This is a genomic window from Alloyangia mangrovi (assembly GCF_002300555.2).
In the GTDB taxonomy this organism is placed as follows: domain Bacteria; phylum Pseudomonadota; class Alphaproteobacteria; order Rhodobacterales; family Rhodobacteraceae; genus Salipiger; species Salipiger mangrovi.
This window is the reverse complement of the sequence record NZ_NTHN02000019.1, coordinates 1-53,927: the sequence shown is the minus strand read 5'-3', so window position 1 is coordinate 53,927 and position 53,927 is coordinate 1. Positions and strand designations below refer to the sequence as shown.

The following is a 53,927-nucleotide window of genomic DNA, read 5'->3' as shown; positions in this document are numbered from 1 at the left end:
AGCGAGAAGGTGCGGGTGATCTGCTCGACGAGGTTGAGCGGGATCATCACCCAAGAGGGCTCGGCGAAAGTGGCGAGATAGCCCTTCAGCCCCTGCGCGGCGATGCCGTACCAGATGGTCGCGGCGAAGACGATCAGCGCCAGCGCGGCGTCGGTTTCGAGCCGGGCGGTGGGCGGCTCGATGCCGGGTACCAGCGAGGACCAGTTGGCCACCAAAACAAACAGGAAGATCGTGCCGATCAGCGCCCGGAAGCGCGCCGGGTCGCGCTGCATGGTGTCGCGCACCTGCGCGTCGATGGTGGTGACGAAGAGCTCGAGCACGGTCTGCAGCTTGCTTGGGCACAGCGACAGGCGGCGGGTGGCGAGCCATGTGCCGAGCGCCAGCAATGCGAGGATCGCCCAAGTGACCAGCACCGGCTCGGTGATCGGCACCGGCCCGAGGTGGAAGAGCGGCTCGAGGGTGAGCGGGTTCTCCATCACGGTGCCCTTCTGGCGCGCCGCAGCACCACCTGCCGCGCCAGAAGGAGCCCCAGCGTGCTCGCCAGCAGCGGCAGCGCCCCGAGCAGCGCCAGCCCCAGCAGCCCCGCCGCGAGCAGCGCGAGGCGGCCGAGCTGCAGCGCAAGCGCGCGCCACGGCGGGCCGCCATCGAGATAGAGGCCGGTGACCCGCCGCAGGCTGGCGAAATGCGCCCACCCCAGCGCGAAGCCGAGGCAGAGCGCGAGGGCGGCGAGGGCATAGGGCGTGACGGCAGGGCTCATTGCTTGTGCATCCATTTCCAAGCGGCGTGAAAGCCGATGGCGGCGCCGATCATGATCGCCGGGGCGGTGAAGAAGACCCCGGTGCCGAAGGCGCGATCGGCCATGCGCCCCAGCACCACTCCCAGCAGCGTCGGCACCACCACGGCCCAGCCGAGGATTCCGATCTGCCCGAGCCGGGCGCCGAGCGAGGGTTCGGGCGTCTCCTGCCCGAGCATTTCCCGCTGCGACGAGCGGCGGGCGCCTCGGCGACGTGGTTGCGCTCCTTCTCGGTCATGGTGCCTCCCCGCCCGGCGGGCGCTGCGCGAAGGGGGAGGTGGATGGCCCGGCGGGGCGTCCGGGCCGCAGGTACTGCATCAACTGGCGCACGGCACTGGCGTGCAGGCGCATCTGTTCCACCCGCTCGCGCCGGTCGGCATCGGCCTCGGCGGCGCGCAGGGTCTCGACCTCACCCTCCAGCGCGTGCAGATCGTCGCCCAGCACGCCCTCGCGGCAGGCGACGGAGACGGATGTCCCGTTCTTCACGGTGAGCAGCCCGCTGCGCAGGGCGCAGAAGCGCAGCGCGCCCTCGGCGGTGCGCCAGCGCAGCACCGAGGCGGGGAGGACGGTCATGAACTCCGTGTGCCCCGGCAGGATGCCGAAACCGCCGCTGCGGTCCTCGGCGCGCACCGAGGCGACGCCGGTCTCGTCGACCAGCACGCTCATCGGCGTGGTGATGGTGAGATGCAGCCCGCTCATGCCGCGTCCTTCCCGGCCTGCTTCTCGCGCGCCTCGTCCAATGTGCCGACCATGTAGAGCGCGCCCTCGTCCCAATCGTCGCACTCCCCGGCGAGGATCGCCTTGCAGCCCCTGATGGTCTCCTCGACGGGTACCGAGCGGCCGGGGATGCCGGTGAAGGCCTCGGTCACGGTGAACGGCTGGGTGAGGAAACGCTGCAGCCGCCGGGCGCGCTCGACGATCTGCCGGTCCTCGCGGCCAAGCTCCTCCATGCCGAGCAGCGAGATCACGTCCTGCAGGCCGCGGTAGTGCTCGATCGCGCGGCGCACCTCGTTGGCGACGCGCACGTGCTCCTCGCCCAGCACCAGCGGGTCGAGCAGGATCGAGGAGGAGGCGACGGGGTCGATTGCCGGGTACATGCCGTCGGCGGCCATGGCGCGCGAGAGCACCACCATGCTGTCGACATGCGCCGCGATGGTGGTCACCGCCGGATCGGTGAAATCGTCGGCGGGCACGTAGACCGCCTCGACCGCGGTGACCGAGGCGGCGCCGGTGGAGGCGATGCGCTCCTGCAGCTCGGCGACCTCGGTGCCCAGCGTCGGCTGGTAGCCGACCCGCGAGGGCAGGCGGCCCAGCAGCCCAGAGACTTCGGCCCCGGCCTGCACGAAGCGGAAGACGTTGTCCATCAGCAGCAGCACGTTGCGCTGTGCCTCGTCGCGGAAGTGCTCGGCGATGGTCAGCGCGGTCAGCGGCACCCGCCAGCGCGCGCCGGGCGGCTCGTTCATCTGACCGTAGACCAGCACGGTGCGCTCCAGAACCCCGGCATTGGTCATCTCCATCAGCAGCTCATGGCCCTCGCGCGAGCGCTCGCCGACGCCCGAGAAGACCGAGATCCCCTCGTAGCTGGCGACCATGGCGTGGATCAGCTCCATCACCAGCACGGTCTTGCCGACCCCGGCACCGCCGAACATCGCCGCCTTGCTGCCCTGCGCAAGCGGGGTCAGCAGGTCGAAGACCTTGATGCCGGTGTGGAACATCTGCGCCGCACCGGCGCGGGCGCGGAAGGGCGGCGGCGGGCGGTGGATCGGGCGGCGCGGCACGTCCGGCGGCAGCGCGCCCTTGGTGTCGCCGATGCCGCCGGTGACATCGAGCAGGCGTCCCAGCACCGCCTCGCCCACCGGCACCTCGACCGGCCCGCCGACCGGCTCCGCCCGGGCGCCGCGGCGCAGACCGGCGGTGTCCTGCAGGGCGATGCCGCGCAGGGTGCAGGCGTCGAGATGGGCCTGCACCTCGATCATCACGTCGGTGCCGCCGGGGCGGCGCACCCGCACCGCCTCGTCGATCTTCGGCAGGGCACGCCCGGCGAAACGCACGTCCACCACCGCGCCGCGGATCGCAACGACCTCTCCGGCCGGCTCGAGGGTCTCGGGATTCATGGGCAGTCCTCGCCATGACACTCGGCCCCAAGGTAAGGGATTCGCGGCGCGCCACCTTGCGCCGTGTCAAATCCCCCGCGCTGTCAGCGCGTTGCCGCCGCGAATTTGATCACCTTGCCTTGAGCGTCGCGACAGGACCCGGCGGCCGGTAAGATCACTCCGCGCCGCGCGGCTTCAGGAAACCGTGTGCGGGACTCGCCGGGCTTTCCCGCGGCCCCCCCCGGTGGCGCATAGTTCTCGCAGGAGGACCCGACCATGATAGACGTGAAAGATATCGGCGAGCACGGCATCCTCGAGCTGACGATGACTCCGCCGGTCACCGATTCCGACTACCGCGACACGCTGATGCCCGCGCTCGATGCGGCGCTGACCAAGGGCGACCGGCTGCGGCTGCTGGCCATCGTCGAGGCGCGCCCCTCGGAGTTCACCCTTGGCGCGATGCTGCAGGACGCGCGGACCGGGCTCAAGCACTGGCGCGGCTTCGACCGCATCGCGCTGGTGAGCGACGACAAGGTTGTCCGGACGGCGGTCGGGGGGGATGTCGGTCTTCATGCCGTGCCCGGTCTCCACCTTCCCGATGAAGGAGGTCGACGCGGCGCGGCGCTGGCTGCGCGAGAGCCTCGGCACCATCCAGCAGGAGGACCTCGGCGACGGCATGCTCGAAGTGCGGCTGCGCGGCAAGGTGGACGGCGCGGCCTATGACGACGCCATCGGCGATCTCGACAGTTTCTTCGCGGCGCATGAGACGGTGCGGCTGCTCATCGACCTGCGGGATTTCGACGGCTGGCAAGGGCTCGACGCGCTGCGCGACCACTTCTACCTCGTGCGCGGCCATGCCAAGCGGGTGAAGCGCGCGGCCATCGTCGGCGATGCCGGCTGGCAGGAGATGGCGGTGCAGGTCGGCAAGCGCGCCTTCGGGCTCGAGGCGAAGTATTTCGCCGCCGCCGACATGGCCAAGGCGAAGGACTGGCTGGCAGGCTGAGCGGGCCGGAGGCTAACGCCCGAGCCGGCCCTGCACGCGGTTCCTGACCTCATCGGGCTCTTCGCCGAGCGCGCGCAGGAGCGCGGCGAGATCGCCGCGGGTGCCATGCAACTGGTCGATGAGCTGCATGACCATGCCGAGCGCGTCGTCGTTCAGCTCGAAGTCGTCGCAGAGATCGCAGAGCAGCTCCATCCGGGCGATGTCGACCTGCCGGTAGACCGCCCGGCCGCTCGCCTCGGCGGGAGCGATCACCTCGGCGCGCAGGAAGCGGGTGAGGCGCGCGTGGTCGAGCCGCCCGACGGCGGCGATGGCTTGTTCCTCGGAGTAGAAGATGCGGGTCATGCTCAAGCCCTCCAGCCCTTGCGCGGATCATACGGGTGGGCCTTGGCCCAGTCCTCCATGAAGTCGGCGAGCCCGTCGTCGACCGTCTTGGGCATGACGATCTGCAGCTCGATGCGCTGGTCGCCAGCGGGGCGGCCCGCGGCGGCGACGCCACGGCCCCGCAGGCGCAGGGTCTGGCCGCTGCTGGCACCTTTGGGGATGGTGACCTTGACCGGCCCGGCGATCGTGGGCGCCTCGACCTTGGCCCCGAGGGTCGCCTCGTAAGGGTGATCGGCAGCGAGATGACGATGTCGTCGCCCTCGCGGCGGAAGAGCGGATGCGGCTGGATCGAGAGGGTCACATAGGCGTCGCCCGGCGCGCCGCCGCCGATGCCCGGCCCGCCCTTGCCGCGCAGCCGCAGGGTTGTGCCGTCGGCAACGCCCTTGGGGATCTTCACCTCGAGATTGCCGCCACCGGGCAGGGTGATCCGCATGGAGCCGCCGTTCGCCGCGTCGAGGAAGGGCACCTCGAGCGCATATTGCGCATCGGCGCCGCGGGCTCGGAAGCTGTAGCCGCCCTGGCCCTGTGCCTGTCCGGAGCCGCGGCCGCCGGCCTGGCGGCGCAGGAACTCGGCGAAGATGTCCTCTGCACCACCGAAGTCCTCGTAGCGCGGGTCCTGACGATAGGGGTTGTCGGCCTGTTCGGCGAAATCGCGGTAGAAGCGGCGCTCCTGCGGGCGTTCCTGCCCGCTCGCGTCGATCTCGCCGCGGTCGAAGCGGGCGCGCTTCTCGGGGTCCTTCAGCAGCTCGAAGGCGGCGCCCGCCGCTTTGAACCGCGCTTCTGAGGTCGAATCGCCGGGGTGCAGATCGGGATGGCTCTCCTTGGCGATCCTTCGGTAGGCCTTCTTGATTTCGTCGGCGCTGGCGGTCTTCTTCACGCCGAGCACGTCATAGGGATTGTCGCTCATCGCCGCTCCATCGGTGAGTCCGCTCGTGACGAGTAGAGCCGGTTCAGGCGCGTCCCGCAACTGCGCGCCGCCCTCGCGGAGACGGAGGCCGGCAGCCCGGGGGCTGCCGGCGTGGCGTTGGGAGTGGGCTCAGTAGACGGTGACGTCGAAGCCGAACCATTTCTCCGAAAGCGCCTTGGTGGTGCCATCGGCCTTCACCGAATCCAGCGCCTTGTCGAACATCTCGCGCAGCTCGGTGTCTTCCTTGCGCAGGCCGACCGAGGAGCCGCGGCCGAGGATGCCGCCCTGGAAGCGCGGGCCTGCCATGGTCATCTCGGCGTTGGCCGGTTCCTTGATCGTGGTCATCAGGTAGGCGGGCGAGGCGATCACGGCGTCGATGCGCCCGGCCAGCAGGTCGAGGTCATGCTGCTCGGTCGCCTTGTACTCGCGGATGGTCAGCTCGTCGCCGAAGGTCTCCTGCATGAAACGGGCCGAGATCGCCGAGCTCTGCACGCCGATGGTCTTGCCCTTCAGCATCGGGCGGATCGCCTCGATCGCCTCGGCCGCCCCATCGGGGTTGTTGGCGAGGTTGAACACCTCGCCCTTCAGCGGCAGTTCCTCGAGATCGCTGCCCTTGAGCACCCCGAAGGTCTGGCCGGTGGAGCCGTAGGGCTGCGAGAAGGAGATCACCTCTTCGCGCTTCGCAGTGGCCGACATGCCGGCCATGATCGCGTCGTACTTGCCGGCGAGCAGGCCGGGGATGATGCCATCCCAGTTCTGCGCGACGAGGGTGCATTCAACCTCCATCCGCTCGCAGAGCACCTTGTAGAGATCGACCTCGTAGCCGGTCAGCGTGCCGTCGGCCTCGGTGAAGTTCCACGGCGCAAAGGCGCCCTCGGTGGCGATGGTGACGTGGGTCCAGTCCTTGGCCTCGGCGGTTGCGGCCAGGGCGGTCAGGCCGAGCGTCGCGGCGATGAGGGTCTTTTTCATGGTGTATTCCCTTGTTGGTCTTTGGTTGGTCTGTTCGGTGAGGAGCGCCGGTCAGGTCGTGGCGAAGCGCTGGAAACGGTCGGAGCCGCCGCCGCCGAAAAGCTCGGCCGGGCTGCCCTCGCAGTCGATCTGCCCCTCGTGGAGGAAGACGACGCGGTTCGAGACGTCGCGGGCAAAGCCCATTTCGTGGGTGACGACGAGCATGGTGCGGCCTTCTTCCGCGAGGCCACGCATCACCCGCAGCACCTCGCCCACCAGCTCGGGATCGAGCGCCGAGGTCGGCTCGTCGAAGAGCATCACGTCGGGGTGCATGGCGAGCGCGCGGGCGATGGCGGCGCGCTGCTGCTGGCCGCCCGAGAGCTGCGCGGGATAGGCGTCGCGCTTGGCGGCGATGCCGACCTTGTCGAGGAAGGAGAGCGCCTCGTCCTTTGCCTCGGCCTTCGAGCGGCCGAGCACGTGGATCGGCGCTTCCATGACGTTCTCGAGCACGGTCTTGTGGGACCAGAGGTTGAAGGACTGGAACACCATGCCGACCCTGGCGCGCAGCTTCTGCACCTTCACCGGGTCGACGGGCTTTGCCCGTCCGGCGCGGTCAGTGACCAGCTCGATGCGCTCGTCGCCGATCCAGACCTCGCCGCCCGAGGGCGTCTCCAGAAGGTTGATGCAGCGCAGCATGGTGGATTTTCCCGAGCCCGAGGAGCCGAGGATCGAGACCACCTCGCCCTGGCGCGCCTCGAGGTCGACGCCGCGCAGCACCTCGTTCGCGCCGAAGGATTTGCGCAGGCCGCGCAGGCGGATGGCGGGAGAGGTCATGGCTTGGCTCCTGTCAGGCGGGTGTCGGGGGCGGGTTTGCCCGTGGCGACCGGGCGCAGGTGCGCGGTCAGCCGGTGGTCGGCGAAGGCCACGAGCCGGGTCAGCACGAAATTGATCGCGAGGTAGATCGCCCCGGCGGCGGCGAAGACCTCGATCACCCGGTAGGTGTCCGAGATCAGCTTGGCGGCAAGGCCGGTGATCTCCATCAGGGTGATCATCGAGGCGAGCGAGGTGGCCTTGCAGAGCAGGATCAGCTCGTTGCCATAGGCGGGCAGGGCCTGGCGCACCGCCTGCGGCAGAACGATGCGGCGGAAGGCCAGCCATGGCGACATGCCGCAGGCCATGGCCGCCTCGCGCTGGCCGTGGCCGACCGATTGCAGCCCGCCGCGCACGATCTCCGAGCCATAGGCGCCGGTGTTGAGCGACAGCGCGAGGATGGCGCACCAGAAGGGCTCGCGCAGCACCGGCCAGAGGAAGCTGCTGCGCACCGCCTCGAACTGGCCGAGCCCGTAGTAGATGAGGAACATCTGCACGAGGAGCGGCGTGCCGCGGAAGACGAAAACGTAGAATTTCGCCGCCTGCTGCAGGGCGCGCGGCCCCCAGAGCCGGGTGGCGGCGATGGTGATGGCGATCACCACGCCGATCGAGACCGAGAGCGTGGCCAGCAGCAGCGTCAGCGGGATGCCGGCGGAAAGCGTCTGGACGGTCTGCCAGAGGAAGGGAAAGTCCATCGTGTTACCTCTGCAGGCCGCGGTTGAAGTGCCGCTCGGCGCGGCCGAGGATCAGCCCCGAGCCCCAGGTCACGACGAGGAAGAGCACCGCCGCGGCGAAGAAGAAGTAGAAGGGCTGGCGGGTCGACCCGGCGCCGATCTGCGCCTGTCGCAGCAGCTCGACGACCCCGGTGACCGAGACCAGCGCGCTTTCCTTGAGGGTGATCTGCCAGACGTTGCCCATGCCGGGCAGCGCGTGGCGCGCGGTCAGCGGCAGCACGATGCGGCGGAACAATGTGCTGCGCGACATGCCGATGGCGCTGGCGGCCTCGATCTCGCCGGGATTCACCGCCCGGTAGGCGCCGCGGAAAACCTCGGCATGTTGCGCCGCCGACACCACGCCGATCGCCATGGCGCCCGCCGCGAAGCCGGGAAGGTCGACGAAGCCCTCGTAGCCGAAGCCGCGCATCAGCTTGGTCAGCATCATCGAGCCGCCGAAGTAGAAGAGGTAGATCACCAGCAGGTCGGGGATGCCGCGCAGCACGGTGGTGTAGGTCCCGGCGATGCCGCGCAGCACCGGGCCGCCGCGCAGCTTGGCCCAGGCCAGCAGCGCGCCGAGCGTGCCGCCGATCAGGTAGCCGGTGCCGGCGACTGCAAGGGTCATCAGCGTGGCCTGCAGCAGGGCGGGGGCCCAGCCGTCGGGGCCGAAGCTCATCAGGTCGAAGAATCCGGGGCGGTCCATGGTCTGCTTTCGCTTGGGGGTCAGGCCGGAACCGGCAGGTCCGGGGCGACGTCATCGGGCAGCGGGTTGACGAAGGGTCGCCCGTCGCGGCGGCGCTCGAAATCCGCCTTGGCGGCGGCCAGTTGCGCCGGGTCCTCGAAGACCGCCTTGGCGGTGGCGGCCATCACCTTGGCGGCATGGACCATGCCCTTGTGCGCGATGCCGGATTGACCTTGCGCCACCAGCTGCCACGAATGGCCCGGTGTCCCGATGGCATAGGTCGCGCCGCGCACCTGGACGGTGGGCACGACCCAGCTCACGGTGCCGACATCGGTGGAGCCGACGCCGCCGCCCTGTCCCTGGGTGAGTGGCGCGATGAAATCGCAGAGCGGCAGGTCCATCCGCGGCGCCACGCCGAAGCGCTTGAAGGCGGCGCGGATTTCCTCGGCGGTGAGGGTCTTGCGGATTTCCTCGGCGAAGCGGTGGTCCTCGGCGTCGAAGGCAGGCGGGCCGAGCCGTTCGAGCTGGGCGTGCATGAGTTCTTCGAGGGGCGTGTTGCCGATCAGGTTGGCATCGCCCGAGAGCACCCGGTCGCGCACCGTGGTGCCGGTCATCAGCGCCGCGCCCTCGGCGACCTTGCGCACCCGTTCGACCAGCGGCAGCAGCTCGTCGAGCTCGCGCGCGCGGATCAGGTAGCGCACTGCCGCATAGGGCTGCACGACGTTGGGTGCGTGGCCGCCGGCATCGGTGATCGCGTAGTGGATGCGGGCCGAGTCGACCATGTGCTCGCGCAGGAAGTTCACGCCGACGTTCATCAGCTCGACCGCGTCGAGCGCCGAGCGTCCGAGCTCCGGCGCGGCGGCGGCATGCGAGGAGCGGCCCTCGAACTCGAAGAGGATCTCGTTGCAGGCCAGCGAAATCGGCGTGTTGACCGCGGCGAGCGGCGCGGGGTGCCAGCAGATGGCGACGTCGACGTCGTCGAAGAGACCGTCGCGCACCATGAAGCCCTTGCCCGAGCCGCCCTCCTCGGCGGGGCAGCCGTAGTAGCGCACTCGGCCGGGGCGGCCGGTCTCCTCGAGCCAGCCCTTCAGCGCCGCGGCCGCCAGCATCGAGCCCGCGCCCAGCACGTTGTGTCCGCAGCCATGGCCCGGCGCGCCGGTCTGAAGCGGGGTCTTCTCGGCGACGCCCGCCTGCTGGCTGAGCCCGGGCAGCGCGTCGTATTCACCAAGGATCGCGATCACCGGCCCACCGTCTCCGGCCTCTCCCATGACCGCGGTCGGCAGCCCGGCGACGCCGCGGGTGACACGGAAGCCCTCGGCCTCGAGCATCTCGGCGTGTTCCGCGCAGGAGCGGTGTTCGGCGAAATTGGTCTCGGGCATCTCCCACACCCGGTCGGACAGGGCGCAGAAGGCCTCCTCCCGTGCGTCCACGTGGGGCCAGATGCTGTCGGTGTTGCTGACGGTCATTGTGATTGCCTTCGTGGTCCTGCCTGATATTGGCTGCATTATTGGTGCCAATTTTGGTAACATTGCAAGATCGAAGTTTGGGCAGTTTGAAAACTGCCACTGCCCGGAGGCCATGGGGCGGGCGACGAAGCGATTCCTTTGCCGCAGGGCATGGTCTAGAACCGGGAGAGGGGACAGGGACAAGAGATGTCAGAAGACGCCGAGAAAATCATCGAACGGCTGGCGCAGGATCTGCGCGCAGGGCAGTTCACGCCGGGTTCGTGGCTCAAGCAGGTGGACCTGCAGAAGCGCTACGGCGTCGGCCGCGCGCCGGTGCGCAAGGCGCTCGAGGCGCTCGCCGGGCGCCGCCTGATCCGGCACGAGAAGAACCGGGGCTATTCGGTTCACCCGGCCGACACCGAAGAGGCCGATCAGGTTCTCGACATCCGCGTCGCCATCGAGACCGGTTTTGCCGAGGCGATCTGCCGCAACGCCGTCGAGGCCGATATCGTCGAGCTTGGGGGACTGGCGGCGGAGTTCGAGAAGATCGCGATCAACGGCCCGTTCCACCTGCTTTACGATGCCAATCTCGCATTCCACGGCGCCCTGCTGGGCTGCGCGCGCAACCCGGCAATGGTGGCGCTGGTCGCGGATCTGCGGATGCGCACCTCGCCGGCCCCGGCTTCGCAATGGCTGGACCGCTCGCGAATCGAGCGTTCGGCGCAGGAGCACTACGACATGGTCGAGGCGGTCAGAACGAGCGATGCCGCCGGGCTGGCGCGGTTGATCCGCGATCACATCCTGCAGCGCGCCGATTGAGGGGCGGGAACGACAGAGCCCGGAGAGGCGGTGACCTGTCCGGGCTCTGCGGCAATTTCAGGTTGGAGCGGTGAGACCCTGCTCCGGTCGGGCTGTCCTGCGCGCGCCGCTCAGGCCGCCCGCGACTCCGACTGCTCGCGCGGCGCGATCGACGAGACCATGACGCTGAGCCGCATGACCTCGTAGAAATCCCGATCCCCGAGAATTTCGCGAGGCGAGCGGTTTTCCAGCTCGCGCTGAGGCGCATTCAAAAAGGCCTTTTCGAGGTCGGTCGCCCCGAGCTTGAGGCGTACCAATTTCCGCAACGAACGTACCGTATCAAAACTGACAGTCATGAAATCACCTCCCTTGCACAGGCACCTCCACCGTACCCGCGCTCCACAACTTTAATATGACTGTCGTGCCTGTCACGCTGCGGCGCGGCGACGCAGTGGCCCGGTGAGCGAAGCTCTGCCGGGGGGGTGGGAAGGCTCGTAATTATTTCGTTACGTCAGATGCTTGACTGTTAGCGCTCTCGGCGCCGACTTGCCGAGTTGGTCGGTGCGGAGGCAACTTCAGGTTACAATTCCGGCAGCCTTCAGGTTGTTTATCTCCGTCGCGACCGCTGCGGCGAATGCCAGGCCGACCGAGCCCAACGGGCGGTCGTGCGGCACGAACTGGGCGATGTCCCAGGTGATTGCCGGAATCAGCCGATGCGAGGAGACCCTCTCGAGGTCGATGAGCTGATTGGCCACCGGGTCGACGATCGCCACCCCGACACCGCGTTCGACCAGCCGGACCACCCCATGCAGGGTGCGCAGTTCGGCGGCTATGGTGCGATGCACGTTGATCGTCTCCATCATGTGGTCGACGCGCTGGCGCAGAGGGCTGCCCTGGGCGAGGTCGATGAACCATTCCTTGCGCAGCCGGGGCAGGGGGATCTCGGCAAGATCGCCGAGCGGGTGCCCCTTCGGCAGGAGGCAATGCGCCTCGCAATGCGCGAGCGGGCGGGACTCGGCGCCGAAGGCCTCAGCGTTCAGCGTGATCCCGAAAGCCAGGTCGCAGCGCTGTTCGCTGATCATCCGCAGCATCTCGGCCATGCCGACGTCGACGATCTGCACCGTGGCCTGTGGGTGGGTGTCGCGGAAGGCGCGCAGCGCGTCGAGCAGGAAGGTGTCGCAGAAAATCGGCTGGGCCGCGATCACCAGGTGGCCGACCTCGCCGTTGGCGATGGCGACCGCCTCCTGTTCGAGCCCGCGCAGCCCGGCGAGGTGGCGGACCACGGTCTGGTGAAAGCGAAAGGCTTCGGGCGTCGGCGCAAGACGGTTGCGCTTGCGCCGGAAGAGGGCGAATCCGACTTTCTCCTCGAGGGATGCCAGCAGTCTGCTCACCAAGGGCTGGCTTGCCTCGAGATCTTCCGCAGCCATCTTGACGCCGCCAAGGCGCATGTAGGCGTCAAATGCCTCTAATTCCCGTGTCTTGAACATAAACCGCTCCCTCAGTATGCAGAATATGCAATTACTGGTGTGGTATTGTCAATTTCCGCATACTGTGAATGGTGCACCCCATCCAACAGTCCGGCCCTGCCGGAACAGATGTGAGGTAATCATGAAGAAACTTCTCGGAACGATCGCCCTGGCGGTGATCGCCGCAACCGGCCCCGCGGCCGCACAGGACTATCCCGATCAGGCGGTGACGCTGGTTGTGCCCTACGGCCCGGGTGGCGCCTCGGACCTTGCCGGCCGTGCGCTGGCGGAAACCGCGCAGCCGTTCCTCGGCCAGCCGGTGACGGTGATGAACAAGCCCGGTGCCGGCGGCATGAACGGTGCACGCTCGGTCTCCGAAGGCGAGGCGGACGGCTACACGCTGCTGCTGGCCCGCGTCGGCATGGCGCTCTCGCCGGCGGTGACCCCGGGCAATGCCGTGGAGTGGGACGCCTACACCTTCCTCGGCGCGCTGGAAGCCACGCCGATGATCCTCGCCGTGCGCGGTGACGCGCCCTACAATTCGGTCGAAGAGCTGGTGGCAGCGATCAAGGACAGCAACGGCGCGATGACCTACGCCGCCTCGGGCGCAACCGCGATCGACGGCTTCACCACGCAGGCGCTGCTGGCCGACAACGATCTCGACCCGCTGACCGCGGCGACCCTGGTGCCTTACAAAGGGGGCGGCGAGCTCGCCACCGCGCTGCTCGGCGGCCACGTCGATTTCGTCGCCATGGCAGCCGCCTCGCTGATGCCGCACATCCAGAGCGGCGACATGAAGGCGCTGATGGTGTTTGCGCCCAAGCGCATGGACGATCTGCCCGAGGTCGCAACCGCGGCCGAGCTCGGCTACGAGAAGGCCGGCCAGATCGCCGGTTGGAGCGCGCTCTACGGCCCCAAGAACCTGCCCGAGGACGTGGTTGCCAAGTGGCACGAAGTGCTGGGCAAGGTCGCAACGGATGAGAAGTGGCTCGACCTGGCGGCGCGCCGTGGCTCGATCTCGACCATCGGCGACGTCGACATGACCGACTACGCCAAGAGCCAATACGAGCTGTTCCACGGTCTCGCGCAGGACTTCGGCTACCTGTCGAACTGAGCGCCAAGCGCTCCGGGCGGTGCCGAGGCACCGCCTGCCTGACGGCCTGACACTTGGCGCGGCCCCGATCACGCGGGCCGCACCTCTCCGCGCCCCAGCCCAGACCGGGGCCCCCTCATTTTCCTGGAGCGTCGCCATGCCCAAGCCCGTCCTGCGGGGGCTGATCATTGTCGCCTTCTTCGCGCTGTCCGCCTTCGTTCTCGTTCCCGTCTACGTGCCGCGCCCGGCCTTCATCCCGGGGTTCGCCCCGCCGCCGGACATGTGGCCACGCACTGTCTCGCTGGCCGGCATCCTGCTTGGCGCGCTGGTGCTGATCTTCGCTTTCACACGCGAACAACCTGCCGAGGAGCCGGTCGAGACCGACGGCAGTTCCCCGGCCCGAATGAGCGCGCGGTTCGCCGGGCTGATGCTCGCCTTCGTGCTCTTCCTCGTGGCCATTCCGTTGCTCGGATTCCTGGTTTCGTCGGTGCTGCTCACGCTCTGCATCGTGCTGATGACCGGCGAGCGCGGCCATCATATCTGGGTCGCGCTGCTCGCCTTCGGCGGGCCGATCCTGCTGCAGATGTTCTTCCATTCCGCGCTCGGCACGCAGTTCCCCAAGGGCGTGCTGACGAAGCCCTTCGGCTTCTGATCGGAGATACCTATGCTCAATGAAATCCTCTCCGCGCTGGTCGCCGTGGCGACGCTGCAGAACCTGCTGATCATGATCGCGGGCATCTGGGGCGGCGTCATCGTCGGCGCGATCCCCGGCATGACCGGGACCATGGCCGTCACGCTTGCGCTGCCGTTCACCTTCTACATGGAGCCGGTGCCCTCAATCCTGCTGCTCGTCGCGCTTTACAAGGGCTCGACCTACGGCGGCTCGGTCTCGGCGATCCTGATCAAGACCCCGGGCACCGCCTCGGCGGCCTGCACCGCGCTCGACGGCTACCCGCTGGCGCAGCAGGGCAAGGCAGGCAAGGCGCTGAACATGGCGCTCTATTCCTCGGTGATCGGCGATTTCATCTCGAACCTGTCGCTGATCTTCTTCGCCGCGCCGCTTGCCGTGCTGGCCCTGCGCATCGGCCCGCCCGAGTTCTTCATGCTGATGCTCTTCGCGCTGACCACCGTCGCCGGCGTCTCGGGCAGTTCGCTGCTGCTCGGTCTCGTCTCGGCGGCGCTGGGTCTGCTGCTGGCGACCGTGGGCGAGGACATGTACGGCTCGTTCCGCTTTGCCTTCACCCCCGACATGCAGGCCGGCCTGTCGATCGCGCCGGTTCTGATCGGTCTCTTCGCACTGCCCGAGCTGATCAAGCTGGTGGTGATGCGCGTCGCCAAGAAGGAAGAGGCGGCGACGCTCGGCGCGCAGCAGGTGACCCGCGAGGAGTTCATGGGCTCGCTCAAGGCAATCCTAAAGGGCTCGGTGATCGGCTCGGTGCTGGGTGCGATCCCGGGCATCGGCCCGTCCTCGGCGGCCTTCTTCTCCTATGGCGAGGCGCAGCGCAGCTCGAAGCGCGGCGCGAACTTCGGCAAGGGCGAGCTCGAGGGCATCGCGGCCTCGGAATCGGCCAACAACGGTGCATGCGGCGCGACGATGATCCCGCTGCTGGCGCTCGGCGTGCCCGGTGACGTGATCACCGGCGTCATGCTGGGGGCGTTCATGATCCAGGGTCTCACCCCCGGTCCGTTGCTGTTCCAGACCAACATTCACGAGGTCTACATGCTGCTGATCGGCATGCTGGTGTCGTCGGTGCTGCTGTTCTTCGCGGGCAAGGTGACCATGCGCATGTTCTCCAAGGTCTCGCACATCCCGCAGACCCTGCTGACGCCGCTGGTGCTGCTGCTGTGCATCTTCGGCATCTACTCGATCGCCTCGAGCACCTTCGACGTGGCCGTGCTGCTGATCATGGGCGTGGTCGGCTTCGGGATGTTCCTGCTGAACATTCCGGCGGCCCCCTTCCTCATCGCCTTTATCCTCGGGCCGATGCTGGAGGAAAACCTGCGCCGGGCGCTGGCGATCTCGCGCGGGGACATTTCGGTGCTACTCTCCTCGCCGATCACCTGGATCTTCGCGGTCCTCATCCTGTTCGTGCTGACCCTCACGGTGCGGCGGGAAATCCAGAAGACAAAGACAGAAAGACGACTTGCGCAATGAGCCTGAACAGCGAGAGCCTGACGGATGCCGATGAGCGCATCACGCGTGCCGCGGCGCACCTGGCCGACCTGATCGCCTTCGATACGGTGTCCCGCAACGGCAACCGGCCGCTCATCGACCACATGGCGGCCTATCTCGAGGGTCTCGGCGGGCGGATCACCATCCTGCCCGACGAGACCGGCGAAAAGGCCAACCTCGTGGCCGCCTTCGGTCCCGAAGATGTCGCGGGGATGGTCTGGTCGGGGCATACCGACGTGGTTCCGGCGGACGAGCCCGAGTGGCAGAGCGACCCGTTCAAGGCCGAGATCCGGGACGGCCGGCTCTACGGGCGCGGTGCCTGCGACATGAAGGGTTTTGCCGCCTGTGCCATGGCGGTGGCTCCGGCGCTGGCGCGGGCCGCGCTCGCCCGGCCGGTCTACATGTGCTTCTCCTACGACGAGGAGGTCGGCTGCCTCGGCGCCCCGGCGATCGCGCGGCATCTCGCGGCGCTGCCGGTGCCGCCCGAGTTCGCGATCATCGGCGAGCCGTCGATGATGGAGCTGGTCACCGGCCAGAAGGGCAAGATCGCCATGCGCGCGCATGTCACCGGCACCTCGGGGCATTCCTCCTTCGTGCCCGAGCATGTCAACGCCATCGAATATGCCGCCCGGGCGATCGCGCTGATCTCGGCGCGGGGTAAGCGCTACGAGACCGAAGGGCCGTTCGATCCCGACTTCACCGTGCCGCATGCGACCATGCTGGCAACGATGATCGACGGTGGCGTCGCCACCAACGTGACGCCCGACAGTTGCAGCTTCACCTTCGAGCTGCGCTCGATCGCCGACATGGATCCCGAGGCCGACATGGCCGAGCTGCTGGCGCAGATCGAGGCCGAGGTGAGCGCCGAGATGGCCGCGAAGACCGCCGGCACCGGGATCAGCTTCGAGCGGATCTTCTCCTATCCGCCGATGGGCGAGGCGCGCAACACGGCGGGCTATGCCCGCTACGCGCGGCTCATGCCCGAAACCTGGGCGGGCAAGGTGTCCTATGGATCCGAGGGTGGCATCTTCGAGCAGATCGGCGGCATCCCTTCTGTGATCGTCGGACCGGGCTCCATCGAACAGGCGCACAAGCCCAACGAGTTCGTCGACCTCGAGCAGCTCGCGACCTGCGTGACGTTCCTCGAGGGCATCATCGCCGAGCTTTCCGCCGCGTCCGGCACCTCGGCCTGAGCCCGGCGCGGACCAGGCTCTTGTCCGGCCCGCGGACCAGGCGGCAGAGGGTCTCCCGCCTGGTCAATGCTGCGGGGTGTCGCCGCCCGTACGCAGTGGCGCGAGCGCCTGGTTCTCGACCCGGATCCGCCAGCTCAGCATGGCGGCGTTGAGCAGGGTGAACAGCACCGCGACCCAGGTCAGCCCGAGCACCATGGGTGCCGTGATGATCTCTGCCACGACGAGCGTATAATTGGGATGGGCGAGGTACCTGAACGGTCCCCGCGTCACGAGGGGACCGTCGATGACGATGATGCGCGTCGTCCAGCGCGGCCCGAGGCTGGCAATGATCCACACGCGCATCACCTGCAGCAGCACGAAGACGCAGAGCCAGCCGTAGGCGATGTGCCGGTCATGGCCGAAGACCAGAAGGCAGATCACCCAGGCGGCATGCATGAGCACCATGACCGGGTAGTGACCGCCGCCGACCTCGACGCCGCCACGTGCCAAGAGCCGGGCCGTGTTCCTTTTGGCAAGCACGAGCTCACCGAGCCGTTGCAGGACGATGAAACCGAGGAAGAGCGCCGTGCCGGGGGCCATCACGCCGCCTTTGCGCCGACGCTGAGCGGAAGGAAGGAGGCGGTGAATCCCGGACCCAGGGCGCAGGCCATCATCTGCCCCGTGCGGCCCGCGTCCAGCACCGCCTTCAGCACGAAGAGCACAGTCGGGGCGGACATGTTCCCAGCACGGCGCAAGATCTCGCGCTCGGCGTCGAGCGAACCCTGTTCGATGTGCAGCGCGCCTTCGAGCGCCTCGACCACCTTCGCGCCGCCGGGGTGGCAGACGTAGCGCGCGATCGGCGTATCCCCGAGGCGGGTCGCCCGCACGGCCTCTTGCGCCGCGGCGCCGAATTCCTGGGCGATGAACTCCGGAATCGAGCGGTCGAAGATCACCCCGAACCCGATCTCGTCCACGTCCCACCCCATTATCCCGAGCGTCTCGGGCCATGTCTTCTGATGGGCGGCGCCGAGCAGGATGCTTGGCCCGTCCAATGGCATGTCGTCCGAGAGGCAGGCCGCCGCGGCGCCGTCGCCGAAGAGCACCGCCGCGATGATGTCGGCCTTTTGCAGGCGATCCGCGCGGAAGGCGAGCGAGCAGGTCTCGACCACGACCAGCAGCACCTTCGCTCCGGGCCGGCCGGCTGCCAAAAGCCCCGCGGTCGCCAGCCCGGATACGCCGCCCGCGCAGCCGAGCCCGAAGATCGGCACACGCAGCACGCTATCGCGAAAGCCCATCTCGGTGAGAGCCTGCGCCTCCAGCGATGGCGTCGCGATGCCGGTGGAACAGACGGTGACGACGATATCGACCTCTGCGCTCTGCCATCCGGCCTCGCGGAGCGCCGCCCGCGCGGCGTCCACGAAAAGCGCCTTTGCCCCCGAGGCGAAGGCCTCGGCGCGATCTGACCATCCATGCGGTTCCGAGAACCACTCGAGCGGGACGACCGAGTGGCGGGTGTCGATCCCGGCGGTGTCGAAGCTTTTGGACAGGCGGTCGAAATCCGGGTACTTGCGTTCGAAGATCTCGGCCGCGCGGGCCCTGACCTCGGATTGATGCAGACAATGTGCGGGAAGGGCTGTCGAAAGTCCGTGCAGGTAGACGCTCATTCGGCTTCTTTCGCTGAGGGCCGCCTGCGAGGTGTGGGCATGTCGCCAGTCCTCCGCGCAGCCGTTCGAGCACAACGCGCAATTCGGCGCTCCGTTCCGTGCGATACGGCAAGGTGCCCCGTATGCCCGAGTCAGTGCTGACACCTGGATCAATCCGATAGCCGATCCGCGAAATGCCCGGGCCACCGGAACTCCGCGCGCGCTTCCGAGTTCGCCTTAACGGACGATGGTTCCCCCCTCCAGCAAGCAAAGATTGCACATGGCTTTCGAGACCCCCCTCCGTCCCACGGCCCGCGGCAACAGGCCTGTATGCAAGTCGACCCGGAGCGAAGGGGATCGCCCCGCCGCGATGCACCGGGTTGCGATCATCGGCGCGGGTCCGACCGGCGTGTATACGCTCGCCGCGCTCCTGAAAGAGACCCCGTCGCGCCTGCATCTCGACATTTTCGAGAAGGGCCCCGCCGCGGGCCCCGGCATGCCCTACAGCGCCGAGATGAACACGCCGTCCATGCTCTCCAATATCGCGAGCCGGGAACTGCCGCCGGTGGTCGTGTCGCTCAACGACTGGCTGCTCGGTCTCGATCGCTCCGATCTCGCGCGGCTCGGCCTTCGCGACGCGGAGATCGGCGAGGACGCCTTCTATCCGCGCCTCGCGCTCGGGGCCTATTTCACGGCGCAGATGGCCGAGCTGATCGCCCGCGGCCGTCGTGCAGGGCACCGGATCGAGCTGCACCTGCGCCACACGGTCGAAGACATTCGCCCGCGCCTGCAGGGGATCGAGGTCATCTGGCGCAGTCCCGCCGGCACGTCGAAGGCGGACTATGCGGACGTGGTGCTCGCCACCGGCCATCGTTGGCCCGACTCGGTCTCCGAGGGCGGGGCCCGGCTTCAGTCGGCATGGCCGGCAGAGAAGCTGGCGCGGCTGCCGCAGCGCAGGATCGGCGTGCTGGGCAGCTCGCTGTCGGCAATTGACGTCGCAGTGACCGTCGCGTCCGCGCGCGGGCGCTTTCTCGAAGTCGGCGGAGATCTGGTCTACCAGCCGGATGAGGGGCAGGATGATTTCCTGATTAGCCTGATGTCCCGCAAGGGCCTGCTTCCGGAGGCGGACTACTGGTACCAGCTGCCCTTGCCGGAGCTGCCCCGGCTGGCCGCCTGCGCGGCAGGGGAAGGACCGCTGCTCGACCGGGCCTACCGGGCATTCCTCGCCGATCTCGAAGAGGCGGACGGAGACTGGCTGACCCGCCTCGGGGGCAGCGTCATAGGGCGGGACGTGTTCAGGACCGCCTATTTCGCGGAACGTCTTGCGGCCGACCCATTCGACTGGGCGCGCGAAAATCTCGCGCTGGCCGAGGAAACCTTGGCGGAGCAGCGCCCGACCCCCTGGCGCAGTGCGCTGCTCAGGGCGCACGAGCTTTTCGAGGAGCTTATTCCGCAGCTCTCCGAATCCGAGGTCGAGGCGTTTCATGCCACCCTGAAGCCGGTCTTCACCGATTGCTATGCCTGCGTTCCGCATTTCTCGGTCAGGCGCCTGCTGGCACTGCGCGAGGCGGGGGTGCTCGAGGTGCTTCGCCTCGGCGAGGACAGCCGGATGTCCGAGCGGCGGACCGGGTACCGCGTGACCGGCGATGACGTCGAGACCGAGGTCGAGATCATCATCGACGCGCGCGGCCAGCCCGCGATGAAGTTCTCGGACCTCGGGTTCCCGTCGCTCGCGCGCGACGACATTCTTGCCCGTCCGCTGCGCTTCGAGGATTTTGTCCTGCCGCTTGGCGCAGCGACCTCGGGCCGTATTCACTGTCTCGCGCTGCCGGTTCTGCTGCGGCGGCACCCTTTTGTGCAGGGCTTGGTGAACGCATGGGAGATGGGTTGCACGACGGCGAAAGTGATCGCCGAAGCGATGGACGGCTGCGCGGCGGCCTAAGCGACAGCGGCCTTGATTTTAGGGTCGAGAAGAGAGCGTCTTGGGATGCGCTCGTACATCATATCAATGTTAATTCAATGACTTGATTTCATGCGCGGTGCGCTCCGTTTACGCAGTGCGCCGAGCCTTTCTTGCTCAAAATATGCATGGTTGACATATCAACTCGATGGCGTCACCCTGCCTTGTAGTTGATGAATCAACTCTCGCGCTGAGGAGAGCGCCGCGCCGGGAGGCCAATCTTGATGCAGGACGAATGACGCAGGCGCGCGTGGGCCTGCGATCGATCCTCTGCTGCGTCCGGCGCAGCGTCGTCGACCACTGACCTCGCGCGCCATCGCGTTCGGCGGCGGGTGTCGCCGCCGGGCAAGGAAACCCGCCTCTGGAGGAGAGGCGACAGAGGCGGCCCGCATCGGGTCGCTCCAACGGGAGGAAACCATGACAGAACGCAAGATCCTGACTGCCGTCGCGGCGGTCTGCGCCCTCGGTGCGGCCAGCGCCTCGGCGGATGAGATCAAGGTGGGCGTTATCGCGCCCTTCTCCGGTCCCTTCGCCCAGTATGGCATCCAGTACCAGCAGGCGGTCGAGGCCTACCAGTCGCAGCACGGTACGGCCGCTGGCGAGCACGAGATCAGCTTCATCTACAAGGACGTGGGCGGGGTGAACCCGGACCAGTCGCGCGCGCTGGCGCAGGAGCTGCTGATCCGCGACCGGGTCGACTATCTCGCGGGCTTCACCTTCACCCCGAACGCGCTGGCGGTGGGCCCGGTGATCACCCAGTCGGAGACGCCGACGGTGATCTTCAACGCCGCGACCTCGGCCATCAACAAGGAAAGCCCATTCTACCTGCGCACCAGCTACACGCTGCCGCAGGTCTCGGTTCCTGCGGCGGAATGGGCCTATGAGCAGGGCATTCGCACCGTGGTCACCACGGTCAGCGACTACGGCCCCGGCATCGACGCCGAGACCTCGTTCAAGCGGGCCTTCGAGGCCAAGGGCGGCACCGTGACGGACAGCATCCGCATGCCGCTCTCGACCACCGATTTCACCCCGATCCTGCAGCGCGTGAAGGACGAGGCGCCGGATGCGGTCTTCACCTTCCTGCCGGGCGGTCCGCCCACCTTCTCCTATACCAAGACCTACAACGAGAACGGGCTGCGGGAGGCGGGGATCACCTTCCTCGGCACCGCGGAGACCGAGGAGACCAACCTGCAGGGGCTCGGCGACATGGCGGTGGGTCTGCAGACCGCCTACCACTACTCGCCCGCGCATGACAGCGACGAGAACCGCGCCTTCCTCGCCGCCCTGACCGAGCTGCATCCCGATGCGGTGGCCAACTGGGCGTCGGTCGGGGCCTATGACGGCGTGCACCTGATCTACGAGATGGTGGCGGCGGCGGGCTCGGACGGCCCGGCGGCGGTCGAGGCGGCGCTCGGCCTCAAGTGGGAAAGCCCGCGCGGCCCGCTCGTGATGGACCCGGAGACCCGCACGGTCATCCAGAACGTCTACATCCGCGAGGTGGCGCGCAACGCCGAGAGCGGCTTGCTGGAGAACGTCGAGACCGGCGTGATCGCCACCGTCGGCGACCTCGGCTGGACCGAGTGACGGACCAGTGACTGGCAGGAGGGGCCGGCCTGCGCTGGCCCCTCCCACCGAACCACGGGACACACCATGAACCTACTTCTCAATATCGCGGTCGACGGCATTGCCTACGGCATGATCCTCTTCATGATCGCCGTCGGCCTGTCGGTCACCATGGGGCTGATGCGGGTGGTGAACCTCGCGCATGGCGGTTTCGCCCTGATCGGCGGCGCGCTGGCGCATTGGCTGGGCGCCGGGCTGGGCCTGCCCTTCGGCCTTGCGCTCCTGCTCGCGGTCGCCGGGACCATTCTCATTGCCATGCCGCTCGAGCGCCTGGTCTACCGGCGCATCTACGGCTTCGGCGAGCTGCAGCAGGTGCTGGCCACCATCGGCCTCACCTTCCTGATGATCGCCACGGTGAACCTGCTGCTCGGCTCGTCGCTGCTCTCAATCCCGCTCCCCGAGCCGCTGAGCCGCTCGGTCGATCTCGGCTTCCGCCAGCTGACCGCGCACCGCGCGGCGGTGATCGCGGTGGGGGCGCTGGTGATCCTCGGCCTCTGGGCGCTGCTCGACCGTACCCGCTTCGGAATCCGCCTGCGCGCTGCGGTGGACAACCGCGACACCGCATCGGCGCTCGGCATCGATACCGGGCGCATCTACATGCTGACCTTCGCGCTCGGCGCGGGACTGGCGGCGCTTGGCGGCATCCTCGGGGCGGAACTGCTGCCCATCGATGCCTATTACCCGCTGCGCTACATGGTGCTCTTCCTGATCGTCGTGGCCATCGGCGGGCTCGGCTCGATCCTCGGCTCCTTCGTTGCGGCGCTGGCCATCGGCCTGATCGAGACCGCCAGCCGCTACCTCGTGCCCGACATGGCGACGATCACCTTCTTCGGTATCGTCATCCTGTTTCTGGCGCTGCGCCGCGCGGCTGATGGGGAGGGCCTGAGCATGGCGGTACGTTTCCTTCCGCCGCTGCTGATGCTGCTCGCAGCCGTCGCGGCCTATGTCCTGTTTCCCTACAACCTCGCCTTCCTGACCCGCATCGTCATCATGGTCGTGCTGGTGCTGTCACTCGATCTCGTGCTGGGCTTTGCCGGCATTGCCACCCTGGGGCAGGCCGCCATGTACGGCGCGGGGGCCTATGCGGCGGGGCTCTTCGCGATCCACGTCTGGGCCGATCCGGTGGCAGGGCTGCTGGCAGGCGCGCTGGCCGGGGCCGCGCTGGCGGCGCTCTCGGGTGCGGTGCTGATGCGCACGCAGGGACTCACGCTGATCATGCTGACCATCGCGGTCGCGCAGATCTGCGCCGAGATCGCCAACCGTGCCCGCGAGGTGACCGGCGGCGCCGACGGTCTCCGGGGCATCCGGCCCGGCAAGGTGCTGGGGCTCTGGGAGTTCGATTTCATCGGCATCACCGGCTACTGGTATGCGCTGGCGGTCATGCTGCTGGTCTTTGTCGCGCTCGCGATCATTGGGCGCTCGCCTTTCGGGCTGTCGCTGCGCGGCATCCACGAAAGCCCCGAGCGCATGGTCGCCATCGGCGTGGCGGTCTACCGCCGCAGGCTCGCGGCCTACACGCTGGGCGGCGGCATTGCCGGGATCGCCGGGGCGCTCACCGCACAGATCACCCAGCTCGTCAGCCTCGAGACCTTCTCCTTCTCGCTCTCGGCCGAGGCGCTGATCATGCTGATCCTCGGTGGTACGGGGCGGCTCTACGGCGCGGTGCTGGGCACGGTGATCTTCATGGCTGTGCATCACCTCGCCGCCGCGAACGATCCGTTCAACTGGCTTTTCGTCATCAGTGCGCTGGTGCTGGCAGTGGTCTTCTTCCTGCCCGCCGGGATCGCGCATGTGCCGACCGCCCTGAAACGCCTGAACAGGAGAGAGCGCCATGCAAAGTCCTGAAACGTCGGGTCTCGAAGTCCGGGGTCTCTCCAAGCGCTTCGGCGGGCTGGTGGTGTCCGAGAACATCGACTTCGACCTGCCGCCCGGCGCGCGCAAGGCCCTCATCGGCCCCAACGGCGCGGGCAAGAGCACCTTCGCCAATCTCGTCACCGGCATCCTCGCCCCGACAAGCGGCACCATCCGTTTCGACGGGCAGGACATCGCGGCGCTGGACGAGGCGCAGCGGGTCAGGCGCGGCATCGCCAAGACCTTCCAGATCACCACGCTCTTCCCGCGCCTCACGGTGCGCGAGAACCTGCGCCTGCCGGTGCTGGAACGCGAGGGGCTGGGAGCGCGCATGCTCCGCCGCGCCAGCGGCAGCACGGCGATCGAGGCCGAGGTGGCGGCGCTGATCGACCAGTTCGACCTCGGCCCGCTCGCCGACCGGCCGGTGCTCGATCTGGCCTACGGCCAGCAGCGGCTGGTCGAGATGACGCTCAGCCTCGCACTGAAGCCGCGGCTGCTGATCCTCGACGAGCCCGCAGCCGGCGTGCCGTCGAGCGAGACGCATCTGATCATCGAGGCGATCGAACGGCTGCCCGAGGATCTCGCCGTGCTGGTGATCGAGCATGACATGGATCTCGTGTTCCGCGTCGCCCGCTCGATCGTGGTGCTGGTGCAGGGGCGCATCCTCACCGAAGGCACGCCGCAGGAGATCGCCACCAACGCGCAGGTGCGCGAGCTTTACCTCGGAGGGGCGCATGTCTGACAAGGTTCTGGAGCTGAAGAACGTCACCGCCGGGTACGGCCCCACTCATGTGCTGCGCGGCATCACGCTGTCCATCGTGCCGGGCGAGCGGCTGGCGGTGATCGGGCGCAACGGCGCGGGCAAGACCACGCTGCTGAGCACGATCATGGGTCTGACCCGGATGCACGGCGGCAGCCTGCATTACGGGGGGGCGGGAGATTGACCGGCTGGCCCCCTACCGGCGCAGCGCGCTCGGGCTCGGGCTGGTGCCGCAGACGCGCGACATCTTTCCCTCGCTCACCGTCGAGGAGAACCTGATGTCGTGCCTGCGCGGCGATGCCTCGCTCGAAGAGGCCTACGCGCTCTTCCCGCGCCTCAAGGAGCGGCGCAGAAACGGCGGCACGCAGCTTTCGGGGGGCGAGCAGCAGATGCTCTCGATCGCCCGCACGCTAATGACCCGCCCCGATGTGCTGCTGCTCGACGAGCCGCTCGAGGGGCTCGCCCCGGTGATCTGCGAGCAGCTCATGGCGGTCTTCGAGGAGCTGGCCAAGGACGGCAGCCGCGCCGTGGTGCTGGTCGAGCAGCATGCCGAGGCCGCGCTCGCCTTCGCCACCCGGGCCGTGCTGATGGCCAACGGCACAATCGTTCACGAAGGGCCCGCAGCGGCGTTGCGACGGGATGCGGAGCTGCTGCACCGCCACGTCGGCGTCGCGATGAGCGCCTGATCCGAGGAGATCCCCATGACGCTTTCCACCATGACCCTGATCGAAGGGCACAAGCCCATCACCCCCGCCGCCGGTATCCCGGTCTGGGACATCGATCCTTATGATGCGGAGCTGTTGCGCAACCCGTCGGCCTACTACACCCGGCTGCGCGAGCTGGGCGAGGTGGTCTACATTCCGCGCTACAGCGTGCTCGCCGTGGGGCGCTACGAGACCACCCGTCAGGTGTTCAGTGACCACGAGAATTTCCTCTCGTCGCACGGCGTCGGCCTGAACGATTTCAAGCTCGAGGATCCGTGGCGGCCACCGTCGATCATCCTCGAGGTCGACCAACCCGACCACACCCGCACCCGCAAGGTCATGTCCCGCGCGCTCTCGCCCAAGGTGGTGAAGGGCTTTGCCGATCTTTTCCGCGATACCGCCGAGCAACTGGTCGACCAGCTCCTCGCGAAGGGCACCATCGAGGCGGTCACCGATCTGGCCGAGGCCTTCCCCACCACCGTCTTTCCGAAAGCGGTCGGCATGAAGGACGTCAATCCGCGCCACCTCGTCGACTACGGCGCCATGGTGTTCAACGCCGTCGGCCCCGACAACGCCCTGCGCCGCGAGGCGATGAGCCACGCCGGAGAGATCGTGCCCTGGATCAACGCCGCCTGCACCCGCGACCGGCTGACCGGCGACGGGCTCGGCGCGATGGTCTACGCCTCGGCGGATGACGGCACGCTGACCGAGGCCGAGGCGGGGATGCTGGTGCGCTCCTTCCTGTCGGCGGGGGTCGACACCACGGTGACCGGCATCGGCAACGCGCTCTGGTGCCTGTCACAGAACCCGGAACAGTGGCAGGCGCTGAAGCGCGACCCCTCGCTGATCCGCCCGGCCTTCGAGGAGGTGCTGCGCTACACCTCGCCGGTGCACACCTTCGGCCGCACCGCAGGCCGCGCGACCGAGATCGCGGGCTTCTCTGTCGAGGAGGGCACCAAGGTGATCTGCGTGCTCGCCGCCGCCAATATGGACCCCGCCAAATGGGGCGATCCCGAGGTGTTCCGCATCGACCGCAAGCCCATCGGCCATGTCGCCTTCGGCGCGGGGATCCACGGCTGCGTCGGTCAGAACATCGCGCGCGGCGAGCTCGAGGCGGTGCTTGGCGCGCTGATCGAGAGGGTCGACCGCATCGAGCCGGCGGGCGATCCGGTCTGGCGCCCAGGCAATGCCATCCGGGCACTCGACCGCCTGCCCATCACGCTCATTCCGAACTGAGGAGACCCTTCCATGGTCAAGGTAACCTACGTCGCCCATGACGGCACACGCACCGAACTTCACGGCGATCCGGGCGACAGCGTCATGAGCCTCGCCATCGCACAGGGGATCGACGGCATCGTCGGGGAATGCGGCGGCTCGATGATGTGCGCGACCTGCCACTGCTACGTGGAGGAGGACTGGGCCGAGGCCACCGGCCCGCGCATGGACGGCGAGGAGGACATGCTCGAAAGCGCCGCCTGCGAAGTCACCGAGCGCTCGCGCCTGTCGTGCCAGATCAAGCTGACCGAGGCGCACGACGGGCTGGTGGTGCACCTGCCGGAGGAGCAGGTATGAGCGGCGGCCATGTCGTCATCGTCGGAGCGGGGCAGGGCGGCCTGCAGGCCGCCATGTCGCTCCGGCAGGAGGGGCACGAGGGGCAGATCACCCTCATCGGCGGCGAGCCGGGGCTGCCCTACCAGCGCCCGCCGCTGTCGAAGGCCTACCTCAAGACCGGCGAGGCCGACAAGCTGGCGCTGCGCCCGGCAAGCTTCTTCGAGAGCAAGGCAATCACGCTGCGCCCGGGCATCTGGGTGGATGCCATCGACCGCGCGGCTCAGCAGGTCCGCATCGGCTCCGAGACGCTGGATTATGACGCGCTGATCCTCGCCACCGGCACGCGCAACCTGCGACCGCCGATCCCCGGCCTCGAACGCGCCCTCGACCTGCGCACGCTGGAGGATGCCCGCACGCTGCGCGCCGCGCTCGACCAGCCGCGCCGCATCGCGGTGATCGGCGGCGGCTTCATCGGGCTTGAGTTCGCCGCCGTCGCGGCAGGGCTCGGCCACAATGTCAGCGTTGCCGAGGTCGCGCCCCGGCTCATGGCCCGCGCTGTCTCGCCGGAGATGTCCGAGCGGTTCCGCTCCCTGCATGAGGGACTCGGCACCGAGCTGCATCTCGGCAATGGCGTCAGCGAGGTCACCGAGAGCGGCCTTCTCCTCGCCGACGGCACGGAAGTGACTGCCGATCTCGTCCTGCTCGCCGCCGGGGTGCGCCCCAATGTCGAGTTGGCGCAGGAAGCCGGGCTCGAGGTGGACAATGGCATCGTCGTGGGTACCACGCTGCGCACTGCTGATCCGCAGATCTTTGCGCTCGGCGATTGCGCGGCCTTCCCCGAGGCGACCAGCGGCCGTAGGGTGCGACTGGAATCGGTACAGGCGGCCACGGACCACGCCCGATGCATCGCGAAGGCCATCGTGAAGGGAGAGACCACGCCCTATGCCGCCGTGCCCTGGTTCTGGTCCGACCAGCACGAGCTCAAGCTGCAGATCGCCGGGCTGGCGGATCCGTCCGACGAGAGCGTGGGGCTCGAGGGTGGCGCGGTCCTGCGGTTCCGCGGCGGCTGCCTCACCGCGGTAGAGACAATCAACGACGCCAGGACCCACATGCAGGCGCGGCGCCTGCTGGGCGGAGGTGCGGTGCCCACCCGTGACAGCCTGCTGGAAAAGAATTATGACCTGACAGCCGCATAACAACAACGTCTAGGGGCCACCGCACCGTGACCGATCAGCCGATGGACCGCATCTCGAGCCCGACCCGGACACGCGCCGGGATCCGCATCCTCGACATCGACCATTACGCGCCCTTCCTGCTCAACGCGGTGAGCAGCGCCTGGCAGCGGCAGACCTCGGCCATCTACCGGCGCGACTTCGACCTCGGGATCGTTGACTGGCGGGTGATCGCGATGCTCAACATCGAGCCCGAGATCACGGCCAACCGCATCTGCGAGGTGATCCGCGTCGACAAGGCGGCGGCCAGCCGGTCGCTCAAGCTGCTGGAAGCGCGGGGGCTTGCGACCTACGAGGCCCCGGACAGCGATCCGCGCCGGCGCAGCTGGTGGCTGACCGAGGCGGGGCAGAAGGTGCATGCGGAGATCCTAGCCATCGCGCTGGATTGCGAGGCACGGATGCTTGCCGACGTCCCGGCGGAGGACCTCGAGACCTACCTGCGCGTCATGCGGCTGATGTTGAGGAACCTCGACAAGTGAGAGGCCTGGCGCGGCGTTCCCCGAGGTACGGGGTGTGCCATGGCCACGCGCCCCTCAGCCCAGAAGATCCCGCAGCCCCGCGTACATCAGGCGCAGCGCCAGCAGGATCAGGATGGTGTCGAGCGCCAGCCGGAAACGGCGGTCGTCGATCCGGTTGAGCACCCGCTTTCCGGCCACCGTGCCGAGCAGGCCGGCGGCGATCATCGCCAGCACGAAGGCTCCCCAGTGCGAAAAGGCGAAGCCGAGCAGGCCGAAGGTCAGCGTCTTGACCGCGTGCTGCACCGTCATCAGCGTTGCATGGGTCGCGACATAAGAGTGACGCGGCAGGTCCTGCGACTTGGTGAAGGTGGCCACGAAAAGCCCCGTCGCGCCGAAGAACATGGTGAGGAAGCTCGACACCGCACCGACGACGGCGGGCCAGTCGCGCAGCCCCTTGGGCGGCTTGGCAAAGACCGAGTAGATCACGAAGCCGCCGATACCGATCTGCATGATGGGCGGCGGCAGGGTCACCGCGATGACGCCGCCCGCCGCCGCGCCGATCAGCGAGCCGAGCGCAAAGGCCGGGATCACCGACCAGTGGATGTGGCGGAAGGTCAGCGCCGCGCGCCCGAAGTTCGAACCGAGCTGGATGACGCCATGGGTGGGGATCAGCGCCGCCGGGGGCACCAGGCTCGCCATGACCGCCAGGAGGACACCGCCGCCGCCGATGCCGAAGGCGACGGTGATGAAGGAGGCGGCGAAGCTCGTCCCGATGAGCAGGGCGAAGACCGCGTCGGCCATGCCGTCGGGCAGCAGCAGGGATGGGATCATGGGAGGCTTGCTCACGAAGTAAGGTGCGGCAGGATCTCACCTATTGGGCGGGAGAACAAGGGAGGCGAGACGCTCGAGGCGGACTTGCTCGGCATGCTCCCTGCCCGCCTCGCGCTCAGCCTCGAGCGGGCGACCAGACCTCGGGATTGATCATCTCGACCGGCGCGCCCTGCGCATAGGCGTTCACCAGCGCGTAGATCTCGCCGAATTGCTTGTCGAGCTCCTCGGCGGTGACAAAGCCCACATGCGGCGTCGGGATCACCCGGGGGTGAGAGAGCAGCGGATCCGCCGGATCGGTGACCGGCTCGCCGGGGAAGACATCAAGCGCGGCCTGGCCGATGCGGCCGGCTTCCAGCGCGCCCAGCAGGGCGCCCGGCGCAATGAGCCCGGCGCGCGACGTGTTTACCAGCACCGAGGCCGGCTGCATCGCCATGAGGTCGGCCTCGGTGATCTCGCCTCGGGTCTCCGGCAGAAAGCGCTTGTGGATCGAGACCACGTCCGAGCTGGCGAAGAACTCGGTTCGGCTGTCCGGGACGGTCACCCCGTCGGCGGCGGCGCGGGCGCGGCTCGCCTCCGAGGCCCAGACCTGCACCCCCATGCCGAAGGCGCGCGCATAGCCCGCGACCACCTTGGCGATGCCACCGTAGCCGTAGAGCCCCAGCGTCTTGCCCGCGACGTTGCGCCCCAGCGGCGCGTGGCGCTGCCAGGCCCCGGCGCGGGCCGAGGCGATCTGCTCGGGCAAGTGGCGCAGCGCCGCGATGATCAGCCCGAAGGCCAGCTCGGCGGTCGAGGTGGACGGGCCGTCCTTGCTCATCTTCGCGCAGAAGAGCACCCCGGCGCGGCTCAGCGCCCCGGCATCGACATGGCTGTGCTGGCCGCGCATGGCGATCAGCTTCACCCCGTCCAGCGCCTCGGCCAGCTCGGGGGTGATCGCGGTGCGGTCGCGGAACAGCACCACCGCCTCGGCGCCCTTCAGCCGCGCGGCCTGCGTGGCGGCATCGGGCGCGCGGTCGGTCCAGACGGTGACCTCGTGGTCCTTGAGCACGGAAAAGGACGGCAGGCTGCGCAGGCAGTCGTACCAGTCGTCGAGAATGTGAACCTTCACAGCAGGCCCTCCTGGGAAACCGGGTGCTCGGTGCCGACATGCCCCTTGGGAGGGGCGCGGCGGATCACCGGCGAAACGGCCCGGTCCGAGACCGGGACGTCCCACATTGCCGCACCGCCGTCCCGGACGAAAGCCTCGAGCGGCGCCGGCGGGTCCTGCGGGTCCCGAAGCCGCGCCGGTGAAAGACTTGAACCGCCCCGCATTTTCGATACCGTCACAGTCACCTCTGGAGGAGGAGACGGGATGCCGGACAGGGTTTCCGCGACGGACGCACGGGCGCGGCCGAGGGCACGCCACATGGCGCCGGGAGCGCAGGCTGGCCGTGCGAGACCGCATCGGGAGAGAGAACACGCATGATCGATCTTTACACGTGGTCGACGCCGAACGGGCGCAAGGTCTCGATCCTGCTCGAGGAGCTTGGTCTCGAATATCGGGTCCATCCGGTCGACCTGAAGACAGGGTTGCAGAAATCCCCGGAGTTCCTGCGCATCAATCCCAATGGCCGGATCCCCGCGATCGTCGAGGAGGACACCGGCTTCGCGCTCATGGAATCCGGCGCGATCCTCTGGTACCTGGCCGAGAAGCACGGCGCCTTCCTGCCCGACACGGAGGAGGCGCGCATGCAGGTCATGGGCTGGCTGATGTGGCAGATGGGCGGGTTTGGACCGATGCTCGGGCAGGCGCATCACTTCCTCCACTTCAACCCCGGCACGTCGGCCTATGCCGAGGAGCGCTTCGGCGCCGAGGTGCAGCGGCTCTACGCGGTCCTCGACGCGCAGCTCGCGGGGCAGGCGCATATCGTCGGGGAGTATACGATCGCCGACATGGCCTGCTGGCCCTGGGTCGCGCGTTACGCATGGCACGGGGTCGACCTGAAGGAGTTCCCGAACGTGCGCGACTGGTATCGCCGGTTGCGCACCCGCCCTGGCGTGCAGCGCGGCTACCAAGTGCCGGTCGACGTGGGCGAGATTCCTCGGGGTTGATCCGGCGGCGGGACGCTAACGCGGGCCCTTCAGCTTGAGCCCGATCATTCGCGCGGCCAGCGGCGCGCCCGCGACGACCAGCAGCACCCGCAGCAGGTGGTGGACCACGATGAAGCCGAGGTCCGCCCCGGCGATGATCCCGAGCACGGTCATCTCGGCCTGCCCGCCGGGGGCGAAGGAGAGGAATCCCTCGAGCGGTTCGGCGAAGCCGAGCTGCACGACCAGCTCGGTCACCAGCAGCGCCAGCGCGGCAAGGATGCCGACATAGACCGTTCCCGCCAGCACATCCCGGCGCAGCTCGTGCAGGGTCACGCCGACATAGCCGACGCCGATGCCCATGCCGATGAAGAACTGCGCGGTCTTGATCGCCTCGGCGGGGGGGGCGGGCGTGGATGAAGCCGCCGAGCGAGAGCGCCGCGGTCAGCACCAGCGGGCCGATGATCGTCGCGCCGAAAAGGCCGATGCGCTCGCCGCCCTTCCAGCCGATCAGGGCCGCCAGGACCATCAGCGCCAGCTCGGTCAGCGGCACCTCCGAGGCGGTCGCGCCCATCGGATGATCGAGCGGCAGCTCGAAACCCTTCACGATCAGCAGCGGCGCCACGGTCACGATGATCAGCACCCGCGTCGCATGCGCCAGCGACAGCGCCCGCACGTTGGCCCCGGCGTCCTGGCCGAAGGCGAGCATGTCCTGCAACCCGCCCGGCATCGCCGCGAAATAGGCGGTGGGCAGGTCGTATTTGCAAATTTTGTGGAAGTAGGGAACGCCGATCAGCGCGATGGCGGCGATATAGGGCGGGATGAAGGCCACCGAGGCGGCCATCTGCGGCAGCCGCCCCAGCACCTCGGGCGTGATCGATGCGCCGACCGCCACGCCAAGGATGGTCCTGGCCGCCTTGGAGATCACGCCCAGCCCGAGCAGCGGCGCGCCGAAGAGCGCGGCGACCAGGCAGGCGCTCATCGGTCCGAAGAGGAAGGGCAGGGGCAGCGACAGCAGCACGAAGGCCAGCGTGCCGGTGACCGAAAGCGCCACCGTCAGCGCGCGGCGGCGCAGGACCGGCGGATTTGGCGGGGGCGCGACCGCGAGGATATCGGGCTTGTCTTGACGCATTGTATCCATCTGTATACATTTGGATGCATGGCGAGCGCAACCCGTACCATCGCAGAATCCGCAGGCGTGCCGCAGACCCGGGGCGCCTATCACCGGCTGCTCGAGGAGATCAGCTCGGGCCGGATCGAGCCGGGCTCCCGGATCACCGAAACCGAGCTCGCAGAGCGCCTGCAGATGAGCCGCACCCCGGTGCGCGAGGCGCTGCGCCGGCTCGAGGCCGAGGGGCTGGTGACCCACAAGCCGCGGGTCGGCGTCATCGTGCGCCAGCTCGGCTACCCCGAGCTGATGGAGCTCTACGAGATGCGCTGGGTGCTCGAGGGCACGGCGGCCCGGCTTGCGGCCCGGGCGGCCTCGGAGGTGGAGCTCGAGGAACTCGCGGCGATCAACGACGAGATGGCGGCAAGCGCCGGTGACGGCGCGGCGCTCTACGCGCTCAACCGGCAGTTCCATACCACGCTCATCGCCGCCGCCCGCAACCGCTACCTGGTGAAATCGGTGCGCGCCATCGAGCTGACGCTGCAGATCCTCGGGCCGTCGACCCTGCGCGAGATGAGCCGCGCGACCGAGGCGATCGCGGAGCATGCCCGTGTCGTCGAGGCGCTGCGCGCCCGCGACGGTGCCGGGGCCGAGGCGGCGATGCGGGCGCATATGGAATCCGCGCAACGTACCCGGCTGCGGCAACTGCGCCGGCATGGGCGGCTCATGGAAAGCGAGGAGGGGCCGGAGCCCTAGCGGCGGTGGCCACGTACCGGCCGGGAAAGGAGCCCGGCCGCGGAATTGGGGGAGAAGTCATTCATGCGCATTGCGTTCATCGGTTTCGGCGAGGCGGCGCGGGCCTTCACTGATACGCTCATGGCGACGGGGCACGCCCTGTCCTTCGCCGCCTTCGACCTGAAGCGGGATCCCACGATGACCGAGGCGATGCGCGCCCGCGGCGTGGTGCAGGCGGCAACGCCGGAGGCGGCGCTTCTGGATGCCGATTGGATCATTGCGGCGGTGACCGCCGACCAGAGCCTCGTCGCGGCGCAGTCGGTGCGCGCGGGGCTCGCGCAGGGGCAGCTCTATGTCGACATCAACTCGGTCTCGCCCGGCCGCAAGCAGCAGGCGGCGGCGCTGATCGAGGCGCGGGGCGCGCGCTATCTCGACATGGCGGTGATGGCCCCGGTGCATCCGCGCGGCCATGCGACGCCGGTGCTGGTGGCGGGCGCCTGCGCCGAGGCGGTGCGACCCGAGCTCGAGAGCCTTGGTTTCTCCTTCGACGTCGTCGGCCCGGCGCCGGGGGATGCCACGGCGATCAAGATGGTCCGCTCGCTTTTCGTGAAGGGGCTCGAGGCGATCACCGTGGAATGCGCCCTCGCTGCTGCCGCCTCGGGGGTCTACGACCGGGTCATGCCCTCGCTCGAGCGCAGCTACCCGCAGCTCGACTGGGCGGCGGATGTGCCCTACCGCTTCGAGCGCACGCTGCGCCACGGCACCCGCCGCGCCGCCGAGATGCGCGAGGTCGGCGAGACCCTCGACGCGCTGGGGCTGACCGGCGGGCTGGCCCGGGAGATCGCCGAGGTGCAGGCGCGCATGGGGGCTCTCGCGGCCTCCGATCTTAGCGGCGATGTGCCACTGCCCGAGGTGGTCGCCGAGATCGCCCGGCTGCGCGGGGCGCGCATTCGCGAGAGCTGAGCGATGCGGCCCGCCCGCCGCGTCAGGCGATCAGGCGGGGGTGCTCCAGGCGCGGTGCAGCTCCTGCCGCAGCCAGCTGTGGGCCTTGTCGGCGGTCATGCGGTTGTGCCAGATCAGGTGGTTGGCGATGGGCGCCATTTCCAGCGGGACCTCGGCGATGGCCAGCGGATTGCGGCGCGCGAGATATTCCGCCGTCCGGTTGGTGAACACGCCGACCAGATCGGAGCGCATCAGCAGTTCGGGCACGATGGTGAAACTCATCACCGTCATCGCGATGGTGCGCTGGCAGCCGTGGCGCTCGAGCACCGCGTCAAAGGCCGCGCGCTGATCGCCGGTCGAACTGACCACGAGATGCGCATAGGCAAGGATGTCCTCGAGCTCGAGGTGGGCGCCCCGCGCGATCAGCGGGTGGTCGGCACGGCACAGGCAGACGAAGCGATCCTCGAAGGCGAAGAGCCGGCGGATGTGCGGCGGGGTGCTGTCGAACCAGCCCATGGCGATCTGGATGTCCCCGGAATCGATCAGCCGGATCGCGTAATCGCGGTCGGTGGTGCGCAGGTGGATGCCGATCTTCGGGGCGATCCGCCCGAGCCGCTCGAACAGGGGGACGAAGACCGGAAGGCTGAAGCGGTCGGGGGCGCCAATGATGAAGCGGGCCTCTGCTACCGAGGGGTCGAAGTCGTCGGGACGGGAGGCCACGTTCTCGGCATCGCGCAGGATGCGGGCCACCACCGGCGCCAGGTCGGCGGCGCGCGGCGTCGGGCTGAGACCCTCGGGCGTGCGCACGAAGAGCGGGTCCTCGAAGCGATCGCGCAGCCGCTTGAGGGCGTTTGACACCGCTGACTGCGTCCGGCCCAGCCGTTCGCCCGCCCGCGTCACGCTGCGTTCTTCCATCAGGACATGGAAAACCGTCAGCAGGTTCAAGTCAAAATTGTTTAGCAATTACAAACCATCATCATTTGAGTGAATAAACTTTAACATGAAAATCAATTTAACAAATGAGAATTCTTCCGGCAGGTTTCCGGGCAAAGATGGAGGAGATCCCCATGGTAGACACCAAAGGGTCGGACTCGGTGCGCGCAAGCGGGCCGGGCCAGGACTACATGCCTTTTCACCCGTCGCCTGCGAAACCGGCCTTCGTGCCTCCGGCGGGGGCGGTCGATGCGCATTGCCACGTCTTCGGTCCCGCGGCGCGTTTCCCCTTCGCGCCCGAGCGGAAATACACCCCCGTGGACGCGCCCGCCGAGACGCTGTTCGATCTGCGTGATCACCTCGGATTTGCCCGCAACGTGATCGTCCAGGCGACCTGCCACGGCACCGACAACGCGGCGATGCTCGACGCGATCGCGAAATCCGGCGGCCGGGCCCGCGGCGTCGCGGTGCTGGACGAGACCGTCACCGATGCCGAGCTGGAGCGCCTGCATGCGGCGGGCATTCGCGGCGTGCGATTCAACTTCCTCAAGCGACTGGTGGGCGACGCGCCCAGGGACCGCTACGTGAAGGTGGCCGAGCGCATCGCCCGGCTCGGCTGGCACATCGTCATCTACTTCGAATCCGAGGAGCTGGAGGAGCTGAGCCCCTTCATCCGCGCGCTGCCCGGCACCATCGTGATCGACCACATGGGACGCCCGGACGTGACCGCGGGGCTCGGCAGCGAGGGCTTTGCCCGGGTGCGCGCGCTGATGGACGACCCGCGCTTCTGGATCAAGGTGTCCTGCCCCGAGCGACTGACCGCCGCAGGCCCGATGTACGACGACGTGGTGCCCTTTGCCCGGGCGCTGGTCGAGGCAAACCCGGACCGCGTGCTCTGGGGCACCGACTGGCCGCATCCCAACATGCGCTCGCACATGCCCGACGACGGCATGCTGGTGGACATGATCCCGCGCATCGCGCCGACGCCTGAGCTGCAGCGCAAGCTGCTCCTCGAGAACCCCATGCGGCTCTACTGGCCCGAGGAGGTGCTCTGATGACCGCGCAGCAACAACCCTGGGTGCGCTGGACCATCGCCGGTCTTGCCGCGCTGATGTGCGTGGCCTGCATTCTTTGGAACCTCGAGGCGCACACCCGCCTGGGCTTCGCGTTGCTCAAGCAGCAGTACATGGCGCTGCAGCTCGGCCTTGCGCTGGCCATCGCCTTCCTGCGCTACGGCCCGACGGGCGACCGGGTCAAGCGGCCGAACATCGTCGATCTCGGGATCGCGGTGCTCTGCCTCGGCACGCTGCTCTATGCCGCCTATGATTTCGTCTGGCTGCTCAAGGAACAATTCTACCGCCCCTGGCAGATCACCCTGATCGGCGCGGTGGTGGTGATCGGCGTGATGGAGGGGATCCGGCGGCGTGCCGGGCTCATGCTCTTCGGCATCGTCGGGGTGTTCCTGCTCTACGCGCTGGTCGCCGAAAAGGTGCCGGGCAAGCTGGTCGGGCGCGAGCTCTCGCCGCAGCGGCTGGTGGACTACGTGGGCTTCGACAGCTCGGCGGTCTTCTCGGCGCCGCTGGCGGTGGGCACGATCACCGTGTTGCTCTTCGTCTTCTTCGGCCAGCTTCTGTTCGCGGCGGGAGGCGGCGGCTTCTTCACCGACCTCGCCATGGCGGCCACCGGCCGCTCGCGCGGGGGCAGCGCCAAGATCGCGGTGGTGGGCTCGGCGCTCTTCGGCTCGATCTCGGGCAGCGCTGTGTCGAACGTCGCCACCACCGGGGTGATCACCATCCCGCTGATGCAGCGCGGCGGCTATTCCAGGGAAGACGCCGGGGCGATCGAGGCCGTGGCCTCGACCGGTGGCCAGCTCACCCCGCCGATCATGGGGGCCGCGGCCTTCCTGATGGCCGAGTTTCTCGACATTCCCTACACAATGGTCGCGGGTGCGGCGCTGGTGCCGGCGGTGATCTACTATCTCGCGGTCTTCCTGCAGGTCGACCTCATCGCCGCGCGCGACGGCATCAAGGCACCGGAAGAGGACACGCTCACCGTGCATCAGGTGATGAAGGACGGCTGGCACTTCCTGCTGCCCTTCGCGATCCTGCTCTATGGCCTCTTCTGGATGAACCTCGATCCCGAAGACTCGGCGCTGCTGGCCTCGATCGCCATCGTCGCCGTCGGCTTCCTGCGCGGCTACCGGGGCACCCGGCTCTCGGTCAGGACGCTGTTCGACGTCTTCGTGCAGACCGGCACCTCGATGGTGGACCTGATCCTCGTGGTGGCTGCGGCGGGCTTCGTCATCGGCGTGCTGAACATCACCGGGCTCGGCTTCGCGCTGACGCTGCTGCTGGTGGACTCGGTGGGCTCGAACATCGTGCTGCTGTTGCTGATCTCGGCGGTGGTATGCACCATTCTCGGCATGGGGATGCCGACCTCGGGGGTCTACGTGCTGCTGGCGGCGCTGGTCGCACCCTCTCTGGTCGAGGCCGGGGTCACCCCGATCGCGGCGCATCTCTTCATCCTCTACTTCGGAATGATGTCGATGATCACCCCGCCGGTGGCGCTGGCCGCGTTTGCCGCCTCGGCGATCTCGGGAGCCGGGGCCATCGCCACGGGGGTTGCCGCCATGCGGGTCGGCTGGGCGGCCTTCATCCTGCCTTTCGCCTTCGTAGCCACCCCCTCACTGCTGCTCGAGGGCAGCCTGCAGGAGACGCTCGTCGCCTCGCTGCTGACCACGGTCGGCGTCGGTGCGGTGACCATCGGCATCACCGGCTATTGGGCGCGGTCGCTGAACATCGTGCTGCGGATCGCCTTCGTGGCGCTCGGGGCGCTGGCCATTCCGCTCGGCTTCATCGGCCTGCCGATGCTCGCTCATGCGGTCGCCGCGGCGGGAGCGCTGGCTCTCGCGACCGCCCTGTCCGTCAGCAGGCCGGCAAGGGCCGGCGACGGGCGGGCCGCGGACCACAAAGTTCAAACAGGGAGGAACCTATGACTATCATCAAGAACGCCGCGATTGCCGGGCTCATGAGCCTGACGCTGGGCACCGTCGCCGAGGCGCAGGTCGTCTCGATGGCCACTGGGGCGCAAGGCTCGCTGGCCTACAACTCGGGCCAGGCCGTGGCGCGGGTCGCCAATGACAACGGCATCACAGTGCGCACCCAGCCACTGGTGGGCTACATGCCGCTGCTGCAGACCGGTGAGATCGACTTCGGCTTCTCGAACGGCGTCGAGGCGGAATTCGCCTTCTCCGGCACCGGCAACTTCGACCGCGCGCACCCGAACGTGCGGCTCGTCGGGACGCTCTTCAACCTCACGACGGGCATCATGGCGCCCTGCGACCTGGGGCTCGCGACCGTGGCGGATCTCAAGGACCACCCCGAGCTGCGCATCGCCTCGGAGTACACCTCGTCGACCATCATTCCCTATTACATCTTGGGTGCGCTGGCGACCGGCGGGCTGAGCTACGACGACTTCACCAACGTGCCGGTTTCGAGCTTTGTCGACGGCATCAACGCGCTCGGCGACGGGCTGGTGGACATCGCGCTGGTGAGCCTCAACGCCGGTGCCGGCCAGCAGGCCTCGGTGCAGCTCAAGGACCGCGGCGGGCTGTGCTACATCTCGCTGGACGAGTCCGAGGAGGCGACCAAGGCCTTCAAGGAGTTCCTTGCCGCCGGCACCATCGCGAGCCTGCCGCAGAACGAGAATGTCACCGGGCTCGAGAAATCCGGCGCCAACCTCGTGCGCCTGCCCTGGGTGCTGCTGACCAATGCCGATGTCTCGGATGACCTGATCTACGACATGGTCAAGGCGATTGCCGAGAACAAGGAGGCGCTCGGCGAGGCCTTCGGCGCCTTCAAGGCGGCGGATTTCTCGAAGATGGCCCCGGCCAGCGCCACCCCCTACCACCCCGGCGCGCTGCGCTACTTCGAGGGCGCCGGCATCGCCGTCGGCGAGTGACCTTTCAGCCGGGGCCGCGAGTCGCGCGGCCCCGGCGCATTTCGAGGAGACGACAGAAGATGATGACACCTCTCACCGCGGCGGACGGGCATAGCTTCGAATGCTGGATGGCGCAGGCGCAGGGCGAGGCCCGCGGCGGCATCGTGATCCTTCAGGAGATCTTCGGGATCACCGACCAGCTCAAGGGCGTCGCCGCGCGTTACGCTGCGCTCGGCAACAACGTGGCAATCCCGGCGCTTTTCGACCGACAGGAGCGCGGCACCGTGGTGCCCTTCGACAAGGGGGCGATCGGTCGTGAGCTGATGCTGGCGGCCAAGCTCGACGAGACGATGGCCGATGTCGCCGCCACCATCGACGCGCTGCGCGCCAAGGGCGGCAAGGTCGGGGTGATCGGCTTCTGCTGGGGCGGCGGCCTCGCGCTGCGCGCCGCGCAGAAGACCGACGCGGATGCCGCGGTGGCCTTCTACGGCACGCGCCTGCCGCAGTATCTCGACAGCCCGCTGCGGGCGCCGATGCTCGGCCACTTCGGCCGCAGCGACGACCACGTGCCGCCCGAGATGCTGGCCGAGGCGCAGGCCTACCTGCCGCAGATGGAGGTGCACCTCTACGACGCTGGCCACGCCTTCGCCAACGACGCGCGTCCCAGCTACGTGGCCGAAGCCGCGGACCTCGCTCATGCGCGCACCGAAGAGTTCTTCGCAAAGCACCTCGGCTGAGGCCTCTTGCCCCGCGCGGTATGGGCAGGGCAGACATGAGGAAGGGCTCCGGACAGTGTCCGGGGCCCTTTGTCCTTGTCCGATATGCGCGCTCAGGCCCGGGGGAAGACCCGCCCGTCGAAGAGCTTGCGCGCGGTGCGCAGCGACCCGGCGCGCCGCACCGCACCCTCCGCGTCCCGCTCCAGCAGCACCTCTGCCGCGCCGGTGGGGTGTTCGATGGCAAAGGTCTCGCCGCCGCCGGGCAGCACGGCGACCTCGGCGGCGGGGGTGCCGGGCAGGGTGCAGGCGGTGGCGACGCTGACCGCGGCGAAGATGCCGATGGTGGCGTGGCAGCGGTGCGGGATGAAACTGCGGGTGCTGACCACGCCGCCCGCCTGCGGCGCCGAGACCAGCGTCATCTTGGGCACGGATTTCGCCGCCACGTCCCCGAGGTTCATCAGCGGCCCGGCCTGCAGGCGGATCGACTCCAGCCTGGCCTTCAGCGCCGTGTCGCCGTCGAGCGTCTCGCGGCTCTCGGTGCCGGTGATCCCCATGTCCGAGGCGCGCAGGATCACGCAGGGCATGCCGTTGTCGATCAGCGTGCAGGCCAGGCCGTCGATCACGTCCACCCGATTGCCGCTCGGCAGCAGCGCGCCGCACATGGAGCCCGCCAGCCCGTCGAACATCAGCGGCACCGGCGCATGATGGCCGGGCACCCCGTCGATCCGGGCTTCGCCGCGGTAGCTGACCCGGCCCTCCGGGGTCTGCACGCGGGCGACGGCGATCTCGCCGGTGTTGCGCATGTGGATGCGTACCGGGGTCTCGGCCCCCGAGGCCGCGACCAGCCCGCGCTCGATGGCGGCGGGGCCGACCCCGGCGAGGATATTGCCGCAGCCCTGCGCGTCCGAGACCAGCGCCTGGTCCACGAAGACCTGCAGGAAGAGGTAATCCACATCCGCATCCGGGCGCGAGGGCGGCGCCAGCACCGCGACCTTCGAGGTCAGCGGGTCGGCGCCGCCGATGCCGTCGATCTGCGCCGGATCGGGCGAGCCCATGACCCGCAGCAGCAGATCGTCGCGTGCGGCCGGGTCCTGCGGTAGGTCGGAGGCAAGGAAATACGCCCCCTTGGAGGTGCCGCCCCGCATCCAGAGGCAGGGGATGCCCGCTGTCTCGAAATCCTCGATCTGTCCCATCTCTCTCCCTTTGCTCTCCGGGCGGCCCGTATCAGACGTACTTCAGGCCCTTCTCGGCCAGCCGCCCGCGCATGTCGTAGATGTCGAGCCCAAGCTCGCCCGCCGCGAGCCGCTGCCGCTTGGCCTCCTCGGCGGCCAGCCGGGCCTCGGCCTTGGCCAGAACCGCCTCGGCCTCGCCTCGCTTGACGACCACGACGCCGTCGTCATCGGCGACGATCACGTCGCCCGCCTCGATCGCCTGACCGGCGCAGACGATGGGCACGTTGACCGAGCCCAGCGTCTCCTTGACCGTGCCCTGCGCGCTGACCGCCCTGGACCAGACCGGGAAGTTCATCCGGGTCAGGTCCTTCACGTCGCGGCAGCCCGCGTCGATGATCAGCCCGCGGCAGCCGCGCGCCTGCGCCGAGGTGGCCAGCAGGTCGCCGAAATAGCCGTTGTCGCAGGGCGAGGTCGGCGCGAGCACCAGGATGTCGCCCGCCTGCAGCTGCTCGATGGCCACATGCACCATCCAGTTGTCCCCAGGCGCTGCCGATATCGTCACCGCCGAGCCGGCGATCTGCGCGCCGGGATAGATCGGGCGCATGTAGCTCTGCAGGCACCCCTTCCGGCCCTGCGCTTCATGCACGGTTGCGACACCCGCGCGCCCCAGCGCGTCGATGACGTCCTTGTCGGCGCGCGCCACGTTCTGAACCACGACTGCCATGGCAATCTCCTCCCGCTTCTTCTCTTTTCAAATACGCAAATCCCGCCGGTGCCATCCGCAGCGCCGCCGGGCAGGGGCCTCAGCCCTTCACCGGCGGCGTGCCGTGGGTGTGGAAGCTCTCGATGGTCTTCAGCCCCCAGGCCTGGCCCTTCATGCGGTCGGCCTGGGTCCAGCACACCGGCTGCCAGTCGGGGGCGAGGATCAGCCGCGCGCCGGCATTGGCCAGTTCGACGCGGTTGCCCGCGGGCTCCCAGACGTAGAGGAAGAACGTCCCCTGCACCGCGTGCTTGTGTGGACCGGTCTCGATGTGCACGCCGTTCTGCAAGAAGATGTCCGCCGCGCGCAGGATGTCCTCGCGCTGGTCGGTGGCATAGGTCACGTGGTGTAGTCGGGCGTTGCCGCCGCCGTGTTCCTCGGTGCAGGCCAGGTCGTAGGTCTTGTTGTTCACCGTGAACCAGCAGCCGCCGAGCCGGCCGTTGTCGAGCTCTATGTACTCGGTCACGCGGCTGCCGAGGCAGGTCTCCATGAAGCGCTTGAACTCGGTGACGTCCGAGGCAAGCAGGTTCAGGTGGTCGAGCCGGCGCGGCGCGGCGCCCTCGAAGGCGCTGGCGGTGTTCTTCAGCGCGGCGCGGTCGGACTCGTCCTGCGGTTCGTACCAGGCGGTATCGTAGTAGATCTCGAAGATATGGCCGAACGGATCCTCGAAGCGGAAGGCGCGGCCGTGGCTGAGGTCGCCCTCGGTCCAGCCAAGCACCTTGTAGCCCGAGCCCTCGATCACCGCGACCCGGCGCTCCAGCGCCTCGGGCGAGGCGGCGCGATAGCCGATATGGGCGACGCCGGTGGTGTCCGAGCGGGTCAGCTTGAGCGTGCAGAATTCGTAATCGTCCCAGGCCCGCAGGTAGGCGCTGGTCTCGTCCATGCCCGAGAGCTTCAGCCCGTAGACGCGGGTGAAGAAATCGAGGCTCTCGTCGAACTTGTCGGTGAGCATCTCGACATGGCCGAGATGGGCGATGTCGAAGCTGGGGTTGGTCGGCTGGGTCATGATCTTGTCCTCCCGTGGCCTCAGAGCTCGTCCACGGTGCGCGGGAAGATCGACTGGAAGCCCTCGGCGTACTTACAGTCGCGTCCGCCCGACATGCCGCCGGAATTGCGCTTGAAGTGGTTGGCCCGCTGCTGCGCGGCGCGGGTGTAATAGTCCCAGAGATGGATCTGCCCCTCGTTGCACTCCATCGCCTTGCGCTTCTTCTCCCACACCGGGGTGATGTCGAGGAAGGTGTCGGGTTTCCAGCCCATCTGCTCGGTCTGATGCGGCTCGAAGAGGTAGAGCTGCGGCGCGCCGAGCACCTTCTCGCCGGGGTTGTGGCCCCAGGCCTGGGCGATCATCCGGCATTCCAGCGACACTTGCGACATGTACATGTGGTCGGTGTTGTAGGGGTCGTACTGTGAGTGGCTCATCATGAACTTCGGCTGAACCTTGCGGATCAGATCCACCAGTTCGTATTTGTCCGCCGGCTCGAGGAACAGCGGGTAGTCGCCCTTGTCGAAGCACACCAGCTCGTGCACGCCGAGCGCCTCGGCGGCGCGCTCGGCCTCGCCGCGGCGGATATCCTTCACGTCCTGCAGCGACTTGCCTTCTTTCCACAGTCGCGCGCTCTCGCCGCGTTCGCCGAAGGAGAGGCAGGCCACGGTGACCTCGTAGCCCAGCTCGGCATGCAGCGCGATGGCGCCGCCGCAGCGCCAGACGAAGTCGGCGGCATGAGCGGAAATGATGAGCGCGGTTTTCTTCTCGGACATGATGTCTCCTCCGGGTGTCTGGCTTCGGGCATGTCACGGGGGCGGCGTGAAGGGCAATTTCGAAACGCGTGCAGCAGGATAAGAAATGGCTATACCGAGTGGAGGTATCCGGGGGTATGTGCAATGCTTGCGCGTCGGAGATTGAAGAGGGCGGAGACGGTGACCTTCAAACGTGGTGAGGACAGGCTCGCCTCGGCGGGCTTTTGCCTTGCTGTGCAGGCAGTTGGGGTGGACCGCGAGGGCAGGGCCATGGGTGTGGCGCCGGCCGCGCGCGCACCGAAAGGAACCCGCGGTGGACGCGCAAGGGCTTCCGGCTATTGCACTGCCGGAAGGCAAGCGGCTCCCGGGGTCACCGCGGCGCGTCTTCCCATGCCGCCGGAGATGTCATGATTTCGCGTAACTTGCGGCACTTGCGGGTGTTTCTCGCGGTTCTCGAGCTCCGCTCGCTGACGCTGGCCTCGGCTCGGGTCCGGGTGTCGCAGCCGGCGGTGACGCAGGCCCTTGCCAAGTTGGAGGCGCAGGCGGGCGGGCCGCTGTTCGACCGCACCCGGCAGGGGGTTTTCGCGACCGACCGCGGGCGGGTCCTCGGGGCGCGTGTCGCGCGGGCCTTTGCCCGGCTTGACCCCGCGCTGGCGGCGGTCTCTCCGCGGCTCTGCCTGACCGCGTCGAACTCGCAGCTCTCTACGCTAATCGCGGTGGTGGACACAGAGAACTTCACCCTGGCCGCCCGGGCGCTCGGCCATGCGCAGCCCACGGTGCACCGGGCGATCAGCCAGATCGAAACCGAGGCCGGGCAGCAGCTCTTCGAGCGGCGCCGCAACGGGTTGGTGCCGAGTCGCGCCGCGCTGAGGCTGGCGCAGGCGGCACGTCTGGCCCTGGCCGAACTGGCGCAGGCCGAGGCGGATCTTGCCGAGATCGACGGGCGCGAGGTGGGGCAGATGTCGTCGGCGCCCTGCCCGGCGCGCTCGGTGCTGGCTGCCGCAGGCCGTCGCCGAGTTCCGCCTGCTCCGACCGCAGCAACCCATTCTCGTCGTCGAGGGCCTCTACGACGATCTGCTGGCCGGATTGCGCTGTGGCGACGTCGATCTGATCCTCGGGGCGCTGCGCGATCCGGCCCCGATCGGGGACGTGGTGCAGACCGCCTTGTTCAACGACAAGCTGGCGATGCTGGCGCGTCCCGGGCACCCGCTGGTCGGCGCGGGGACGCTGACCGCGCAGGAGCTCGTGGGGCAGAACTGGGTCGTGCCGCGGCAGGGAACGCCGTCGCGCGCCCAGTTCGACGCCTTTTTTCGCCGCGCTGCCGGGAGGCGGGCCGCAGAGCGTGATCGAGGCTGGCTCGATCCTGTTCATGCGTGAACTTCTGGCGCGGGGCGACTTCCTCGGTTGCATCTCGGAAGCCCAGGCCGTTGCCGAGATCTCGCACGGCACATTGCAGAGGCTTGATGTTGCCGGCCATTGGTCGAACCGGCCGATCGGCCTCACCCTGCGTGCGGATTGGGTGCCGACGCAGGCGCAGCACCTCATGCTCGACAAGATCGTGGAAGTTGCCGGACTGCTCCACGCCCAATAGCCAATATTTGTTCGACGGACGCGTTTTATAGGCGCTGCGAGGGCAAGCTCGGCTCCTGCTCGGCGGGAAAGGTCCGACCCTGTAACGCTTGTCGCTGCGGTCGTCCCGTGTTCGCGGCCGGCCTGCATCAGCGCAGCGAGAGGTCGAGCAGCCCGCCCCCGAAGAGCCGGTCCCGCGAATGCTCCAGATGGCTGCGCATGCCGCGGCGGGCAAGCTCCGGCTCGCGGTCGCGGATCGCCTCGAAGATCTGCGTGTGCTCGGCCAGAACCTCTTCGAGACCCTTGCGCCCGTCGTTCATCAGAGACTCGCCGTGCAGCTTCATCCCGACGTTCACGTGGTCGCGCAGCGCCCGGAAGGTGGCTTCGAAATACTGGTTGTTCGAGGCCCGCGCGATGCTGCTGTGAAACATGAAATCCGCATCCTCGCGGTGCTGAAGCGAGCCGGTCGCCGCGCGCAGCAGGTCCAGCGCCTTTTCGATATCGTCCAGCAGCTCGGCGTTGCGGCGCTCGGCGGCCAGTGCCGCCGCCTCGGTTTCGAGGTTGATGCGGAATTCGTAGCAGCGCTGGATGTCTGCGAGGGTCTCGACCTTGGAAAATCCCAGCGGCGCGGGGGTGGCGATGGCGCGCACGAAGCTGCCGGCGCCCTGCCGCGAAACCACCATGCCCTCGTCGCGCAGCTTTTCCAGCGCGGCGCGCAACACCGGGCGGGAGACGCCGAATTCCTCGGCAAGCTGCATTTCGGCGGGCAACTTCTCGTTCGCCGGGTACTCGCCATTGACGATCCGCGTGTGCAGCGAATGGTACACCTTGTCCGCAAGGGGCATTCGCGTCTTTGTCCTGCCTGTCGCCATCAGCCCTGCCTCGTCCTCCGCTTAATGGAATTAATCGCTTGCCAGAAATTTGACAAGTTTCACCAAACAGTCCGGCGCGCCGAAGCCGCCGGATTTCGTCACCAAGGTGAATCCCTCACCGCTTGCGCAGCGGGCCACCGGGACCCCCGGCAGTGCCTCGCCTAAGACGTCCAGTTGTCCGACGTCGAGCTCCGCGAGCAGGGCGGCGGCGCTCTCGCCGCCGCAGGCGAAGAGCGTCGCAGGCTTCAACCGGGCTTGGGCGGCGGCGATGGTGCGCGCGAAGGCGGCCCCGGCTTCGGCGCCGGAGATGACCTCGGCGCCCGGGGTCATGCGGATCAGCAGGAGCGGGTGGGCGGCGTCGGTCGGATCCAGGGAATACGCCCCGTTCGGCGCGGCGCGCACCGGTATGTCGCGGAGCGCCTCGACCTGTGCCAGCGTGACCGGATCGCGCGAGCCGATGGCCAGCAGGGCAGGGTGTGCCAGCGGCAGCGGGGCATTCGGGAGCGGTTCCGGCCAGAGCCGCTCTGCCAGCGTCTCGGCCAGGCCCGCGGCGCCGACGAGAACCGCCCCGTCGAGCTGGGGGGGGAAGCTGCTTGGCCAGATCCTCTGGCATGCGCGTGTCCGGCACGGTGAGGGCACGGCCCAGACGCGGGGCGACCGGGATCGGGGTGTCGACACCGGCACCGGTGACCGCGCCGCCAAGGCAGCATCGCCCGAGCCGGGGGATCGCCGGGTTGACCACCAGCGGCGCGCCGGGCGGTGCCAGCTCTGTCAGTTCGGCGGCGATGTGTCCCTTGAGCCGGCTGTCGATCTTCTTGAAGAGAAGGCCCTCATGCCCCGCCAGATCGCGCGCGACCTGCCGGGCGATGCGGATCGCCTCGGCCTCGGTGCCGTCGCGGGTGCCCGTGGCGACGGCGACGACCTCGGCGGCCGAGGCCAGCGCCTCGGGGAGATCCACTGGGCGGCAGGCGACGCGCACGCGCGCGCCACGCGCGGCGAAGGTCGCGGCGCTGTCGAGCGCGCCGGTCAGGTCGTCGGCGACGATATGTACCCGTCTGCGCATCTCTCCTCCTGTGATGCGGCGCCCTTCTCAGCAGGCGCGGCGGTGGTGGGGCTTGGCGCGAGACCGACCCTGCGCGCTGGGGTGCGGTTCTGATCGCTGATCTCGGCGACGCCAAGCACCGAGAGCTGCGCTGCGTTGACCGGGCCCACCACCGCGTAGGGCGCGATATATCCAGATGCGGCGGTCCAATTTGCGAGCTTTGCCAGCGTGGCGGTGCCGTAGTGGAACAACGCGGGACGGCGTAGCTCGATCGGGGTCGTCAGGTGGTGCATCTCGGACCCCTCCTCCGGGCGGTGGCCGCTCGTGTCGTCTTGCTTGGGGCGCTTGGTCGAGTCATCTGCTTCTCAGGGGCACGCTGCTTGCCTGTCACAAGACTTGACTCAAAGTTTACAACTTGTCAAATGGCAACTTCAGCAGGTTGGGAGGCTCTTCCTTAGAGGTGCGCAGAGTTCCTCGTAGGAGACCAATCTTCAGTCGCTGCATTTTGGGAAATTTCGGCATTTTCCGCAATCTGCAGCGCTGCTGCGGTCGCAGGTCGCCGCTCTCATCCCGATCTGCCCCGAGATTCTTATTTGACATGTTGTCATCTTGTCGGCATCTTCCGCAGCATGTTCGGCGCGGCGTCCGGCCGAAGGCGCGCGCCGTGGACGGGGGGGAGGAGCGGCGGATGATCCAGCGCGAGCAAAAGGCCGATCTGCGGATCGGCGCCGGCCCGATGCTCGTCATGCGCGCGCTGCGGGCCGAATGCGAGCCGCCCCGTGGGGATCAGCCCCCCCGGTGACACGCCCTGTCGCCGGCCTGGCCCTCTATCTCGGGCGCGATCACCCGCAGCCGCGCCGCTCAGCATCCATAAACAGGAGTACTCATGGGTTCGCAAAAAGAGGCCTTCGTCGCGCTGGTCACCTGCTTCAACGACGATGAGACGATCAACTACGAGGCGACGCGCGCCCAGGTCCGCCGCCAGGTGGCCGCCGGCAACAACATCATGTGCGCTGGCACCAACGGCGATTTCTCGGCGCTGACCTTCGACGAGAAGGTCAGGCTGACCGAAGAGGTCGTCGCCGAGGTGGACGGCCGCGCCAAGGTCATCGTCAACGCCGGTATGCCCGCCACCTTCGAGACCGTGGCGCTGGCTCGCGCGTTCGACCGCATCGGCGTCGACGGGATCGCCGTGATCACCCCCTTCTTCATCGCCTGCACGCAGGATGGTCTGATCCGCCACTTCACCACGGTCGCCGACTCGGTGGAGACGCCCGTCTATCTCTACGACATCCCGGTCCGCACGCAGAACCACATCGAGCCCGAGACCGCCCGCGCCCTTGCCAAGCACCGCAATATCGCCGGCATCAAGGATTCCGGCGGCGCGCAGGAGACGCTCGAGCAGTACATGGCCGTGGGTCGCGAGGAAGAGGGCTTCGACGTGTACTCTGGTCCCGACCACCTTGTTCACTGGGCCTTCCAGAACGGCGCCAAGGGCGCGATCTCGGGCCTTGGCAACGTCATGCCCGAGGTGCTGGCGCGGATCGTCAGCTGCTTCAATGCCGGGGACGAGGTCGGGGCCGCCAGGGCGCAGGAGACCTACGGTGCGTTCCGCACCGATCTCTACAAGCTCGGCTATCCGCCGGCGCTGGTGAAGCGCGCGCTCTGGGTCATGGAGCCTTCGGTCGGTGCCTCGCGCCAGCCCGCGCTGCTGCCCGATCCAGAGCAGGACAAGCAGATCGAGGCGATCCTGAAGAAATACGAGCTCATCTGAGGACCGGGGGCGAAACCCGTCGTCACCACCATCACCACGCCGGGCTTGGGCAAGCGCGGCCCCGTGCCGCCGCCGCCGCGCTGAGGGCGCGCCACGATCTTACCGGAGGGACCACCATGTCCGAGAAACCGATTGTCATCACCATGGGCGACCCCTCGGGGGTTGGCGCCGAAGTCACCATCAAGGCCATGGCCGGCCTTTCGCCCGAAGAGCGCGCCCGCTACGCCGTGATCGGCGATCAGGAGACGCTGGAGCGCGCCGTCCGCGCCTGCGACCTCGACCTGAAGCTGCGCCCGCAGGGCAGCGGCGGGGGGGGACGCGCTGCAGGTCATCCACGTGCCGGTGGACGGGCTGCCGGGCAGGTTCGGCGTGCTCTCCGAGGCCTGCGGCGAGGCGTCGTTCCAGTATATCAACAGGGCCGTCGAGCTGACCAGCTCGGGCTCCGCCTCCTGCATCGTCACCGCGCCGATCAACAAGGCGGCGCTGAATGCGGCGGGGCACCACTACGACGGCCATACCGGGATGCTGGCGCATCTCACCGGCTGCAAGTCGAGCTGGATGCTGCTGGCCTCGCCGACGCTGAACGTGCTGCATGTCTCGACGCATGTCTCGCTGAAGGACGCGATCACCCGGGCGACGCCCGAACGCGTGCTCGAGACCATCCGCATCGGCCACACCCACCTGCGCCGCATGGGACTTGAGAGCCCACGCATCGCGGTCGCCGGGATCAACCCGCATTGCGGCGAAGGCGGACTTTTCGGCAGCGAGGACGACCGGCAGATCGCGCCCGGCGTCGAGATGGCCAAGGCCGAGGGCATCAACGTAGTGGGGCCGATCTCGGCCGACACGGTCTATCACCGCGCCAATACCGGGGCCTTCGACCTAGTGATCGCGCAGTACCACGACCAGGGGCACATCCCGATCAAGCTGATCGCCTTCGACACCGCGGTGAACGTCTCGCTGGGCCTGCCGATCGACCGCTGCTCGGTCGACCACGGCACCGCCTTCGACATCGCCGGCACCGGCAAGGCCAACCACGTCAACATGCTGGCGGCGCTCGATTACGCGGGCAAGCTGGCGGCGGCGAAGCGGCGCGTGGCGGCCTGACATGCGCTCTGGGGCCGCGACTTAGGATGCGGTGGCGGTTTACGCAGAAGGGGCCGGAGAAATCCGGCCCCTTTCCATTTTGCTGTCAGCGGGTTCAGTGGCTGGCGGACGCGCCGCGCACCGCGGCGACATCGGCGGCGCTGACCGGCCCGGCGTCATTGCCCCAGGCCTTGCGCAGCCAGCTGGCAAGCTCCGCGACCTCCTCATCCGACAGGCGGTCCGCATAGCCCTGCATGCGCAGGGTCATCGGACGCTTGGCGGTGCCGGAAACCTCGGCGCCCTGCAGGATCACCGAGATCAGCGGCGCGGTTTCCGAGCCGGTCACAAGGTGGTTGTCCTGCAGCTCGGGGAAGATCCCCGGCGCGCCTTTGCCGCTGGCGAAGTGGCAGCCGATGCAGTTGTCGCTGTAGAGGCGCGCGCCGAGCGGCATCTCCGGGCTCGCTTCAGTCAGAAGCTTGGCGGTCGCCTCCCCCGCGGCGTCGGCTGCCGCAGGCGGCAGCGGCGTGGGTCCGGCGGCGGCGAGGGTCGCGGGGACCTTGACCTCTGCCCCGTCCATCCCCTTGAGGAAGGCGGCCATGGCGAGATTGTCCTCATCCGTCAGGTACTGCAGCGAATGCTCGACCACGAGGCCCATCTCGCCGTTGGCGGCGGAATGGGTGTTGCGCCCGGTGGCAAGGTAGTCCGCCAGTTCGCCGACGCTCCATTCCTGCGGAGCAGAGCCTTCGCCGCGCAGCGCGGGGGCGTTCCAGCCGTCGATGACGCCGCCTGCGAGGAAGCTGTCGTCATCCGCCGTCACGCCATCCTGCGACATGAAGGGCGTGCGTGGGCTGTGGCAGGCGGCGCAGTGGCCGGGACCCTCGACGAGGTACTGGCCGCGGTCCTGCAGGTCCGACGCGCCAACCGGGTTGAACCCGGCGTCATGCGTCAGCGCCAGCCAGTTCCAGGCCCGGATGCCGAAGCGCAGGTTGAACGGGAACTTCAATTGCGTTTCCTGCACCTGGTTCTTCACCGGTGCCACGTCGGCCATGATGTAATCGTAGAGGGCACGGATGTCCTCTTCCTTCATCAGGCGGTAGTTCTCGTAGGGCATCGCCGGGTAGAGGTGCGTTCCGCCCTTGGCGATCCCGTCGACCATGGCGGCGCGGAACTCGTCATAGGACCACTCGCCGATGCCGGTCTCGGCGTCGGGGGTGATGTTGGTCGACCAGATGGTGCCCATCGGCGAGGCGATGGCCCGGCCGCCCGCGAGCGGCGCGCCATCCTCGGCGGTGTGGCAGGCGACGCAGTCCGAGGCATGCATCACGTATTCGCCCTGACCGGGCTCGGGCTGCCAGTCCGCGGCCAACTCCTGTGCGGGCTTGCTGCGCTGCACCGGCACGAAGATGAAGGCCAGCAGGGCGATGACGCCCAGCACGGCCAGGCCGCCGATGATGCGGAGGAAAGTTCTCATCTAAGTTCTCCTCAGACCAGCGGACGGGGGTTCGAGAGGTACTGCGTGCGGATCGCGTGCACCGTGTGATAGGCCAGACCGCCGACGAGCCCGGTCGGGTTGTACTGGGTGTTCTGCACGAAGTTGCCCGCGCCCATGGCGAAGACGTTGTGCGCCTTGAAGGTCTGCGAGTAGCGGTTGACCGCACCCTCGCGGGCGTTCTCGGCCATGATGTGACCGCCGGTGTTGTGCGTGGTCTGGTAGGGGCGCACGTCGTATTGCGCGCCGATGTCCTTGAAGCCGGCCTGCATGATGTCGGGATTCATCGAGGCGGCCAGCGGCTCCATCTTGCGCTTCATGAACTGGTTCATCCGCAGGTCGTTGTCCTGCCAGTTGAACGTCATGCGCATCAGCGGGCGGCCGTGGCGGTCGGTGTAGGTCGGGTCAAGGTCGAGGTGGTTGTTGGCATAGGACATGTGCGAGCCATGCGAGCCGATCGACATCGCGTGGCCGTACCATTCGCCGATGCCCTGCTTCCAGCCCGCGCCCCAGCTCGGCGTGCCCTTGGGCAGCGGCATGTTGCGGATCGGCTGGCCGTTGAACGTACCGGCGCGCCAGTAGGAGCCACCGATGAAGCCTTCGGCTCCGAAGTCGTTCTGGCTGATCGAGAAATCGTCGATGACCTGGCCGTTGGCGCCATGGCCGACGAAGGGGTTGAAGTTGTCCTCCTTGAAGAACATCGAGACGCCGCCGTTCATCTGGTAGGCGTAGTTCTTGCCGAGCGTGCCCTCGCCGGTCAGCGGGTTGTAGGCCTCGCCGAGTCCCGAGAGCAGCATCAGGTGCACGTTGTTGAGCTGGTAGCTCGACAGGATGACGATGTCGGCGGGCTGGAACACCTCTTCACCGGCCTCTTCGTCCCAATAGGTGACGCCGGTCGCGGTCTTGCCGTCGGCCGCCAGCTCCACGCGCAGCACTTCCGACTTGGTGCGGTACTCGAAGTTCGGCATGCGCTTCAGCGCGCCGAGGATCGAGGTCTGCGGCGATGACTTGGAGTACTGGTAGCAGCCGTAGCGCTCGCAGAAGCCGCAGAAGTTGCACGGGCCCATCTGCATGCCATAGGGGTTCACATAGGCGGTCGAGGCGATGCCCGCAGGGGCCTCGAAGGGATGGTACCCCATCGCCTTGGCAGCATCGCGGAACTTCGACGCGTCATAGGTCGTCGGCAGCGGCGGCATCGGGTAGTCTTCCGAGCGCCAGCCCTCGAAGGGGTTGCCGCCTTCGCGGATCTCGCCGTTGAGGTTGCCGGCATAGCCGGAGATGCCTGCGACCTTCTCGAACTGGGTGAAGAAGGGCTCCATCTCGTCGTAGCTGATCGGGTAGTCGCGCAGGTTCATGCCCTCGGGAATGATCTGCTCGCCCCAGTTGTCGCGCACGTGGCTGCGCAGCTTCAGTTCGACCGGCTGCGGCCGCCAGTTGAGGCCGTTCCAGTGGGTGCCGGCACCGCCGACGCCGTTGCCGGGCAGGAAGGAGCCGAGCGAGCGGTAGGGCAGCGCGGTCTCGCCGTCGTTGCGGCGCACTGTGAGGGTTTGCTGCGACGGCTTTTGCATCATCTTCAGACGCACGCCGTATTTCAGCTCGTCGATCTGCTGCGGGTATTCGAAGTTCGGGACGGTGTCCTGGTCATGGCCGCGCTCGAGCGCGACGATGTCGAGGCCCTCCTGCGCCAGTTCGATGCCTGCGATCGAGCCGGTCCAGCCGAGGCCGACAATGACCACGTCCTTCTTCTTTTCCTGACGTGCCATGGTTATGCCCTTTCGCCGCTGATCGAGACCGGACCCAGCGGGTATTTCACGTTGTGGCGCTCAGGCCATTCACGGTAGGCCGCGCGGGCACCGGGGAAGCCGATGTAGACCCAGGACTGCATGCCGTGGTTGCCGCCGTATTGCGGGTCGGCGAAATAACCTTCCTTGGTGTTGCCGAGCAGGATGCCCCAGAATTCGCGCAGCTCGGGAGCCAGGGCGACATCGCCGTTCTGCAGCGAGGTGAGAGCGGCGTCCTGCTGCTCGACCGAAAGCTCTGCGAAGACCGCGCCATGGGCCTGCGTGCACCAGTCGTTGAAGGCCGGGATGGCCTGCCGGTAGACCTCGGCGGGGTTCAGCGGCGTCTGCCAGCCGCGCGCGGGCTCGGCGGAGGCGTCATGCGGGCCTTCCATGTACCAGTCGTCGGCGGTGCCGTAGTCGCTGGCCAGCTGGCGGTCGATGAACACCGGCACGCGCGCTTCGATCGCGCCGGGGCCGTCCCCTTCGGAGGGGATCAGCCGCGCGGTCGCGGCCATGATGAAGGCCCATTCTTCGGCATTGAGGTATTCGCGCTGGTAGTCGTCGAGGGAAACGGGCTGCGGCACCTGCTGCGCGGAGGCAGGCAGTGCGAGCCCGGAAAGAGCGGCCCCGGCGGCGGTAGCTTTCAGGAAGCTCCGGCGGCTCGGGTATCCGGGAAGATCGGTCATGGTGGGGTGTCCTGCCGGTGTGGGTGGAACGTTTGTGCACTCACGCAGAGCGACACTTTGCCGCCCTACGCCGCGTCATCGGGGCGCGCAAGCGGGCAAGGAAGGCTTGCAAGGCAGCTATGATCACAGATCATAAGTGTCCTGAGATCGTTTACGAAATTGTGATATTCCAGTGGAGACGACCCGAAATCGTCTCGATATGGCCGGTTCGTCCCCTCATGGTGAGAGATTTCATCTAGGCCGAATGGGGCGACTCTCTGCAGCAGCACACGCGCTCTGTTCGCCTGTGCACACTGAAGGTGGCGCGCTTACACATCTGTTGCAACCAAGTTGAAATGTCACCGCGTCTGCAAAGCAGGAATGTCATCAGGT

Annotated in this window: 57 protein-coding genes and 4 pseudogenes (1 of these 61 running past the window's edge); 29 read left to right on the top strand and 32 right to left on the bottom strand. The window is 68.1% G+C overall.

The features are described from left to right. The 5 genes in view from CLG85_RS12120 to atpD are tightly spaced (at most 55 nt apart) and all read right to left on the bottom strand, a layout consistent with a single transcriptional unit that may run on beyond the window. A protein-coding gene (locus CLG85_RS12120) for a F0F1 ATP synthase subunit A (protein WP_260348954.1) crosses the window boundary here: on the bottom strand, positions 1-479 show its 5' portion. Its footprint begins 229 nt before the window's first position; the window shows 479 of its 708 coding nt (coding positions 1-479); it begins with the start codon at positions 477-479; its stop codon lies off the left edge, out of view. Continuing rightward, positions 476-757 carry an N-ATPase subunit AtpR gene (locus tag CLG85_RS12115; RefSeq protein ID WP_260348953.1) on the bottom strand — a complete coding sequence of 94 codons (282 nt, stop codon included), beginning with the start codon at positions 755-757 and terminating at the stop codon, positions 476-478. The genes CLG85_RS12120 and CLG85_RS12115 overlap by 4 nt, the downstream gene beginning before the upstream one ends. Then, complete coding sequence (locus tag CLG85_RS12110; protein ID WP_095884245.1) at positions 754-972, bottom strand: AtpZ/AtpI family protein; 219 nt, start codon at positions 970-972, stop codon at positions 754-756. The genes CLG85_RS12115 and CLG85_RS12110 overlap by 4 nt, the downstream gene beginning before the upstream one ends. A gap of 55 nt (positions 973-1,027) precedes the next feature. Continuing rightward, positions 1,028-1,492, bottom strand: a complete 465-nt coding sequence (locus CLG85_RS12105; RefSeq protein ID WP_095884246.1) for a F0F1 ATP synthase subunit epsilon — start codon at positions 1,490-1,492, stop codon at positions 1,028-1,030. After that, complete coding sequence (atpD, locus tag CLG85_RS12100; protein WP_260348952.1) at positions 1,489-2,907, bottom strand: F0F1 ATP synthase subunit beta; 1,419 nt, start codon at positions 2,905-2,907, stop codon at positions 1,489-1,491. Before atpD ends, CLG85_RS12105 begins: the two co-directional genes overlap by 4 nt. A 255-nt stretch (positions 2,908-3,162) precedes the next feature. Between atpD and CLG85_RS12095 the strand changes: the two genes are divergently transcribed. Both CLG85_RS12095 and CLG85_RS12090 read left to right on the top strand, forming a co-directional pair. Next, positions 3,163-3,609: a SpoIIAA family protein gene (locus tag CLG85_RS12095; RefSeq protein WP_260348951.1), complete on the top strand. Its 447-nt coding sequence runs from the start codon at positions 3,163-3,165 to the stop codon at positions 3,607-3,609. Beyond that, positions 3,563-3,889, top strand: coding sequence for a SpoIIAA family protein (locus CLG85_RS12090; RefSeq protein WP_260348950.1), 327 nt, complete (start codon positions 3,563-3,565; stop codon positions 3,887-3,889). The genes CLG85_RS12095 and CLG85_RS12090 overlap by 47 nt, the downstream gene beginning before the upstream one ends. 12 nt (positions 3,890-3,901) lie before the next feature. On the opposite strand, the gene CLG85_RS12085 is transcribed toward CLG85_RS12090, so the two are convergent. From CLG85_RS12085 to CLG85_RS12055, 8 genes and pseudogenes are all read right to left on the bottom strand, one after another. Beyond that, positions 3,902-4,231: a hypothetical protein gene (locus CLG85_RS12085; RefSeq protein ID WP_095884448.1), complete on the bottom strand. Its 330-nt coding sequence runs from the start codon at positions 4,229-4,231 to the stop codon at positions 3,902-3,904. Positions 4,232-4,233: 2 nt separating this feature from the next. Then, positions 4,234-4,455, bottom strand: a complete 222-nt coding sequence (locus CLG85_RS28080) for a DnaJ C-terminal domain-containing protein (protein WP_512699370.1) — start codon at positions 4,453-4,455, stop codon at positions 4,234-4,236. 125 nt (positions 4,456-4,580) lie between these two features. Further along, positions 4,581-5,177 (bottom strand): annotated as a pseudogene (locus CLG85_RS12080) (DnaJ domain-containing protein); the annotation flags it as partial. Between the two features lie 129 nt (positions 5,178-5,306). After that, entirely contained in the window at positions 5,307-6,146 is an 840-nt protein-coding gene (locus tag CLG85_RS12075; RefSeq protein ID WP_095881752.1) for a transporter substrate-binding domain-containing protein, read from the bottom strand. A gap of 51 nt (positions 6,147-6,197) precedes the next feature. Then, a complete protein-coding gene (locus CLG85_RS12070; RefSeq protein ID WP_095881751.1) occupies positions 6,198-6,959 on the bottom strand; it encodes an ABC transporter ATP-binding protein in 762 nt (253 codons plus the stop codon). Then, entirely contained in the window at positions 6,956-7,690 is a 735-nt protein-coding gene (locus tag CLG85_RS12065) for an ABC transporter permease (RefSeq protein ID WP_095881750.1), read from the bottom strand. Before CLG85_RS12065 ends, CLG85_RS12070 begins: the two co-directional genes overlap by 4 nt. 4 nt (positions 7,691-7,694) lie before the next feature. After that, positions 7,695-8,411, bottom strand: a complete 717-nt coding sequence (locus CLG85_RS12060) for an ABC transporter permease (protein WP_095881749.1) — start codon at positions 8,409-8,411, stop codon at positions 7,695-7,697. 20 nt (positions 8,412-8,431) lie between these two features. Next, positions 8,432-9,856 (bottom strand): M20 family metallopeptidase, encoded by a 1,425-nt coding sequence (locus CLG85_RS12055; protein ID WP_095881748.1) that lies wholly within the window; start codon positions 9,854-9,856, stop codon positions 8,432-8,434. A 186-nt stretch (positions 9,857-10,042) separates the two neighbouring features. Between CLG85_RS12055 and CLG85_RS12050 the strand changes: the two genes are divergently transcribed. After that, complete coding sequence (locus tag CLG85_RS12050) at positions 10,043-10,654, top strand: GntR family transcriptional regulator (RefSeq protein WP_095881747.1); 612 nt, start codon at positions 10,043-10,045, stop codon at positions 10,652-10,654. A gap of 110 nt (positions 10,655-10,764) precedes the next feature. On the opposite strand, the gene CLG85_RS12045 is transcribed toward CLG85_RS12050, so the two are convergent. Beyond that, entirely contained in the window at positions 10,765-10,989 is a 225-nt protein-coding gene (locus CLG85_RS12045) for a hypothetical protein (protein WP_095881746.1), read from the bottom strand. Positions 10,990-11,208: 219 nt separating this feature from the next. Next, positions 11,209-12,120 carry a LysR substrate-binding domain-containing protein gene (locus CLG85_RS12040; protein WP_095881745.1) on the bottom strand — a complete coding sequence of 304 codons (912 nt, stop codon included), beginning with the start codon at positions 12,118-12,120 and terminating at the stop codon, positions 11,209-11,211. A 121-nt stretch (positions 12,121-12,241) separates the two neighbouring features. On the opposite strand from CLG85_RS12040, the gene CLG85_RS12035 reads away from it, so the two are divergent. The 4 genes from CLG85_RS12035 to argE all read left to right on the top strand — a co-directional run bounded on the left by CLG85_RS12035 (position 12,242) and on the right by argE (position 16,558). Further along, positions 12,242-13,213, top strand: coding sequence for a Bug family tripartite tricarboxylate transporter substrate binding protein (locus CLG85_RS12035; protein WP_095881744.1), 972 nt, complete (start codon positions 12,242-12,244; stop codon positions 13,211-13,213). Between the two features lie 136 nt (positions 13,214-13,349). Next, the gene (locus CLG85_RS12030; RefSeq protein ID WP_095881743.1) at positions 13,350-13,844 is read left to right on the top strand and encodes a tripartite tricarboxylate transporter TctB family protein; all 495 of its coding nucleotides are present in this window, start codon (positions 13,350-13,352) and stop codon (positions 13,842-13,844) included. A 12-nt stretch (positions 13,845-13,856) separates the two neighbouring features. After that, the gene (locus tag CLG85_RS12025) at positions 13,857-15,347 is read left to right on the top strand and encodes a tripartite tricarboxylate transporter permease (protein WP_095881742.1); all 1,491 of its coding nucleotides are present in this window, start codon (positions 13,857-13,859) and stop codon (positions 15,345-15,347) included. Further along, the gene (gene argE / locus CLG85_RS12020; protein ID WP_095881741.1) at positions 15,344-16,558 is read left to right on the top strand and encodes an acetylornithine deacetylase; all 1,215 of its coding nucleotides are present in this window, start codon (positions 15,344-15,346) and stop codon (positions 16,556-16,558) included. The genes CLG85_RS12025 and argE overlap by 4 nt, the downstream gene beginning before the upstream one ends. A gap of 63 nt (positions 16,559-16,621) precedes the next feature. Here the strand turns inward: argE and CLG85_RS12015 are convergent, their stop codons facing one another. Both CLG85_RS12015 and CLG85_RS12010 read right to left on the bottom strand, forming a co-directional pair. Further along, positions 16,622-17,137 (bottom strand): isoprenylcysteine carboxyl methyltransferase family protein, encoded by a 516-nt coding sequence (locus tag CLG85_RS12015; RefSeq protein WP_095881740.1) that lies wholly within the window; start codon positions 17,135-17,137, stop codon positions 16,622-16,624. Then, positions 17,137-18,201, bottom strand: coding sequence for a type III polyketide synthase (locus CLG85_RS12010; RefSeq protein WP_095881739.1), 1,065 nt, complete (start codon positions 18,199-18,201; stop codon positions 17,137-17,139). Before CLG85_RS12010 ends, CLG85_RS12015 begins: the two co-directional genes overlap by 1 nt. A gap of 349 nt (positions 18,202-18,550) precedes the next feature. On the opposite strand from CLG85_RS12010, the gene CLG85_RS12005 reads away from it, so the two are divergent. From CLG85_RS12005 to CLG85_RS11960, 10 genes are all read left to right on the top strand, one after another. Beyond that, positions 18,551-20,122: an FAD/NAD(P)-binding protein gene (locus CLG85_RS12005; protein WP_176476546.1), complete on the top strand. Its 1,572-nt coding sequence runs from the start codon at positions 18,551-18,553 to the stop codon at positions 20,120-20,122. Positions 20,123-20,557: 435 nt separating this feature from the next. After that, positions 20,558-21,724: an ABC transporter substrate-binding protein gene (locus CLG85_RS12000; protein WP_095881737.1), complete on the top strand. Its 1,167-nt coding sequence runs from the start codon at positions 20,558-20,560 to the stop codon at positions 21,722-21,724. A 66-nt stretch (positions 21,725-21,790) separates the two neighbouring features. Continuing rightward, complete coding sequence (locus tag CLG85_RS11995) at positions 21,791-23,608, top strand: ABC transporter permease (RefSeq protein WP_260348948.1); 1,818 nt, start codon at positions 21,791-21,793, stop codon at positions 23,606-23,608. Further along, entirely contained in the window at positions 23,595-24,356 is a 762-nt protein-coding gene (locus CLG85_RS11990) for an ABC transporter ATP-binding protein (RefSeq protein ID WP_095881735.1), read from the top strand. Before CLG85_RS11995 ends, CLG85_RS11990 begins: the two co-directional genes overlap by 14 nt. After that, complete coding sequence (locus tag CLG85_RS11985; RefSeq protein WP_260348947.1) at positions 24,349-24,558, top strand: ATP-binding cassette domain-containing protein; 210 nt, start codon at positions 24,349-24,351, stop codon at positions 24,556-24,558. Before CLG85_RS11990 ends, CLG85_RS11985 begins: the two co-directional genes overlap by 8 nt. A gap of 43 nt (positions 24,559-24,601) precedes the next feature. Continuing rightward, the gene (locus tag CLG85_RS11980; protein ID WP_260348946.1) at positions 24,602-25,060 is read left to right on the top strand and encodes an ABC transporter ATP-binding protein; all 459 of its coding nucleotides are present in this window, start codon (positions 24,602-24,604) and stop codon (positions 25,058-25,060) included. 15 nt (positions 25,061-25,075) lie between these two features. After that, positions 25,076-26,314, top strand: a complete 1,239-nt coding sequence (locus tag CLG85_RS11975) for a cytochrome P450 (protein WP_235865356.1) — start codon at positions 25,076-25,078, stop codon at positions 26,312-26,314. Positions 26,315-26,326: 12 nt separating this feature from the next. Then, the gene (locus CLG85_RS11970; protein ID WP_095881733.1) at positions 26,327-26,650 is read left to right on the top strand and encodes a 2Fe-2S iron-sulfur cluster-binding protein; all 324 of its coding nucleotides are present in this window, start codon (positions 26,327-26,329) and stop codon (positions 26,648-26,650) included. Next, the gene (locus tag CLG85_RS11965; protein WP_095881732.1) at positions 26,647-27,825 is read left to right on the top strand and encodes an NAD(P)/FAD-dependent oxidoreductase; all 1,179 of its coding nucleotides are present in this window, start codon (positions 26,647-26,649) and stop codon (positions 27,823-27,825) included. Before CLG85_RS11970 ends, CLG85_RS11965 begins: the two co-directional genes overlap by 4 nt. 26 nt (positions 27,826-27,851) lie before the next feature. Continuing rightward, positions 27,852-28,340: a MarR family winged helix-turn-helix transcriptional regulator gene (locus CLG85_RS11960; protein ID WP_095881731.1), complete on the top strand. Its 489-nt coding sequence runs from the start codon at positions 27,852-27,854 to the stop codon at positions 28,338-28,340. A gap of 54 nt (positions 28,341-28,394) precedes the next feature. On the opposite strand, the gene CLG85_RS11955 is transcribed toward CLG85_RS11960, so the two are convergent. Together CLG85_RS11955 and CLG85_RS11950 are read right to left on the bottom strand one after the other, a co-directional pair. Continuing rightward, positions 28,395-29,150, bottom strand: coding sequence for a sulfite exporter TauE/SafE family protein (locus CLG85_RS11955; RefSeq protein ID WP_095881730.1), 756 nt, complete (start codon positions 29,148-29,150; stop codon positions 28,395-28,397). 115 nt (positions 29,151-29,265) lie between these two features. After that, complete coding sequence (locus CLG85_RS11950; RefSeq protein WP_260348945.1) at positions 29,266-30,255, bottom strand: NAD(P)-dependent oxidoreductase; 990 nt, start codon at positions 30,253-30,255, stop codon at positions 29,266-29,268. A gap of 353 nt (positions 30,256-30,608) precedes the next feature. Between CLG85_RS11950 and CLG85_RS11945 the strand changes: the two genes are divergently transcribed. Beyond that, a complete protein-coding gene (locus tag CLG85_RS11945) occupies positions 30,609-31,238 on the top strand; it encodes a glutathione S-transferase family protein (protein WP_095884460.1) in 630 nt (209 codons plus the stop codon). 15 nt (positions 31,239-31,253) lie between these two features. Here the strand turns inward: CLG85_RS11945 and CLG85_RS27420 are convergent, their stop codons facing one another. Both CLG85_RS27420 and CLG85_RS27415 read right to left on the bottom strand, forming a co-directional pair. Beyond that, positions 31,254-31,577, bottom strand: coding sequence for an AbrB family transcriptional regulator (locus CLG85_RS27420; protein WP_311734989.1), 324 nt, complete (start codon positions 31,575-31,577; stop codon positions 31,254-31,256). Positions 31,578-31,692: 115 nt separating this feature from the next. Next, positions 31,693-32,196 (bottom strand): annotated as a pseudogene (locus tag CLG85_RS27415) (AbrB family protein); the annotation flags it as partial. A gap of 216 nt (positions 32,197-32,412) precedes the next feature. Here CLG85_RS27415 and CLG85_RS11935 point away from each other — a divergent pair. Together CLG85_RS11935 and CLG85_RS11930 are read left to right on the top strand one after the other, a co-directional pair. Then, complete coding sequence (locus tag CLG85_RS11935; RefSeq protein ID WP_260348944.1) at positions 32,413-33,078, top strand: GntR family transcriptional regulator; 666 nt, start codon at positions 32,413-32,415, stop codon at positions 33,076-33,078. A 63-nt stretch (positions 33,079-33,141) separates the two neighbouring features. Beyond that, on the top strand, positions 33,142-34,020 hold the full coding sequence (locus CLG85_RS11930) for an NAD(P)-dependent oxidoreductase (protein ID WP_260348943.1): 879 nt from the start codon (positions 33,142-33,144) through the stop codon (positions 34,018-34,020). A gap of 30 nt (positions 34,021-34,050) precedes the next feature. Here CLG85_RS11930 and CLG85_RS11925 read toward each other — a convergent pair whose 3' ends face one another. Next, positions 34,051-34,944 (bottom strand): LysR family transcriptional regulator, encoded by an 894-nt coding sequence (locus CLG85_RS11925; protein WP_095883600.1) that lies wholly within the window; start codon positions 34,942-34,944, stop codon positions 34,051-34,053. A 122-nt stretch (positions 34,945-35,066) separates the two neighbouring features. Between CLG85_RS11925 and CLG85_RS11920 the strand changes: the two genes are divergently transcribed. From CLG85_RS11920 to CLG85_RS11905, 4 genes are read left to right on the top strand one after another with little or no spacing between them, the layout of a single operon-like run. Beyond that, a complete protein-coding gene (locus CLG85_RS11920; RefSeq protein ID WP_095883603.1) occupies positions 35,067-35,987 on the top strand; it encodes an amidohydrolase family protein in 921 nt (306 codons plus the stop codon). Then, positions 35,987-37,927, top strand: coding sequence for a TRAP transporter permease (locus CLG85_RS11915; RefSeq protein ID WP_095883601.1), 1,941 nt, complete (start codon positions 35,987-35,989; stop codon positions 37,925-37,927). Before CLG85_RS11920 ends, CLG85_RS11915 begins: the two co-directional genes overlap by 1 nt. After that, positions 37,924-38,892 (top strand): TAXI family TRAP transporter solute-binding subunit, encoded by a 969-nt coding sequence (locus tag CLG85_RS11910; RefSeq protein ID WP_095883602.1) that lies wholly within the window; start codon positions 37,924-37,926, stop codon positions 38,890-38,892. Before CLG85_RS11915 ends, CLG85_RS11910 begins: the two co-directional genes overlap by 4 nt. 59 nt (positions 38,893-38,951) lie before the next feature. Next, positions 38,952-39,608, top strand: coding sequence for a dienelactone hydrolase family protein (locus tag CLG85_RS11905; protein ID WP_260348941.1), 657 nt, complete (start codon positions 38,952-38,954; stop codon positions 39,606-39,608). A 92-nt stretch (positions 39,609-39,700) separates the two neighbouring features. On the opposite strand, the gene CLG85_RS11900 is transcribed toward CLG85_RS11905, so the two are convergent. From CLG85_RS11900 to CLG85_RS11885, 4 genes are all read right to left on the bottom strand, one after another. Continuing rightward, positions 39,701-40,780 carry a 4-oxalomesaconate tautomerase gene (locus CLG85_RS11900; RefSeq protein WP_260348940.1) on the bottom strand — a complete coding sequence of 360 codons (1,080 nt, stop codon included), beginning with the start codon at positions 40,778-40,780 and terminating at the stop codon, positions 39,701-39,703. 31 nt (positions 40,781-40,811) lie between these two features. Beyond that, positions 40,812-41,483: a 4-carboxy-4-hydroxy-2-oxoadipate aldolase/oxaloacetate decarboxylase gene (locus tag CLG85_RS11895; RefSeq protein ID WP_260348939.1), complete on the bottom strand. Its 672-nt coding sequence runs from the start codon at positions 41,481-41,483 to the stop codon at positions 40,812-40,814. Between the two features lie 79 nt (positions 41,484-41,562). After that, positions 41,563-42,525 (bottom strand): VOC family protein, encoded by a 963-nt coding sequence (locus tag CLG85_RS11890; RefSeq protein WP_095883106.1) that lies wholly within the window; start codon positions 42,523-42,525, stop codon positions 41,563-41,565. Positions 42,526-42,545: 20 nt separating this feature from the next. Next, on the bottom strand, positions 42,546-43,277 hold the full coding sequence (locus CLG85_RS11885) for a PIG-L deacetylase family protein (protein ID WP_260348938.1): 732 nt from the start codon (positions 43,275-43,277) through the stop codon (positions 42,546-42,548). A 386-nt stretch (positions 43,278-43,663) separates the two neighbouring features. Between CLG85_RS11885 and CLG85_RS11880 the strand changes: the two are divergent. From CLG85_RS11880 to CLG85_RS11870, 3 genes and pseudogenes are all read left to right on the top strand, one after another. Continuing rightward, positions 43,664-44,062: pseudogene (locus CLG85_RS11880) on the top strand (helix-turn-helix domain-containing protein); the annotation flags it as partial. Between the two features lie 121 nt (positions 44,063-44,183). Continuing rightward, entirely contained in the window at positions 44,184-44,633 is a 450-nt protein-coding gene (locus CLG85_RS11875; protein WP_260348937.1) for a LysR substrate-binding domain-containing protein, read from the top strand. Further along, a complete protein-coding gene (locus CLG85_RS11870) occupies positions 44,626-44,847 on the top strand; it encodes a type 2 periplasmic-binding domain-containing protein (RefSeq protein ID WP_260348936.1) in 222 nt (73 codons plus the stop codon). Before CLG85_RS11875 ends, CLG85_RS11870 begins: the two co-directional genes overlap by 8 nt. A gap of 127 nt (positions 44,848-44,974) precedes the next feature. Here the strand turns inward: CLG85_RS11870 and CLG85_RS11865 are convergent, their stop codons facing one another. The 3 genes and pseudogenes from CLG85_RS11865 to CLG85_RS11855 all read right to left on the bottom strand — a co-directional run. Then, positions 44,975-45,670 carry a FadR/GntR family transcriptional regulator gene (locus CLG85_RS11865; protein WP_095884493.1) on the bottom strand — a complete coding sequence of 232 codons (696 nt, stop codon included), beginning with the start codon at positions 45,668-45,670 and terminating at the stop codon, positions 44,975-44,977. 57 nt (positions 45,671-45,727) lie between these two features. Next, positions 45,728-46,336 carry a nucleotide-binding domain containing protein gene (locus CLG85_RS11860; protein WP_260348934.1) on the bottom strand — a complete coding sequence of 203 codons (609 nt, stop codon included), beginning with the start codon at positions 46,334-46,336 and terminating at the stop codon, positions 45,728-45,730. A gap of 106 nt (positions 46,337-46,442) precedes the next feature. Then, a pseudogene (locus CLG85_RS11855) lies at positions 46,443-46,760 on the bottom strand (four-carbon acid sugar kinase family protein); the annotation flags it as partial. An 865-nt stretch (positions 46,761-47,625) separates the two neighbouring features. Between CLG85_RS11855 and CLG85_RS11850 the strand changes: the two are divergent. Together CLG85_RS11850 and pdxA are read left to right on the top strand one after the other, a co-directional pair. Then, positions 47,626-48,513: a dihydrodipicolinate synthase family protein gene (locus CLG85_RS11850; protein WP_095882187.1), complete on the top strand. Its 888-nt coding sequence runs from the start codon at positions 47,626-47,628 to the stop codon at positions 48,511-48,513. A gap of 336 nt (positions 48,514-48,849) precedes the next feature. After that, complete coding sequence (gene pdxA / locus CLG85_RS11845) at positions 48,850-49,620, top strand: 4-hydroxythreonine-4-phosphate dehydrogenase PdxA (RefSeq protein WP_260348933.1); 771 nt, start codon at positions 48,850-48,852, stop codon at positions 49,618-49,620. 94 nt (positions 49,621-49,714) lie between these two features. On the opposite strand, the gene CLG85_RS11840 is transcribed toward pdxA, so the two are convergent. The 3 genes from CLG85_RS11840 to CLG85_RS11830 are packed head-to-tail and all read right to left on the bottom strand — an operon-like array spanning position 49,715 to position 53,555. Further along, complete coding sequence (locus tag CLG85_RS11840) at positions 49,715-51,070, bottom strand: cytochrome c (protein ID WP_095882185.1); 1,356 nt, start codon at positions 51,068-51,070, stop codon at positions 49,715-49,717. An 11-nt stretch (positions 51,071-51,081) separates the two neighbouring features. Then, the gene (locus tag CLG85_RS11835; protein WP_095882184.1) at positions 51,082-52,851 is read right to left on the bottom strand and encodes a GMC family oxidoreductase; all 1,770 of its coding nucleotides are present in this window, start codon (positions 52,849-52,851) and stop codon (positions 51,082-51,084) included. Positions 52,852-52,853: 2 nt separating this feature from the next. Beyond that, complete coding sequence (locus CLG85_RS11830) at positions 52,854-53,555, bottom strand: gluconate 2-dehydrogenase subunit 3 family protein (RefSeq protein ID WP_095882183.1); 702 nt, start codon at positions 53,553-53,555, stop codon at positions 52,854-52,856. Between the last annotated feature and the right edge of the window lie 372 nt (positions 53,556-53,927).

Excerpts from the sequence above, each read along its gene's own strand:
- CLG85_RS12115 (WP_260348953.1), bottom strand. The coding sequence starts at position 757 with ATGAGCCCTGCCGTCACGCCCTATGCCCTCGCCGCCCTCGCGCTCTGC.
- CLG85_RS12110 (WP_095884245.1), bottom strand. The coding sequence starts at position 972 with ATGCTCGGGCAGGAGACGCCCGAACCCTCGCTCGGCGCCCGGCTCGGG.
- CLG85_RS12105 (WP_095884246.1), bottom strand. The coding sequence starts at position 1,492 with ATGAGCGGGCTGCATCTCACCATCACCACGCCGATGAGCGTGCTGGTC.
- atpD (WP_260348952.1), bottom strand. The coding sequence starts at position 2,907 with ATGAATCCCGAGACCCTCGAGCCGGCCGGAGAGGTCGTTGCGATCCGC.
- CLG85_RS12095 (WP_260348951.1), top strand. The coding sequence starts at position 3,163 with ATGATAGACGTGAAAGATATCGGCGAGCACGGCATCCTCGAGCTGACG.
- CLG85_RS12090 (WP_260348950.1), top strand. The coding sequence starts at position 3,563 with ATGCTCGAAGTGCGGCTGCGCGGCAAGGTGGACGGCGCGGCCTATGAC.
- CLG85_RS12085 (WP_095884448.1), bottom strand. The coding sequence starts at position 4,231 with ATGACCCGCATCTTCTACTCCGAGGAACAAGCCATCGCCGCCGTCGGG.
- CLG85_RS12075 (WP_095881752.1), bottom strand. The coding sequence starts at position 6,146 with ATGAAAAAGACCCTCATCGCCGCGACGCTCGGCCTGACCGCCCTGGCC.
- CLG85_RS12070 (WP_095881751.1), bottom strand. The coding sequence starts at position 6,959 with ATGACCTCTCCCGCCATCCGCCTGCGCGGCCTGCGCAAATCCTTCGGC.
- CLG85_RS12065 (WP_095881750.1), bottom strand. The coding sequence starts at position 7,690 with ATGGACTTTCCCTTCCTCTGGCAGACCGTCCAGACGCTTTCCGCCGGC.
- CLG85_RS12060 (WP_095881749.1), bottom strand. The coding sequence starts at position 8,411 with ATGGACCGCCCCGGATTCTTCGACCTGATGAGCTTCGGCCCCGACGGC.
- CLG85_RS12055 (WP_095881748.1), bottom strand. The coding sequence starts at position 9,856 with ATGACCGTCAGCAACACCGACAGCATCTGGCCCCACGTGGACGCACGG.
- CLG85_RS12050 (WP_095881747.1), top strand. The coding sequence starts at position 10,043 with ATGTCAGAAGACGCCGAGAAAATCATCGAACGGCTGGCGCAGGATCTG.
- CLG85_RS12045 (WP_095881746.1), bottom strand. The coding sequence starts at position 10,989 with ATGACTGTCAGTTTTGATACGGTACGTTCGTTGCGGAAATTGGTACGC.
- CLG85_RS12040 (WP_095881745.1), bottom strand. The coding sequence starts at position 12,120 with ATGTTCAAGACACGGGAATTAGAGGCATTTGACGCCTACATGCGCCTT.
- CLG85_RS12035 (WP_095881744.1), top strand. The coding sequence starts at position 12,242 with ATGAAGAAACTTCTCGGAACGATCGCCCTGGCGGTGATCGCCGCAACC.
- CLG85_RS12030 (WP_095881743.1), top strand. The coding sequence starts at position 13,350 with ATGCCCAAGCCCGTCCTGCGGGGGCTGATCATTGTCGCCTTCTTCGCG.
- CLG85_RS12025 (WP_095881742.1), top strand. The coding sequence starts at position 13,857 with ATGCTCAATGAAATCCTCTCCGCGCTGGTCGCCGTGGCGACGCTGCAG.
- argE (WP_095881741.1), top strand. The coding sequence starts at position 15,344 with ATGAGCCTGAACAGCGAGAGCCTGACGGATGCCGATGAGCGCATCACG.
- CLG85_RS12015 (WP_095881740.1), bottom strand. The coding sequence starts at position 17,137 with ATGGCCCCCGGCACGGCGCTCTTCCTCGGTTTCATCGTCCTGCAACGG.
- CLG85_RS12010 (WP_095881739.1), bottom strand. The coding sequence starts at position 18,201 with ATGAGCGTCTACCTGCACGGACTTTCGACAGCCCTTCCCGCACATTGT.
- CLG85_RS12005 (WP_176476546.1), top strand. The coding sequence starts at position 18,551 with ATGCACCGGGTTGCGATCATCGGCGCGGGTCCGACCGGCGTGTATACG.
- CLG85_RS12000 (WP_095881737.1), top strand. The coding sequence starts at position 20,558 with ATGACAGAACGCAAGATCCTGACTGCCGTCGCGGCGGTCTGCGCCCTC.
- CLG85_RS11995 (WP_260348948.1), top strand. The coding sequence starts at position 21,791 with ATGAACCTACTTCTCAATATCGCGGTCGACGGCATTGCCTACGGCATG.
- CLG85_RS11990 (WP_095881735.1), top strand. The coding sequence starts at position 23,595 with ATGCAAAGTCCTGAAACGTCGGGTCTCGAAGTCCGGGGTCTCTCCAAG.
- CLG85_RS11985 (WP_260348947.1), top strand. The coding sequence starts at position 24,349 with ATGTCTGACAAGGTTCTGGAGCTGAAGAACGTCACCGCCGGGTACGGC.
- CLG85_RS11975 (WP_235865356.1), top strand. The coding sequence starts at position 25,076 with ATGACGCTTTCCACCATGACCCTGATCGAAGGGCACAAGCCCATCACC.
- CLG85_RS11970 (WP_095881733.1), top strand. The coding sequence starts at position 26,327 with ATGGTCAAGGTAACCTACGTCGCCCATGACGGCACACGCACCGAACTT.
- CLG85_RS11965 (WP_095881732.1), top strand. The coding sequence starts at position 26,647 with ATGAGCGGCGGCCATGTCGTCATCGTCGGAGCGGGGCAGGGCGGCCTG.
- CLG85_RS11955 (WP_095881730.1), bottom strand. The coding sequence starts at position 29,150 with ATGATCCCATCCCTGCTGCTGCCCGACGGCATGGCCGACGCGGTCTTC.
- CLG85_RS11945 (WP_095884460.1), top strand. The coding sequence starts at position 30,609 with ATGATCGATCTTTACACGTGGTCGACGCCGAACGGGCGCAAGGTCTCG.
- CLG85_RS27420 (WP_311734989.1), bottom strand. The coding sequence starts at position 31,577 with ATGGGCATCGGCGTCGGCTATGTCGGCGTGACCCTGCACGAGCTGCGC.
- CLG85_RS11930 (WP_260348943.1), top strand. The coding sequence starts at position 33,142 with ATGCGCATTGCGTTCATCGGTTTCGGCGAGGCGGCGCGGGCCTTCACT.
- CLG85_RS11920 (WP_095883603.1), top strand. The coding sequence starts at position 35,067 with ATGGTAGACACCAAAGGGTCGGACTCGGTGCGCGCAAGCGGGCCGGGC.
- CLG85_RS11915 (WP_095883601.1), top strand. The coding sequence starts at position 35,987 with ATGACCGCGCAGCAACAACCCTGGGTGCGCTGGACCATCGCCGGTCTT.
- CLG85_RS11910 (WP_095883602.1), top strand. The coding sequence starts at position 37,924 with ATGACTATCATCAAGAACGCCGCGATTGCCGGGCTCATGAGCCTGACG.
- CLG85_RS11905 (WP_260348941.1), top strand. The coding sequence starts at position 38,952 with ATGATGACACCTCTCACCGCGGCGGACGGGCATAGCTTCGAATGCTGG.
- CLG85_RS11900 (WP_260348940.1), bottom strand. The coding sequence starts at position 40,780 with ATGGGACAGATCGAGGATTTCGAGACAGCGGGCATCCCCTGCCTCTGG.
- CLG85_RS11895 (WP_260348939.1), bottom strand. The coding sequence starts at position 41,483 with ATGGCAGTCGTGGTTCAGAACGTGGCGCGCGCCGACAAGGACGTCATC.
- CLG85_RS11890 (WP_095883106.1), bottom strand. The coding sequence starts at position 42,525 with ATGACCCAGCCGACCAACCCCAGCTTCGACATCGCCCATCTCGGCCAT.
- CLG85_RS11885 (WP_260348938.1), bottom strand. The coding sequence starts at position 43,277 with ATGTCCGAGAAGAAAACCGCGCTCATCATTTCCGCTCATGCCGCCGAC.
- CLG85_RS11870 (WP_260348936.1), top strand. The coding sequence starts at position 44,626 with ATGCGTGAACTTCTGGCGCGGGGCGACTTCCTCGGTTGCATCTCGGAA.
- CLG85_RS11865 (WP_095884493.1), bottom strand. The coding sequence starts at position 45,670 with ATGCCCCTTGCGGACAAGGTGTACCATTCGCTGCACACGCGGATCGTC.
- CLG85_RS11850 (WP_095882187.1), top strand. The coding sequence starts at position 47,626 with ATGGGTTCGCAAAAAGAGGCCTTCGTCGCGCTGGTCACCTGCTTCAAC.
- CLG85_RS11840 (WP_095882185.1), bottom strand. The coding sequence starts at position 51,070 with ATGAGAACTTTCCTCCGCATCATCGGCGGCCTGGCCGTGCTGGGCGTC.
- CLG85_RS11835 (WP_095882184.1), bottom strand. The coding sequence starts at position 52,851 with ATGGCACGTCAGGAAAAGAAGAAGGACGTGGTCATTGTCGGCCTCGGC.
- CLG85_RS11830 (WP_095882183.1), bottom strand. The coding sequence starts at position 53,555 with ATGACCGATCTTCCCGGATACCCGAGCCGCCGGAGCTTCCTGAAAGCT.